48 protein-coding genes and 1 other RNA gene (1 of these 49 running past the window's edge) are annotated in these 57,671 nt (G+C 42.8%); 16 read left to right on the top strand and 33 right to left on the bottom strand.

Features of this window, described 5'->3' with window-relative positions:
• A protein-coding gene (locus tag IEW76_RS07860) for an HD domain-containing protein (protein ID WP_188652714.1) crosses the window boundary here: on the bottom strand, positions 1-806 show its 5' portion. 172 nt of this gene lie to the left of the window's left edge; the window shows 806 of its 978 coding nt (coding positions 1-806); it begins with the start codon at positions 804-806; the stop codon falls past the left edge of the window.
• Between the two features lie 13 nt (positions 807-819).
• Entirely contained in the window at positions 820-1,017 is a 198-nt protein-coding gene (locus IEW76_RS07855) for a hypothetical protein (RefSeq protein WP_188652577.1), read from the bottom strand.
• Positions 1,018-1,549: 532 nt separating this feature from the next.
• Here IEW76_RS07855 and IEW76_RS07850 point away from each other — a divergent pair.
• From IEW76_RS07850 to IEW76_RS07840, 3 genes are all read left to right on the top strand, one after another.
• Positions 1,550-3,460, top strand: a complete 1,911-nt coding sequence (locus IEW76_RS07850) for an LTA synthase family protein (protein ID WP_188652574.1) — start codon at positions 1,550-1,552, stop codon at positions 3,458-3,460.
• A 190-nt stretch (positions 3,461-3,650) separates the two neighbouring features.
• Complete coding sequence (locus IEW76_RS07845) at positions 3,651-4,385, top strand: YqcI/YcgG family protein (protein ID WP_188652573.1); 735 nt, start codon at positions 3,651-3,653, stop codon at positions 4,383-4,385.
• Between the two features lie 24 nt (positions 4,386-4,409).
• Positions 4,410-5,261, top strand: coding sequence for a dimethylarginine dimethylaminohydrolase family protein (locus tag IEW76_RS07840; protein ID WP_188652571.1), 852 nt, complete (start codon positions 4,410-4,412; stop codon positions 5,259-5,261).
• Between the two features lie 41 nt (positions 5,262-5,302).
• Here IEW76_RS07840 and IEW76_RS07835 read toward each other — a convergent pair whose 3' ends face one another.
• The 10 genes from IEW76_RS07835 to IEW76_RS07790 all read right to left on the bottom strand — a co-directional run bounded on the left by IEW76_RS07835 (position 5,303) and on the right by IEW76_RS07790 (position 17,449).
• Positions 5,303-5,488 (bottom strand): antitoxin VbhA family protein, encoded by a 186-nt coding sequence (locus IEW76_RS07835; protein WP_188652569.1) that lies wholly within the window; start codon positions 5,486-5,488, stop codon positions 5,303-5,305.
• 956 nt (positions 5,489-6,444) lie between these two features.
• Positions 6,445-7,269, bottom strand: coding sequence for a hypothetical protein (locus IEW76_RS07830; protein ID WP_188652567.1), 825 nt, complete (start codon positions 7,267-7,269; stop codon positions 6,445-6,447).
• 102 nt (positions 7,270-7,371) lie between these two features.
• Positions 7,372-8,352, bottom strand: coding sequence for a sugar phosphate nucleotidyltransferase (locus tag IEW76_RS07825; RefSeq protein WP_188652565.1), 981 nt, complete (start codon positions 8,350-8,352; stop codon positions 7,372-7,374).
• 128 nt (positions 8,353-8,480) lie between these two features.
• Positions 8,481-8,648: a hypothetical protein gene (locus tag IEW76_RS07820; protein ID WP_188652563.1), complete on the bottom strand. Its 168-nt coding sequence runs from the start codon at positions 8,646-8,648 to the stop codon at positions 8,481-8,483.
• A gap of 20 nt (positions 8,649-8,668) precedes the next feature.
• Complete coding sequence (gene glmS / locus IEW76_RS07815; RefSeq protein WP_188652561.1) at positions 8,669-10,501, bottom strand: glutamine--fructose-6-phosphate transaminase (isomerizing); 1,833 nt, start codon at positions 10,499-10,501, stop codon at positions 8,669-8,671.
• 50 nt (positions 10,502-10,551) lie between these two features.
• A complete protein-coding gene (locus tag IEW76_RS07810) occupies positions 10,552-11,907 on the bottom strand; it encodes a nucleotide sugar dehydrogenase (protein ID WP_188652559.1) in 1,356 nt (451 codons plus the stop codon).
• Positions 11,908-11,928: 21 nt separating this feature from the next.
• Positions 11,929-12,735 (bottom strand): response regulator transcription factor, encoded by an 807-nt coding sequence (locus tag IEW76_RS07805; protein WP_188652557.1) that lies wholly within the window; start codon positions 12,733-12,735, stop codon positions 11,929-11,931.
• Between the two features lie 22 nt (positions 12,736-12,757).
• Positions 12,758-14,176: a glycosyltransferase family 2 protein gene (locus tag IEW76_RS07800; RefSeq protein ID WP_084599517.1), complete on the bottom strand. Its 1,419-nt coding sequence runs from the start codon at positions 14,174-14,176 to the stop codon at positions 12,758-12,760.
• 20 nt (positions 14,177-14,196) lie between these two features.
• Positions 14,197-15,357 (bottom strand): HEAT repeat domain-containing protein, encoded by a 1,161-nt coding sequence (locus IEW76_RS07795; protein WP_188652555.1) that lies wholly within the window; start codon positions 15,355-15,357, stop codon positions 14,197-14,199.
• A 13-nt stretch (positions 15,358-15,370) separates the two neighbouring features.
• Positions 15,371-17,449, bottom strand: coding sequence for a hypothetical protein (locus IEW76_RS07790; protein ID WP_229721159.1), 2,079 nt, complete (start codon positions 17,447-17,449; stop codon positions 15,371-15,373).
• Between the two features lie 426 nt (positions 17,450-17,875).
• Between IEW76_RS07790 and IEW76_RS07785 the strand changes: the two genes are divergently transcribed.
• Positions 17,876-19,582: a hypothetical protein gene (locus IEW76_RS07785; RefSeq protein ID WP_188652553.1), complete on the top strand. Its 1,707-nt coding sequence runs from the start codon at positions 17,876-17,878 to the stop codon at positions 19,580-19,582.
• A gap of 154 nt (positions 19,583-19,736) precedes the next feature.
• Here IEW76_RS07785 and IEW76_RS07780 read toward each other — a convergent pair whose 3' ends face one another.
• The 5 genes from IEW76_RS07780 to IEW76_RS07760 all read right to left on the bottom strand — a co-directional run bounded on the left by IEW76_RS07780 (position 19,737) and on the right by IEW76_RS07760 (position 26,491).
• Positions 19,737-20,423: a response regulator transcription factor gene (locus tag IEW76_RS07780; RefSeq protein ID WP_188652551.1), complete on the bottom strand. Its 687-nt coding sequence runs from the start codon at positions 20,421-20,423 to the stop codon at positions 19,737-19,739.
• 474 nt (positions 20,424-20,897) lie between these two features.
• A complete protein-coding gene (locus IEW76_RS07775) occupies positions 20,898-23,213 on the bottom strand; it encodes a sensor histidine kinase (protein WP_188652549.1) in 2,316 nt (771 codons plus the stop codon).
• A gap of 74 nt (positions 23,214-23,287) precedes the next feature.
• Positions 23,288-23,458, bottom strand: a complete 171-nt coding sequence (comX, locus tag IEW76_RS07770) for a competence pheromone ComX (RefSeq protein ID WP_188652547.1) — start codon at positions 23,456-23,458, stop codon at positions 23,288-23,290.
• 67 nt (positions 23,459-23,525) lie between these two features.
• Positions 23,526-24,443, bottom strand: a complete 918-nt coding sequence (locus tag IEW76_RS07765) for a polyprenyl synthetase family protein (protein ID WP_188652545.1) — start codon at positions 24,441-24,443, stop codon at positions 23,526-23,528.
• A gap of 509 nt (positions 24,444-24,952) precedes the next feature.
• Positions 24,953-26,491, bottom strand: coding sequence for a BCCT family transporter (locus IEW76_RS07760; RefSeq protein ID WP_188652542.1), 1,539 nt, complete (start codon positions 26,489-26,491; stop codon positions 24,953-24,955).
• Positions 26,492-26,800: 309 nt separating this feature from the next.
• Here IEW76_RS07760 and ssrS point away from each other — a divergent pair.
• From ssrS to IEW76_RS07740, 4 genes are all read left to right on the top strand, one after another.
• Positions 26,801-26,978, top strand: a non-coding RNA gene (gene ssrS / locus IEW76_RS07755) — 6S RNA.
• Between the two features lie 180 nt (positions 26,979-27,158).
• Positions 27,159-28,082 (top strand): DUF3794 domain-containing protein, encoded by a 924-nt coding sequence (locus tag IEW76_RS07750; RefSeq protein WP_188652540.1) that lies wholly within the window; start codon positions 27,159-27,161, stop codon positions 28,080-28,082.
• A gap of 24 nt (positions 28,083-28,106) precedes the next feature.
• Positions 28,107-28,640 carry a DUF3794 domain-containing protein gene (locus IEW76_RS07745; protein WP_188652539.1) on the top strand — a complete coding sequence of 178 codons (534 nt, stop codon included), beginning with the start codon at positions 28,107-28,109 and terminating at the stop codon, positions 28,638-28,640.
• Between the two features lie 110 nt (positions 28,641-28,750).
• Positions 28,751-29,266 (top strand): DUF3794 domain-containing protein, encoded by a 516-nt coding sequence (locus IEW76_RS07740; protein WP_188652537.1) that lies wholly within the window; start codon positions 28,751-28,753, stop codon positions 29,264-29,266.
• Positions 29,267-29,742: 476 nt separating this feature from the next.
• On the opposite strand, the gene trhO is transcribed toward IEW76_RS07740, so the two are convergent.
• Entirely contained in the window at positions 29,743-30,714 is a 972-nt protein-coding gene (trhO, locus tag IEW76_RS07735) for an oxygen-dependent tRNA uridine(34) hydroxylase TrhO (RefSeq protein WP_188652535.1), read from the bottom strand.
• Between the two features lie 353 nt (positions 30,715-31,067).
• On the opposite strand from trhO, the gene IEW76_RS07730 reads away from it, so the two are divergent.
• On the top strand, positions 31,068-31,211 hold the full coding sequence (locus IEW76_RS07730; RefSeq protein ID WP_156969144.1) for a hypothetical protein: 144 nt from the start codon (positions 31,068-31,070) through the stop codon (positions 31,209-31,211).
• Positions 31,212-31,275: 64 nt separating this feature from the next.
• Here the strand turns inward: IEW76_RS07730 and IEW76_RS07725 are convergent, their stop codons facing one another.
• Together IEW76_RS07725 and IEW76_RS07720 are read right to left on the bottom strand one after the other, a co-directional pair.
• A complete protein-coding gene (locus IEW76_RS07725) occupies positions 31,276-32,184 on the bottom strand; it encodes an RluA family pseudouridine synthase (protein ID WP_229721158.1) in 909 nt (302 codons plus the stop codon).
• 68 nt (positions 32,185-32,252) lie between these two features.
• Positions 32,253-33,233, bottom strand: a complete 981-nt coding sequence (locus IEW76_RS07720; protein WP_188652533.1) for a 3'-5' exoribonuclease YhaM family protein — start codon at positions 33,231-33,233, stop codon at positions 32,253-32,255.
• Positions 33,234-33,416: 183 nt separating this feature from the next.
• Between IEW76_RS07720 and IEW76_RS07715 the strand changes: the two genes are divergently transcribed.
• From IEW76_RS07715 to IEW76_RS07705, 3 genes are all read left to right on the top strand, one after another.
• Positions 33,417-34,937 (top strand): glycine betaine uptake BCCT transporter, encoded by a 1,521-nt coding sequence (locus tag IEW76_RS07715; protein ID WP_188652531.1) that lies wholly within the window; start codon positions 33,417-33,419, stop codon positions 34,935-34,937.
• Positions 34,938-35,727: 790 nt separating this feature from the next.
• On the top strand, positions 35,728-36,378 hold the full coding sequence (locus IEW76_RS07710) for a 5-bromo-4-chloroindolyl phosphate hydrolysis family protein (RefSeq protein WP_188652529.1): 651 nt from the start codon (positions 35,728-35,730) through the stop codon (positions 36,376-36,378).
• Positions 36,371-37,381 carry a toxic anion resistance protein gene (locus IEW76_RS07705; RefSeq protein WP_188652527.1) on the top strand — a complete coding sequence of 337 codons (1,011 nt, stop codon included), beginning with the start codon at positions 36,371-36,373 and terminating at the stop codon, positions 37,379-37,381. The genes IEW76_RS07710 and IEW76_RS07705 overlap by 8 nt, the downstream gene beginning before the upstream one ends.
• 306 nt (positions 37,382-37,687) lie before the next feature.
• On the opposite strand, the gene IEW76_RS07700 is transcribed toward IEW76_RS07705, so the two are convergent.
• The 3 genes from IEW76_RS07700 to IEW76_RS07690 all read right to left on the bottom strand — a co-directional run bounded on the left by IEW76_RS07700 (position 37,688) and on the right by IEW76_RS07690 (position 42,385).
• Positions 37,688-40,210 (bottom strand): heavy metal translocating P-type ATPase, encoded by a 2,523-nt coding sequence (locus IEW76_RS07700; RefSeq protein ID WP_188652525.1) that lies wholly within the window; start codon positions 40,208-40,210, stop codon positions 37,688-37,690.
• Positions 40,211-40,249: 39 nt separating this feature from the next.
• Positions 40,250-40,618, bottom strand: coding sequence for an ArsR/SmtB family transcription factor (locus tag IEW76_RS07695; RefSeq protein ID WP_308422057.1), 369 nt, complete (start codon positions 40,616-40,618; stop codon positions 40,250-40,252).
• Between the two features lie 234 nt (positions 40,619-40,852).
• The gene (locus tag IEW76_RS07690) at positions 40,853-42,385 is read right to left on the bottom strand and encodes a flotillin family protein (RefSeq protein ID WP_188652521.1); all 1,533 of its coding nucleotides are present in this window, start codon (positions 42,383-42,385) and stop codon (positions 40,853-40,855) included.
• Between the two features lie 599 nt (positions 42,386-42,984).
• Here IEW76_RS07690 and IEW76_RS07685 point away from each other — a divergent pair.
• Entirely contained in the window at positions 42,985-43,185 is a 201-nt protein-coding gene (locus IEW76_RS07685) for a helix-turn-helix transcriptional regulator (RefSeq protein WP_188652519.1), read from the top strand.
• 42 nt (positions 43,186-43,227) lie between these two features.
• On the top strand, positions 43,228-43,653 hold the full coding sequence (locus tag IEW76_RS07680; protein WP_188652517.1) for a hypothetical protein: 426 nt from the start codon (positions 43,228-43,230) through the stop codon (positions 43,651-43,653).
• Positions 43,654-43,725: 72 nt separating this feature from the next.
• Here IEW76_RS07680 and IEW76_RS07675 read toward each other — a convergent pair whose 3' ends face one another.
• Together IEW76_RS07675 and IEW76_RS07670 are read right to left on the bottom strand one after the other, a co-directional pair.
• Positions 43,726-45,411, bottom strand: coding sequence for a glycoside hydrolase family 13 protein (locus IEW76_RS07675; RefSeq protein ID WP_188652515.1), 1,686 nt, complete (start codon positions 45,409-45,411; stop codon positions 43,726-43,728).
• Between the two features lie 50 nt (positions 45,412-45,461).
• Positions 45,462-46,463 carry a LacI family DNA-binding transcriptional regulator gene (locus IEW76_RS07670; RefSeq protein WP_188652513.1) on the bottom strand — a complete coding sequence of 334 codons (1,002 nt, stop codon included), beginning with the start codon at positions 46,461-46,463 and terminating at the stop codon, positions 45,462-45,464.
• 248 nt (positions 46,464-46,711) lie between these two features.
• On the opposite strand from IEW76_RS07670, the gene IEW76_RS20955 reads away from it, so the two are divergent.
• Positions 46,712-46,840, top strand: a complete 129-nt coding sequence (locus IEW76_RS20955; protein ID WP_268235055.1) for a hypothetical protein — start codon at positions 46,712-46,714, stop codon at positions 46,838-46,840.
• 88 nt (positions 46,841-46,928) lie between these two features.
• On the opposite strand, the gene IEW76_RS07665 is transcribed toward IEW76_RS20955, so the two are convergent.
• The 4 genes from IEW76_RS07665 to IEW76_RS07650 all read right to left on the bottom strand — a co-directional run bounded on the left by IEW76_RS07665 (position 46,929) and on the right by IEW76_RS07650 (position 51,662).
• Positions 46,929-48,905, bottom strand: a complete 1,977-nt coding sequence (locus IEW76_RS07665) for an ATP-dependent helicase (RefSeq protein ID WP_188652511.1) — start codon at positions 48,903-48,905, stop codon at positions 46,929-46,931.
• A gap of 181 nt (positions 48,906-49,086) precedes the next feature.
• A complete protein-coding gene (locus IEW76_RS07660) occupies positions 49,087-49,641 on the bottom strand; it encodes an NAD(P)H-dependent oxidoreductase (RefSeq protein ID WP_188652509.1) in 555 nt (184 codons plus the stop codon).
• 20 nt (positions 49,642-49,661) lie between these two features.
• Entirely contained in the window at positions 49,662-50,723 is a 1,062-nt protein-coding gene (locus IEW76_RS07655; protein WP_188652507.1) for a M42 family metallopeptidase, read from the bottom strand.
• Between the two features lie 402 nt (positions 50,724-51,125).
• Positions 51,126-51,662 carry a hypothetical protein gene (locus tag IEW76_RS07650; RefSeq protein ID WP_188652505.1) on the bottom strand — a complete coding sequence of 179 codons (537 nt, stop codon included), beginning with the start codon at positions 51,660-51,662 and terminating at the stop codon, positions 51,126-51,128.
• A gap of 460 nt (positions 51,663-52,122) precedes the next feature.
• Between IEW76_RS07650 and IEW76_RS07645 the strand changes: the two genes are divergently transcribed.
• Positions 52,123-52,362: a hypothetical protein gene (locus IEW76_RS07645; protein ID WP_188652495.1), complete on the top strand. Its 240-nt coding sequence runs from the start codon at positions 52,123-52,125 to the stop codon at positions 52,360-52,362.
• A 108-nt stretch (positions 52,363-52,470) separates the two neighbouring features.
• On the opposite strand, the gene IEW76_RS07640 is transcribed toward IEW76_RS07645, so the two are convergent.
• The 4 genes from IEW76_RS07640 to IEW76_RS07625 all read right to left on the bottom strand — a co-directional run bounded on the left by IEW76_RS07640 (position 52,471) and on the right by IEW76_RS07625 (position 57,124).
• On the bottom strand, positions 52,471-54,270 hold the full coding sequence (locus IEW76_RS07640) for a S9 family peptidase (protein WP_229721157.1): 1,800 nt from the start codon (positions 54,268-54,270) through the stop codon (positions 52,471-52,473).
• A 141-nt stretch (positions 54,271-54,411) separates the two neighbouring features.
• Entirely contained in the window at positions 54,412-54,567 is a 156-nt protein-coding gene (locus tag IEW76_RS07635) for a hypothetical protein (protein WP_188652491.1), read from the bottom strand.
• A gap of 91 nt (positions 54,568-54,658) precedes the next feature.
• A complete protein-coding gene (locus IEW76_RS07630) occupies positions 54,659-55,912 on the bottom strand; it encodes a metal-dependent hydrolase family protein (RefSeq protein ID WP_188652489.1) in 1,254 nt (417 codons plus the stop codon).
• A gap of 15 nt (positions 55,913-55,927) precedes the next feature.
• On the bottom strand, positions 55,928-57,124 hold the full coding sequence (locus IEW76_RS07625) for a hypothetical protein (protein ID WP_188652487.1): 1,197 nt from the start codon (positions 57,122-57,124) through the stop codon (positions 55,928-55,930).
• Positions 57,125-57,671: the final 547 nt, after the last annotated feature.

The following is a 57,671-nucleotide window of genomic DNA, read 5'->3' as shown; positions in this document are numbered from 1 at the left end:
GCATTTTCTATCACAGAAACAGATTGATGTAGCTGCCCCAACCACTTATGGACTTCATCGTTATGACATGATTGAAGCTGACCCAAAACCTCGCGATCTGTCTTTTGAAGATCATTTAATGTAATAACACCTTTGTCTAAAGCAGCCTTTAGTGCACGCGCGAGACGATCATATCCGAATATGTTCAAAGGATGCATAAAGAAATCGATGACTTCCTTATAATACACCTCTACAAACCATTCCGCACTTTCGGCATTTGCTACATACATTTTACCGTTAAAACACTGTAAGTTGGACAAAAACGTATTGATTTCTTCCTTTTCAATATGCCCGTACTGATACATATCTCTTAATGTATAGTCTACACGATCTGCACAAAGATCAGGAGCAGGTTGTTCTAGTAACGGCCACTGATCGACATTCCGAAGAAGATCGGATGCCTTAAAGCCATGCTTCTCTACTATCTCAGGAATCTCTGAATGTTGAATGATGTGTTCATAAATTTCCTCATGATAGTCCTCTTCCTTATTGTCGATAACAAAGTCAATGACGTGTGAAAAAGCGGTATGAGACACATCATGAAGTAGTCCAGCAATCTGTTCCTCAAGGCTCCCACCTAAACGCCTGATCAGAAGCATGACACCAATGGAGTGGTCGTACCTTGTCACGTTCCAAGAATCATTGACGAGGACGCTTGCCCCTCCTTGATAAATTCCTTTTAAACGTTGAACAAGGGAACTATTGATTAACTCTTCAAGTACCCCTTCAACCCTAACTGTTCCATAAATCTGATCTGTTACAAGCATTCTACCCCTCGCTTTATTCACGATTAGACTCTTCTAATAATTGATCCACTTTCTTCTCCAAACGATCTAAGCGCGCCTCAATATCACGATTGTAATCTTGTCTCTTCAAGATCTTCTTCATAAACAATGAAAAAGATACCACAAACATAACGATCAATAACCCCACAACAAACAACATCATAAGCCCAGGCAACCCCACACTAGAAATCACTCTACCCCTCCCCTTTCCTTATTATATACTACCATAACCCCCTTCAACTTTATCACTGTAAATCCCCACCGCGTGCCAGACACCCTTTAGCGCTTCAAAGAACTGACGCGTGTCTGGCACGCTTTAGTCCTGCAGAGAGTCAACGCGTGCCTGGCACGCTTTAGTATGATGAAGTGAATTTGTGGTTTAAATGTGAGGATATTGGTGAATATATATGAGGATACCGTCGGTGCGAAACTTGTTATTTACTAAATATGTAAAAATAACCTTTGATATTACGTAAAAAACATGTTAAATTTTTGTAAGGTCATAGATTTAAAATCGTGACAATTCTATGAATAAAGGGTACATTTCATAGGCTTTTTTGCTAATTTGAGCGCTGTTCCCATTGACCTTTTTCAAAATAAATCTATAATGAAATTCTAAAGAATTTGTAAATGTAGGATCTCAAGCACTTTGAACATACAGATAAAAGCACGATATCCTCAATCACAATCTATCATGGAACTAGGCGATCAAAGGAGGATCACACATGAATAAAAGAGTAGACCGGTTGCTACAAAGTGGACTATTCTTCTTTCTCATAGCTACCGTATTGCTATGGGCCAAATCTTATTTAGCATTTAGATTTTCGTTTTCCTTAGACTTAGAAAATACAATCCAAGAATATATCCTGGCTCTTACACCACTAGGGTCCATTTTGTTCTTCTTATCACTAAGCTTCATCTTTCCAAAGGCGAAGCGCATTAAAGCATTTCTTACCTTATATTTCATTATGTCGTTTGTTTTGTTTGCAAACGTCGTGTATTACCGTTTCTTTAATGACTTTATTACGATTCCGGTATTAATGCAGTATAAGAACTTCGCTCAGCTTGGCGGAAGTGCAAAGTCTCTTATGAGTTTCACAGACCTCTTGTTCTGGATTGATGTTGTTGCTCTATTTGTTTGGGCCCGAATGAAAAAAGGCCAACTTTCACTAAGCGTGAAAAAACGCACAATGGGCGCTATTGTTGCTACATCTCTTTTAGCGATCTCGTTGAACCTGAACTTAGCCAACGAAGAGCGTTCTGAACTATTAACTCGTACATTTGACCGTGCCATGTTCGTTAAACTTATGGGTGTGTACAACTTCCACCTATACGATACGGTTATGACGGCAAATACACAATCACACCGTGTATTCGCAGAAAGCGATGAGCTAACAGAAGTACGAAACTACCTGTCTAGTCAAAAGGATCCTAAAAGCGAGAACTTTGGCGCATTAGAAGGCAAGAACGTCGTGCTTATCTCAATGGAATCCTTACAAAACTTTGCTATTGATTACAAAGTAAATGGTAAGGAAGTTACGCCATTCTTAAACGACTTAATTGACGATAAAAACTCTGTTTACTTCAATAACTTCTACCACAATACTGGTCAAGGGAAGACATCAGACTCTGAGTTCCTACTTGCGAACTCTTTATACCCACTACCACGTGGCGCTGTTTTCACAACCAATGCTGGTAACGAATTTAATGCAACACCTGAAATACTAAAAGAAAAAGGGTATACATCCGCTGTGTTCCACGGTAATAACGATAGCTTCTGGAACCGTGATGTCATGTATCCAGCTCTAGGGTACGATCGCTTCTTCTCTAAGAAAGATTATGAAGTGACTCCTGAAAACTCAGTAAACTATGGATTAAAAGACATTGAGTTCTTTGAACAATCCATGCCAATGATTAAGAGCTTAGAAAAGCCTTATTACACGAAATTCATTACACTAACGCACCACTACCCATTCGTTCTAAACGATGAGGAAGATGTAATGATTGATCAGACACAGACTGGTGACGGCACAGTAGACCGTTATTTCCAAACAGCACGCTATATGGATGAAGCTTTCAAGAAATTCTTTGAAGACATGAAAGCAAATGGTGAGTATGAAGATACGGTATTCATTATGTACGGAGACCACTACGGAATCTCTGAAAACCATAACCGAGCAATGTCCGAAATTATGGGCACTGAAATCCGACCATTTGAACACACTCAGTTGCAGCGTGTTCCTCTAATTATCCACTCCCCTGGTTTAGAGGGTAAAACAGTGGATACAGTCGGAAGCCAAATTGACTTAAAGCCAACTATCCTAAACCTTTTAGGAGTTAAGAACGAAAATGATATCCAATTTGGTACCGATCTACTGGCTAAAGATCGCGAAGACTTAGCTATTTTACGTGACGGTTCTGTTATTACAGACAAATACGTCTACGATGGCGAATCAGAAAAATGCTATGACAAAGCGACAGGCCAAGAAGTAGAAGGTTCAGAATGCGATTCTATTGCCCAAAAAGGACAAACCGAGTTGAATCTATCTGATAAACTTGTATACGGTGACCTTCTTCGTTTCTTAGAAGACGAAGAAGAGGATCCACTCACGAACTCACCAAATAAAGAGAAATAAGTAGTAAGCCGCATAAACAAAAGTTTATGCGGCTTTTTCTATAGACCCCATCCCTTCATCCTCCCTCCTACTACTAAAAAACTATATCACGATAGAATGTTTCACCCCTATCAAATTAGGTTATAGAAAACAGATAGACCACACCCCTAGAATATCGATCATGAATCATTACATATAAAGGAGAATATTCATGTTACAAACGGGTAGCCCATATTTGCTTCATAAAGAGGACTTTGAAACTTCTAATCATCTTCCTAGTTGGCTTAAAGAAGAATACAAGACGTTTAGTGAGATCGTAACGGAACCAACTTTTCCATGCTTTTTTGGAATGAAAGCTCAGAATAAAGGCGAACTTCGTTATTCCTATATAAGTCATGACGACTGGAGTCATTTACCGGAAGCTGTTGAGAGTTTCTTAAGTTTGTTTCAAGAGCCAAATGCACCAAGACATGGATTGTTTATTTTTGTTGAACCAGAGTCCAAGGAGCAATCAGTCGAATATTACAGGGAGTATTTCTGGAATATTTTACAATACCTTCACGATCACGATCGGTTTTCTTGGCCTAAAGGAGCACCGAGAGATCCTGAACATTACTTATGGGACTTTCACTTTGGGGGAGAGCCGATCTTTACGTTTGGCAATGCTCCTGCATATAAGCAACGCAAAACGAGAAATCTAGGGAATAGTCTAATTTTAGGGTTTCAGCCTCGTGTTATTTTTCAAGGTTTAGAGGGAACTGAGAAAGGGGGCATTATGTCTCGCGAGAAAGTTAGAGCGCGTGTAGAAAAGTGGGATCAATTGCCAACTCATCCGGATATTAGTCACTTCGGAGATCCTACACACAACGAATGGAAACAGTCATTTATCGGAGACGACATCAAGCCTATTGAAGGAAAATGTCCTTTTCATCATAAACAACGTTAAATTTACAAGAAAGAGGTTACAAGCATGAGAGGAATAGAAACAGACAACCACATTCATTGTAAGTCAGAATATACATCGCTACACAAAGTCCTTGTCGTGAAGCCTTCTTTTATGGAGATTACTGAAGTGATTAACGAAACACAGGAATATTATAAAGATCACAATATTAACGTACCACTTGCTTTAGAGCAACATGAACACTTTGTTGATGTGTTAAGGGAGCAAAATGTAGAGGTAGAAGAGTTGCCTGCTGATCCTGCCTTACCTGAACAAGTCTTCACAAGAGATATTGCGTTCACATTAGATGAGCGATTGTATATCGCATCGATGAGCGAAGGTGTACGAAACCAAGAAACAGAATCTTTAAAGAAATGGCTCTTAGACCACCACATTCCTTATGAGGATGGACTTCCGTCGTCAATCGAGGGTGGCGATGTCATTGTGAACGGTTCTACAATTTATGTAGGAGAGAGCGGTCGCACCTCACGTGAAGCTATAAACGCATTACAAGAGCACCTCCCGTCCTATACCGTCGTTCCATTATCCCTCCACGAGTCCATTCTTCACCTGGACTGTGTGTTTAATATAGTAGATGAGAATACAGCTATCGTTTACCCTCCCGCCTTTACACCAGAAGGGCTAGGCAGAATCGCATCGACCTTCAATCTCATTAGAGTGACACGTGAAGAACAATTTCAAATGGGGCCGAATGTATTATCGATTGGATACAAAACCATTATCAGCCTTCCACAAAATAAACGAATCAATCAAGAATTAGAAGCTAAAGGATTTAACGTGATCCCTGTAGAATTCTCTGAAATTATTAAATCAGGCGGATCCTTCAGGTGCTGCACACTCCCACTCAGAAGGAAATAAAACAACCTCCCCATCAAAGGGGGAGGTTTCTTATAGTTCGATTATTTACGATCTTTCCGTTGCTGCACAAGTTCCAAAGCCATTTCTACAAATTGTTCGTGCGAGATTTCTCCTAACAAACTCTTTCTAACAAGTTGTTCATGCTCTTCTGTTAGATCGTACCCTTCTAGCTCAATCGACGCCTTGGCATTCTTCATTGCTTTCTCTATGGATGGTTTATCATTCATCTCATCACCTGCTTTTAATATTTAAGTCCCATTCCCTTCTTCCTTTTTGCTGCATAGACTAACGCAAGGTCCCTATATATGTAGGAGGTAATCATCTATGAAACAACCAAATCGCCCCCTCATCCCCCTAAACAAAGAGAAAACATTCGAGGGTGACGCCTTTTGGAACGGCTACCCCTTTCGAGGATTTCCATTCGGCGCAACAGGAGATATCTTTTGGGGTGTATACGACGCTCTATTTTTCTACCCACCCTTCTACTCTACTACATTTCCCTACTCCCCAAAATGCCCAGGCCCATACCCATACGGATATCCACCTAACGAAGGAAAAGGCCCTGCCTTCATCATAGGAGGCCCACCCCTCGGCCAACAAGTCGCCCCAATCCCACCAGTACCGCCCATACAAATTAACGCTGATGTGTAGGGTGATAACGTAGGTAGGAAATGGCCCGTTACAAGGATAGTGCTTTGGCTGGCTGGAGGACCACTCGCTTTCCTGCGGGGAGCTGGGGAGCCTCCTCGTTCGCTATCGCTCTCTGCGGGGTCTCCCCTAGGCTCCTTTTCCCGCGGGAGTCTCGCAGTCCTCCAGCCAGCCCTACCATTATAAGTCGAACGGGCCTCTTCAATTTTTATAAAACTCTTATGCACCCGTAAATGGCATGTTTCCGTTCCTCCCCTCGTGGCAAAGGTGGTCCGGGAAACTGCGAGACTCCTGCGGGAGAAAGAGGTCGACGAGACCCCGCAGGGCAAGGTTTTTGCCCGAGGAGGCTCGACAGCTCGCCCGCGGAAAGCGAGTAGTTTCCCGGACCACCTTAATCTACTCATACGCTAACGGAAACTTTTTCGCACCATAGAGTGTAAAATAAAAAACGCAATCCACACTCATAGTGGATTGCGTTTTTTTGCATCTATAATAAGGGGGAGATGCATTTTTTCCAAAGTCTATCTATTTATAATTAATCCGCATGGTCAATCCAATGCGAATAATCATGTATGGCTGTGCCTCCAAAGCCTTTATTCCCTTTGTAGGCGTCTTCTAAAACTTCTAGTTCTTGGTTCATGGTTCCAGGTTCATCACCGTGGAATGTGGTGTGAGCTCCTTCTGCACTATCTATGACATTGACCCCGACTATAACGGATTTCCCTTCTTTACTAGCTTCATTTACAATCGGCTTTGAAATGGATTGAATACCGTTTGGCCCTTCTGACTTGTTTCGATAGGCCATCAGCGTCATGGAATCGTAGTGCTCGATCATCCACTCGCTTAATGTCTGGTCCTTATAAGGAACTTTTTTCTCATGAATCCAGAAAGGGAAATCCCCACTGACTTGCAGATGATCCTGTTCTTTTGCTTCTCGAATCAAATGAACGGTATTCATCATCCACTGATTGATTACATTATCAGCATCCTCTTTCCATTGCGATAAGAGGTATGGCTCAATATCAACGTGAACGCCAGCGAATTTCTGATCCTCCCCGACCGTATTGTTGTAATCATGAACGATCGACACAAAATGATCGAGACTATCCCGGTTCTTAATAAGCGCCCAGTTTGGGTCTCCACCTAGCGCATAAACATCAATATCCTCTTTACTGGCGTGTTGAATAAAGGAACGATACGGACCTGGCCTAAAGGTTTCAAAGTCAATATGGATGTATACAAGGTTCACCTTTTCTTCTTTTAAAAAGGAAACAGCTTGTTCAGGGTCTTCCTCAATTTTAGAGACGTCCCAAATCCAAGTTGCCTTTTTCGTTTGATTTTGATCTTCACTAAAGACCATGTAACCCACTCCTAAAATAATGAACACACTCAAGATCATAGCGGAGATCTTGTACGTTTTAATGATCCTACCAAGCTTGTTCACAAAAACTCTTCACACCCTTTATGAATGAATAGGGATTTTACAAATATCATTCGTCATGGAGAAGTTCTGAACTCTAGTTTTGTCCCGAACTTCAAGATCTCTCAGGTCAACATCAGGACCGATCACACAGTAGGAGCCAATCACTGACTTCCCTCTTATATGAGCGCGCGGCTCAATCAGCGTATCTTGGCCGATCTTCACATCAGCCTCAACGTAGCTAGAAGAAGAATCTATGAAAGAAACACCATTCTTCATATGACGCTCAATGATTCGCTGCTGCATGATTTTTTCTGCTTTAGCAAGTTGAACCCGATCGTTCACTCCAAGTCCTTCAGCTACATCCTCTGTTGAGGTAGCTGAGATCGTATATCCTTGCTCTTTTAATATTTCAATTACATCAGGCAGGTAGTATTCGCTTTGATTGTTGTTCGTTCCAACTTGATTAAGAGATTGGAATAATAACTTATTATCAAAGCAGAAGATTCCTGTGTTCACTTCCCCGATGGATTGTTCTTCAGGCGTGGCATCTTTTTGCTCTACAATACGCTCAACGTTTCCGTCTCTGTTTCTTACGATTCTCCCGTATCCTGTTGGATCCTCAGGTAGCATCGTTAAGATCGTCGCTGCTGCATTTGTTTCACGATGATGATCGAGCAAGTTCTGAACGGTGTTACTCGTAATAAGAGGGGTGTCTCCTGTGATGATGACAGTCGTCCCTTCTTGATGAGCTAGCTGGTCTGCACTCATTTGAACAGCATGTGCTGTCCCTAATTGCTCAGACTGATGAGCATACGTAACAGACTCTCCCAACTGCTCCTTAACCATTTCACTCTTATGACCCACAACGGTCACAATTTCGTTCATCTGTAAGTCTCTTAGTAAATCTGTAATATGTTCAACCATCGGCTTTCCGCAAACAGGATGAAGCACCTTCGGAAGATCCGATTTCATCCTTGTTCCCTTACCAGCCGCTAACACAACGGCATATGTACGTTCCATATCCTTCACTCCCTCACTTTCATATGTACTTTAGTGAGGTGAAGAGTGTCTGGCACGCTTCACTTCACTAAAGGGTGTCAGACACGCTTTATCTTACTAAACGAGTAAAGCGTGTCTGTTATAGTATGTTATTCGTTGCCTGCTTGTTGGAAATGGGGGCGCAGGTCGTTGATTAGTTTTGTTAAGATTTGGCCATCTTCGGAGATGGTTTGGTCATTAATTTTTTCTTGAATGCCTAGCATAATCGTTTTCAAGTTTGATTCATCGAGCGTTGTTTGGTGACGTTCCTTTTGCAAGAGGGAACCTCCTTTTAGATTTATTCTACCGTTACACTCTTAGCCAGGTTACGTGGTTTGTCCACATCGTTTCCAAGCGCTAGAGATGTGTAATAGGAAATCAGCTGTAGAGGGAGAACGGATAATAATGGCGTAAATAGAGAATATGTTTCTGGTATGAAGCATGTCTCATCGACGTATTGTGTTACTTTCACATTCCCTCTCATCGTTACCCCTAAAACATTTGCTCCTCGTGCACTCACTTCTTTGATGTTTCCAAGCATCTTATCGTACAGCTTCTCTTGAGTAAGTAGAGAGATGATTGGTGTCCCTTCTTCGATCAAGGCAAGCGTACCATGCTTTAATTCACCAGCCGCATAGGCTTCAGAATGGATGTATGAAATTTCTTTTAATTTCAATGACCCTTCAAGGGCAACTGCGGTATCGATTCCACGTCCCAAGAAGAACACACTCTTCGCATCTTTAATGGATTCGCCGTACTCTTTAATCTCATCGTTATGGAACAAGATCTCTTCCATTTGCTCCGGTACTTCCTGAAGAGCTGCCATGTATTGAGCATTTTGTTCTGGTGTGATTTGCTTCTTCTTCTGAGCTAAGTAAATGCCTAGTAGATAGAACGATAATACTTGAGTCGTGTATGCTTTCGTTGAAGCAACGGCAATCTCTGGTCCTGCTAGTGTTAAAATAACGTTGTCGGCTTCACGAGAGATCGAGCTCCCTACAACATTCGTAATGGATAACGTTTTTGCGCCCAGTTCCTTACTTTGACGAAGTGCCGCTAATGTGTCAGCTGTTTCACCCGATTGACTCACCGCGATGACAAGCGTATTTTCGTTTACGATTGGGTTACGGTAACGGAATTCTGACGCCACTTCTACATCAACCGGTGTGCGTGTTAATTCTTCAATTGCTGCTTTACCTAATAGTCCAGCGTGGTAAGCTGTTCCACATGCTACAATGTGAACTTTATCCCACTTCGCTACTTGTTCTTCCGTCCAAGCAAGTTCAGGGAAATCAACTTCGTTTGTTTCTTTATCTACTCGACCAGCCATTGTCTTTTCAAGAGCTTTCGGCTGTTCGAAGATTTCTTTTAACATAAAGTGATCGAAGCCGTTCTTCTCCGCTTGTTCCATATCCCAATCCACCCGGAATAGATCACGAGAGATGGATTTCCCTGTTGTAACATCCATTAAAGAAATGCTTTCTTCCGTTAGTACAGCCATTTCTCCATCTTCTAAGATGTACACATCACGCGTATGCTCCAAGACTGCTGGGATATCTGAACTAATGAAGTTCTCCCCGTTTCCTGAGCCAATAATAAGCGGACTTGCTTGTCGAACTGCGTATAATTTACCTGGAGTATGACGAGATACAACACCTAACGCATAAGCACCGTCTAATTTTTCAACCACTTTCTGAATGGTTGAGACAACATCGCCGTCATATAGCTTCGTAAGTAAATGCGCGATGACTTCTGAGTCAGTTTCAGATGTGAATGTTGCGCCCTCTGCAACAAGTTCATCTTTGAGCTCGATATAGTTCTCGATAATTCCGTTGTGAACGACCGCAAATTCTGTCTCATCATCTGTATGAGGGTGAGAGTTCTCATCAGAAGGACGACCATGTGTCGCCCAACGTGTATGACCTATCCCAATAGAACCTTGAAGTGGTGCGTCTTGTAGACGGGACGCCAGGTTATCTAAGCGCCCTTCTGCTTTCGTTACATGAACCTCTTCTCCGTCGTGGATCGCCACCCCAACAGAGTCATAGCCGCGATACTCAAGCTTCTTAAGTCCATTTGTTAAAATTTCTTGCGTGTGCTGCTGTCCGATATACCCCATGATTCCGCACATGTTTCTCATCTCCCTTGTCTGTGTGTTTGTATAATGGTTACTAAATCTACTTATAATGCTATAGAATGATCTTTTGTGTGAACTTTAGAAGATGTTCCAAGCTTGTGAATGTGATCACGGTCGAACTCTTCAAATGCGTTACGAGTATCAACAATTGGTACACCAAGATCAGCCAATTCTTGATAATCAAAGTCAGAGTGATTCGTTACAAGTACCATGCAATCATATTTCTTCAACTGTTCTTTGTTGTAAGGAACCGATCTTACAATCTCACCGTCATCATCAATGAAGCTATGAGCATGTGGATCGCAATACTCTACGTTAGCCCCACTCTCTTTGTAAAGCTCATAAAGATAAAGACCTGGAGATTCACGAAGGTCACTGATATTTGGCTTGTACGCCATTCCTAGAATCAAGATGTTTGAGCTATTAACAGAACGCCCGTAAACGTTAAGAACTTGTGATGTCTTAGACACAACAACGTCAGGCATGTTGCTATTAATGGATTGTGCAAGGTCGATAAACTTGCTGTAGAAACGGAATCCTTTTGCTTTCCAAGAAAGGTACATTGGATCAAGCGGAATGCAGTGACCGCCAATTCCAGGTCCCGGTTGGAATTTCATGAAGCCGAATGGTTTTGTCGCTGCTGCATCGATTACTTCCCAAACATCGATGTCCATTCGTTCACACATCATCGCAATTTCATTGACGAAAGCAATATTCACACTACGGAACGTGTTTTCAAGAAGCTTAGACATCTCAGCAACTCGTGGAGATGAAACAGGAACAACATTGCCTACGTAGTTTTGATACAAGCTCGCACCAAGCTCGCTACATTTCGGCGTTACTCCGCCAATTACTTTCGGCATGTTCTTCGTGTTAAAGGTGTCGTTACCTGGGTCTACACGTTCAGGCGAGTAGCATAGGAAGAAGTCTTCACCAGCTTGATAGCCTAACTTATTAAATTCGCTAAGAATAAGCTCTTCTGTTGTACCTGGGTACGTCGTACTCTCAAGCGTGATCAATGTCCCTTTCTTCATGCTTGGCTTCACTTTCTCGATTACACTTGTGATATAGGACGTGTCAGGATCTTGGTTCTCACTTAAAGGAGTTGGAACACAGATGCTGATTGCGTCTAATTCGTTCACAAGGTCATAATCTGTTGAAGGACGGAAACGCCCTGATTCAAGTGCTTCTCTAAGATCTTGATCTGTAATGTCCTGAATATAAGAATCTCCTGCTTTTAGTGCGTCGATTTTATTCGGGTCAAGGTCAATTCCTGTTACGTTGAAACCGGATTTCACCATTTCAACCGCTAACGGAAGTCCTACATAACCCATACCGATTACACCAATATTTGCTTTCTTCGCTTCAATTTTTTGAGCTAAATGATTTGCATATTTCATGAATAAGTCCCCCTAAATAAATTATGAATGAACCGCTTGTAACAACTTAACCATTCGTGATTCGAGTTCCATTAAGGAAAATGGCTTCGTGACATAGTCGGATACCCCGTATTCGAATGTTCGCTTAACATCTTCTTCTAATTGCTTATTCGTAAGCACCATAATAGGCGCAGCCTTCACAGCCTCTAAATGTTGAATATGATGAATGAACTGATAACCACCAAGAGCTGATAAATTAATTTCTGTAATAACAAGGCTCGGATGGTGCTTCTCGTATTGAGCTACACCCTCTTTACCATCAGTTGCGGTGTGAACGGTGTACCCTTTATGAGTAAAATACGAGGTAACCAGTTCCAACACTTTTTCATCACTATCCACAATTAAAATTGAATCATTCTTTTTGTTATTTTCTTTTTTAAAGACGCGGATCTCACCTTGAGGCCCGTTTTCTGAAATGATTTCAGAAACCATATCAAAGAGCATCTGCTCTGCATATGGACTGCTTTCAGGAAAGCTCCCAACCAATATGGAACCTGAAAGAAAGCCATTCTCTTCTAAGAAGTCTTTTACATATAAGGAATAAAAGTGGGAATACCCAATGGTGCGGTTGTCTAGTAAAATACCAACCAACCCTTCTGTCTGATCATGACTAAACTGAACACCTACCTCTGGCTCGAGGCGTTCCATATGAGCTTTCAGCTTCTCAAGCTCCTTGGCATTAAGATCTGCGCGAGCAATAATCATTCCACAAGCTAAGTTACTTTCCTGATAATACTCTAGGAAATGATGAAACGTCTGAATAATCCGTGATCCCACTTGCTGTTCCACAGCTCTCTACCCCCTCTTTCCATTAGGCTGATTTCTTATCTTCATTGAAACTTGTTCGGACCATCGTTCCCCAAGATGTCTTCTTACGGAAGAAGTCGATGTGACCTAAGAATCTCCACAGAATCCCAAGTTGTCTATAACCGAAGAACATAAGCACTGTATAGATCAACATCTTAAAGAAATCTCGAATTCTCGGATAACGTTGGAAGGCAATCTCTTCAAGAAGCATGGATCCAATTCCGAGTAATGTTCCGTAAAGAATATTGATTAAGCTGAAGACGAGTAAAATCTTCCAACCTGACATATCCATAAGAGCGTACCCAATTAGAGCAAGTAATCCTGTAATTCTGAAATAAGGACTTAACGTTTCGAAAATGATGTTATAGGGAATTGTTAGCCAACCCATGATCTTATATTTCGGTCGCATAAACATAAAGCGGCCTTCCTCGATCATATTCTTCAAGTTACCGCGACCCCAGCGCTTACGTTGGCTTCCAAGGATTTTGAATGTATCAGGTGCCTGCGTCCAACAAACAGCGTCAGGGCAAAAGGCAACCTTATACGGTAAATTGTTCTCAAGCATGTGACGGTGAAGTTTAATAATAATGTTCATATCTTCACCTGGGTAACCACCTCGGTAGCCCCCTACTTCAACCACATAATCTTTACGGAATACACCGAACGCGCCAGAGACGATAATTAAACCATTTACAGAACTCCAGCCAATACGTCCACCTAAGAAGGCTTTCATATATTCGACTAGCTGCCACATTGGTAGTAGCTTTTTCGGTAGTTTCACATTTTTCACAACGCCATTTTCAATCTTACAGCCGTTTGCAATGCGGACATTCCCGCCAATCGCAACATACTCCTCAGGCTTTTCCATGTACATACGTGCAATTCGAATAAGTGCATCTTCTTCTAATAACGAGTCAGCATCGATAGATGAGATGAGTGGATAACTGGATAAGTTAATCCCTGCATTTAATGAGTCCGCTTTACCGCCATTTTCTTTATCCACGACATAAAGATTTGGATAATCTGGGTTATAGTAAAGCCCTCTCACCTTCGCCGTCTTAATGACATCCTTGATCGATGTTGGCTTGTAATATTGAAGTTCAAATTCCTTAATTAGAACACCAACCGTGTCGTCACTTGATCCGTCATTCACGACGATAACTTCGTGTTTCGGATAGTGTAGAGCGAGAAGTGAACGAACGTTTTCTATAATCGTTAACTCCTCGTTAAACGCTGGTACAAGAATCGATATGGGAGGTACGTTGTTCGATCCCGATAACGATTTGTATTTTGAGAATGTCGTGCTTTTTAGGATTTTAGAGATTTCTTTAAATGAGAATAAGATAATCCCGAAGTAGATCGTGTTGATGGTTAAGACATAATACATTGCGAATATGCCGTAACCGAGTAATATTTCTCTCATGCCTCTCCCCTTTCTACCAATTACATGGCGTCAATAAGCTCTTGGTCTTTGCCGAAGTAGGTTTCATAAATCGATAGTTTACGATGGTAATCCGCTACTTTACGATTCGTAGAATACCCAGCAGCGCTTTCTTTCAAGTATTCATGGATCATTTCAAAAGCGATCGTTCCGTTTCGTAAATTGCTTACTGCAAGCTTACAAAGGGTACGGAAACCAGAATCCCCTAGCTGAGAAAGGCTCTTCGCACTCTTCCTTGCAACCTGTTTATTCTCATCTTGAACACCTAGTTCAAGTACTTCTTGATACTTCTTCACGCCTGTCTGGCCAATCCATTCTGCTGTAAACAAGCGAACTTCTTCATCTTTAAACTTCATGAACTGTTCCATTTCTTGTAACGATGAACCTCCAGAGGCAACCATTAGCTTCGCTGCGTTCATACGAATATCGTAGTCGTTTGAATTGAGGTGAGGCCTAAGGATGGAATGCATTTCAGAATCCGGCTGGTCTCTTAACCCAAACAGTCCCACCTTCGTAAGTTCTGGGTTTGGTTCCTTTAATAAAGAAATGAATGGTGCGTGTAAATCCAAGTCAGACTCTTGAGCAATATCTACAATTAATTGATAGTTATTCTCTTGATCCTTAGCTAGATAGTGAATCATATCATTGACTTGCCCTGTGGATGTTGCAGTTTGAGCAATGGACCTTGCTATGATAAAACGTGTTGAGTCTTTCTTATTTTTATAAAGCATTTTACAAAGGGTCGGAACAGCTTCCGCGCATCGCATAGCCCCTAAGTTATAAGCTGCTTCAAGGCGAACGTAATGGCGCCCACTCTTCAATCGTTTTAAATTGAATTCAATGAGGCCAAGATCTTTACATAATTGGATTAGCTTTTCACGTTGAGCTCCTGATAGACGCTCGATTCGTTCAACTAACTCACGTTGAAAGACCTTCTTCTCAAATGTTGTGAGTTCAGCTTTTGGAACGTGCAACGATTCCTTGGCGTCTAATTGTTGCGTCACGTACTTGAAGTAACTTTCATGTTCTTGCATGACTTTTTCTGTTTTCTTATGTGTTCGTTTCTTCTTAACTTTAATGCCGATAATAATGGATGACATAATGGTCATGAGTCCTGCCAGTACATAAATGACATAAAAAGCCGCTTCTAAATTGAAAAACATACACAGTCCTCCTTTAGTTTGTATAAGCTTCTTTCATGTAATAAAAACTTCTTTTCTTTCGCTCTGAATACTTTACTTTGTTCCATTTATCCCATGTATAAGAGAACGATGTTTCGGCATACCTTCCAATAAGTGGGAGGAAGTTGATCGATTCAACGGATTCGGTCGTAATGCTTGATGACTCCTTTTGATCTGGATAGCTGACAACCTTTCGTTGACTAGGATCAGAAAAGCCGAGTAACGCCCAAGGAATCTTCATCTCGATTACGTTCCCTTTCATGTCCCAAAGGGCTTGCGGATCGTAATCCTTACTCTGGAATGCTCCTGCGTCCCCTCTTTTCAAACCTCCAACGCCTACATCTTCAAACGGATGGGCATGTCTTGTGTTTGGTGGTTCAAATTTAAGACTTACAGGTAATTTCCACGGAACAAACTCTTGATTTAGGGAAGGCTGAGTAGCTTGCTCGTCTTTATACAAACGATGATGTGGGTCATAATCTGATGAGAGCTTAACCTCACCCTCTTTACCACTTAGAGTAATGAGCGCCTCAACTCCCTCTTTTGAAGAAGAGACATCCGAACCACCTGGAAGCGTATCTACACCTAAGCGAAACGGCTCGCTATTTATTTCATAAGCTTCCGACAATTGAGCGTTAACATAGACATACCCTTCATCATGTGTGAAAGAAATTGTTTCTATAGGACCCTTCTTTACGTTATGTGTTTCTACATCTTTAAGGTCATCCCACTCTTCATTGCTACCGTCAATTCGGATGTCATCTTCTAAACCAGGGTACATGCCAACGAGTCCGTATGACGTTTCGCTAGATAGATAGTTAAACCAATAGGCTCGCCGACCCTCTTCAACAAATGGCATGGTGTTCCATGTTTTCTTAAACCATTCATCCTGCCAAGTGAAAAGAGCAGCACCTGCATAGCCTTCTTCAGTGATTAGCTCATACAGTTCAGCGTTCATCTTCCCTTGCTCCTCTTCTGTGTGACCTCCTTGGTCCCGATTGTACTGACCTAAGTGGGCGACACCGAGCGAAGATGGTAAACCAAACTCGGTAATCATGATAGGCATTTCAGCATGATACTCTTTCAATTCTTTGAGGTAGCCTTTGTATGCGTCTGGATTGCCTTCTTCGTTTAACACATCTTCATAAGCTTCACCCAGCCTCAAAAAATCAGGGTAGTAAGGGTAGGCATGGAAGGAAGCAAAGTAGCCTCCGTCCCAGTCCTTCTTCTTAATATGCGTAGCATCAATGCTTACCTTATCTTCCATAATGAGTGGTTCTTCAGGGTGTTTAAGTGGGTCTGTTGTCACCCAATTTGTAAAGGTCATTGGATGCTGCCACCCTTTTTCCTTTTCAAGTTGAGCTGTGTAATTTAAGAGTTCAGAAAGCCAAGATTCAAATGGGTTCGCCTCGTCTGATGCTTTGAAAGACTCCCCCTCAAATACGGCCTCACCTTCGTGAGTGTTGTTTGTGTTTTGAACCATCTTTGGATCCCACTCTGTTCCTAAATGCCAGGCGAGTAAATACGGCGCCGCATTTGTGTCGAATGTTCCGCTTGCTTTCCCCGCTTTTTCTTTAATCGTCGTTTCTCCGTAAACCGCACCAACCGCTCTTTCAATTTCTTTCTTAAAAGCGGATGTTACTTCAGGTGCTAGAGCATCATTTGTTTCATGTAGTTGTTCTACCGGAGACCATACGCCCTGAATGAAATAAAGAGGATCTTCAGGATGGTTACGGTTGAAATCGACTAGCGCTTCGTAAAACACCGGCTCGTGAATCGTATAAATGCGGACCGTATTAACTCCCATATCTTTCATACTTCTAAACCAACGTTTATACGTCTCTTGATCAAGAGGGAGTGATCCGGGATAGTAGCCCGGAAGAGTTGCCCCCAGGTTCACCCCTTTAATAGGAAGAGGCGACCAGGATTCATTTTGATAGATTTCGATTGTTTGTTGTTGGGTACGAAACTTCATCTTTGTGCCGTCTTGCATTGTTTTACTCTCTACGGGCTTACTCGTTGATAACAACGTATAGCTGATCGTTAAAACAACTGCAAGAAGAATAGCACCCACCCCGATCTTCTTGCCTGAGATGACTCTTGCCCCCCTCCTGTTAAGAAGTGTAGTTACATTTTCTTGTTTTTCTTTGTCTGTTGATTTGTTCTTGAAAATTATCTGACAAACATTTAACTTAAAATTGCTACTTGCCTTAGCACAGTTAATAACGTAACACGGTTCGACAGCTGCATCTTCGAAAACCCCACTTCGGAATCACGAATTTCGATTGCGTTGCCCCCCTGTTTCAGCTTTCGGTACTCGAATATGGAGGTACCACGCAAAAGCTTGAACCCTTGTCATAGCTGTTTTTCTCTAATTATGCGGGGGTGTAAAAGGTTCCGAAATGCGGGATTTTGAAAATAGGAGAACGATTCCATTATTGAAGCGCTTTCAACAAAAACAGCTGTTTTACGACATTATTTTCTGGGATGGAGGAACACAATGAGAAAGTCTTTTTATTTGTTTTTGTTAACAGGGGTCGCCTTTATATTACTTGGATTTAAGCATTCCCCAGATACAGATCACGCCATGTATGTTCACAAGGAGCAACTTGCGGGAGAAAGTGACCAAGTTCTTAAGGCAGCGGTGGATCAACAAGTCACCCTTCTTTACGTTGAGCTTGATCAAACCGAGTCCGATTCCTTCTATCAAAGCTTTATAGAACAAGCTAGTGAAAAAGGAATCGATGTATATGCATGGGGCGGAAATCCTTCTTGGGGACTTACGACTCATCAGGACGCCGTCACCGAATTTGCAGATTGGGTCAAGTCCTATAACTCACGATCAGGACAAACCTCTAGTTTCAAAGGCGTCAACATCGATATCAAAGCGTATCACTTACCTGAATGGGACGTGAACCAAGAACGCGTTTTACAGGAGTGGAAGAAAAATATTGAGGCTTTTACTGCTGAGGTAAAAGAATCTGAGTTAGAAGTCACAGCGACGATTCCTTTCTGGCTTGATGTACTTGAAACACCAGGCTCTGATGGGAAGCCTTTTCACGAATGGATGATTCATCAATTTGATCAAACAACGATTTTAGCCTTTAGGGAAACGCTTGAAGGTGATAATGGCATTATGTCGCTCATCGAAACAGAACTAGAAACAGCGGACGAGCTCGGTCGCCCTCTTTTGATTGGGGTCACTATGGAAGACACGGGCCTTGATTACGTTTCGTTTGCAGAAGAAGGAATTGCGGATATGAATATGCATTTAGGGGTCCTTGAAGAGCATGCAGGAGACTATTCGAGTTACAGTGGGACAGCTTTTCAAAGCTATCAGTATGTGAAAGACCAATTGAACCTCAATCCTGAGGAACCAATAGACTCAGGTGAATCAGAGGAAGCACATGAGTCTGTTCGAGGGACTTATATTTGGGAAGCCGAACGTTTGATTCAAGAAGGAGACGACATTTTAGCGTTTGCGAAAGAACAAGATATCAACTTCATTTACGCGCGTCTAGATTTACGCGAACCCTATTCTTCCTATAGTGGATTCGTTCAGAAGGCTCGTGAGGCAGGTATTGAGGTTCACGCAATGGGTGGTCACCCAACTTGGGCCAAGGAGAGCGAACGCTTTCGAATAAAGAAATTAATTGACTACGTGAAAGCCTACAATCAACAGGTATCAGCATCTTCTACATTCCAAGGCATCCATTTAGATATTGAGCCATATGTCTTAGACGAATGGGACCAAGATAAGGAAAACCTCTTATCCCAATGGATTAGCAACTTAGAGTTCTATGTTGAAGAAACGAGACTAAATTCCAACCTTGAAGCAAGCATGGATCTTGCGATGTGGTTTGACGAAGAACCCGCTCCAGGTAAAGGGATGCCATTTAATCGATGGGTCATCGAGACAATGGATCACACGTCTGTCATGGCCTTTCGTGATTTCACCGAAGGCGCTGGGGGAATTATGTACATGGCAGAGGAAGAACTTCAGCACGCAGCTGAATTGAACAAAGAAATCCTACTCTCGGTTGAAATGAAAGAAAATCCGTACGTGAACCATATTTCATTTTACGAAGAAGGCGCAGCCTATATGGAACAAGAAATTGATCAACTAAACACAAACTTAAAAGATCACCCAACCTACAACGGCACACTCGTCCACTCCTACAAATACTGGACCACCGCCAAACCATAAGCTTTACCCAACTAAAGCGTGCCAGACACCCTGCGTTGCTTTAACGCACTGACGGGTGTCTGGCACGCCCTATTGCTTTAACGCAAGAAAGAGGGACAGGCACCTGCACGGTTTTTGCTGTGCGAATGCCTGTCCCTCTTTTTTAAGGCTTTCTTTATTCGTTTATATCTTCATCAGAAATAATGCCAAGTTGTTTAGACTTTAATACGGCTTCAGCTCTTGATTTCACCTGTAATTTCTTAAAGATCTCAGTGAGGTTATATTCAATGGTGCGCTGACTCTTAAAATGATCACTCGCAATTTCTCGGTTACTTTTCCCTTTAGCCACTTCAATCAATATTTTCTGTTCCTTCGAATTGATCGATACATCTTCCTGAATCTCTTCTTGTTCTTCTTCCACTTGCTCTTCCTTAACACCATGGTCCACTTGCACTTCCATACGGCGTAACTGCTTGAACAATTGGATAGGCAATATAACCTTTCCTTTTAGAACCGATCGAATAGAAAGAATGAGCTGATCCCTTGGTTCTGTTTTATTTATGAACCCAGAAGCCCCTGCTTCAATTAGCGTGTTAAAGTATGGGCCAATATCGTACCCCGTATAGATTAAAATGGGCGCCTCTTTCCCAAGAGCGCGAACTTCTTTCACCAGTTCAATCCCATTCATCCCCCGCATACGAAGGTCAAATAGCATCACATCAAAATCTTGCTCCTGTACAAGTGGTAATGCCTTCCCAGCGGCATCCACAATCGTCACTTGCATATCTTCTTCTTTCTCGATCATTACTTTTGTACCTTCCCCAACAGAAGGATGGTCGTCTACTAGTAATATATGAATCATGTACGTCTCTCCCCACAAGTTAAGCTTAAATTGTCTATTTTTTATATGACTCTGTTAATGGAATTGATAGGATGTTTCCGTTAGCTTTTATTGAGAGTAAGGCGGGCCTGGAAACCACTCGCTTTCCTGTGGGGAGCTGGTGAGCCTCCTCAAGCGCTACGCGCTTTCCGGGGTCTCACCTAGGCTCTTCTACCCACGGGAGTCTCGCAGTTTCCAGGCCCACCTTTTCCATATTAGAGGGAACGGAAACATGCGATTTCGGAGAACTGAGCTCCCCACCTACACTACAATTAGAGGGTCCGTTTCTCTCACTATTGCCAGGACTTGCTGGGGGACTGCGAGACTCCCGCGGGGCAAGGAGCCTAGGGGAGACCCCACAGTGAGCGATAGCGAACGAGGAGGCTTCCCAGCCCCCCGCAGGAAAGCGAGTTGTCCCCCAGCAAGTCCAAGCTCTCCACTTGGCAACGGACCTATCTATTCCATAAACAAAGCCATCGATAGTTCTAACCCACCTTCATCGGATGAGAGGAACTCGACGTGTCCTTCTAAACTCCTCACACGTTGGCGAATTCCGGTGAGTCCCATACCTTTCGATAGATCTTGCTTATTTTGGTCAGGTAAACCAACACCATTGTCTTTATAATTCAACACAATCATCCCGTGATCACTCTTCAACTCAAATTCTACAAAACTAGCACCAGAGTGTTTGGATGCGTTATTCAGCAGTTCCTGAACGACGCGGTAGATGGCGAGGGAGTGTTCGTGATCTAGGGATGCTCCAAATCCTTCTGAATGGAAATCAACTTGGTAATCTGACCTCATACGGTAGTAATCCATAAGTTGACTTAATGCCTCTACTATTCCTGTTTCTCGTAAAAATGGAGGTCTTAAAAATGTACACGTTTCCCTGATCTGTTGAACCACTCCAAGCAAGCCTTCTTTCACTTCTGATAATTCTTCCTCAAACTGGTTCGGCATTTCTTTGTCATCCATCATGGCTTCTATTTTTCGGTACCAAACGAGCTGTTCCTGAAGTGCTTCATCGTGCAGGTCAGAGGCAAGGCGAGCCCGCTCTTTCTCAGATAAATTGAATAACAAGCGTGATAGCCAGAGGGGGGCATCGGTATTTTGGTACATAGAACGCTTTAATTCCTCTGTCACCCCTTCAATGAGCTGGAAATTCTCATAAACAATACTTGTATAATGAGCAAGCATTTGAAGCCAGTACCGTTCATCTTCGTTAAAAGGCGTATGGTTTACTTTCTGATCTACCCAAAGTAAGTAAAGGGCATCGTTACTCTCACTTACAAGAAAACACATCCCCTGATGAATCTTCACGTAGTCACCAGGTGCTTTCATACGGATTCGCTTATCCACATTTTCACGTAAAGCAATAACAGAGATCGTCTCATCCCCTTTGATCTCCTTCACATCCCACGTGTCTTTCCCATATTTCACAAGCGACACCCGGTTGACCGGCAAAACAGACTTTACTTCCTCGATCAACCGATCATCAAGCTCATCCCGATTTAACAACTTCGGTAAATCTTTCGAAAATCGATCAAGGCTAACCTGATAATTGAACTTCTCCCCAAACAGCTTAGGGCGTATATGTAATTTATCCTCTAAATAAAATAACAAGCCAAAGGAAACATAGAGCAAGATCGCAATACGAATCCACTGCACGACTGTAAACGAAGTTGCGACAACGAGTATACCAAGAATAAGGACCGTAAAGACAAGAGACAAAAAGGAATAATAACGAATTCTACTATTAATAAAATCAATATCAAATAACCGATTCGATAAAATGAGATATAAGAAAAACAACGGTAAAAATAACAAGAACACGGATGTAATGGAAGCAGGTATAATGTCTATTCCAATAATGGTACTCGGCATGGCTGTTAACAAAATAAAAGGAAGAAAAGAAATCACAATCCCAAAAATCATATTTTGAAAGACAGCTTTATGGGTCGTCTTCCGGTAACTAATGTATCGAGTAATTAAAATATATAAACATAAAAAGATCCCAAAAGAAAAACCAAACAATTGTAACTGTCTGATCAGCGAGTACCGATCCCCAATTGGGATAAAAATAGAGTAGGTATCCATTCCTACGATAAATAAATTAATCGTATAAAGAGATACAAGCATCCTACGACTGACAAGCTTAATCGCATATCGTTTAAAATAATGGCTTAAAAAATGCAAGAATAGAGCTGGCACCAATAATAAGGACAAGCCATTAATAAAGCGAGCCAAATCATCCGTCCTGGCCGAAGCTCCCGCACTAATATACCCATAACCCACAACAAGCAGGAACGCCGAAAACATCAACGCTGCTCGATCATCTCTTTTTTTCATATAAATAAATGCGCTAAACGTAAAGAGAACAATAAACACAAGAGCCGGTATGACCGTATGATACAGAAGTGTACTTGATAATATGGGCTCTTGATCTTCCACATCATACTTTTCCATAACTCCATCTTGAATCACTTTAATTTTTGAGAAGTTATCAATGACTCCAAACTTTCGGATTGAGCGGTGGGCTCCAGGGGGAATTCCATTCAGGTCTACAATTTTATCCCCTTTTTCAATCCCTTCTTCACTTGCCCAACCAATCGGATCCACATTTGTTACAACCCAATCACCCTGTTCGTCTTTCTTTACATTTAAACCAACATAAGGCTCAGTTATCGTTACATAGGAGAGATAAAACGCTATAGCAACGATGGCCATCCCCACTAATAGAATAGTGCGGGTACTTTGACGATGTATTTGCATAGAACCACCTTTTTAACGAGAAAAAATAGCCAGAGCATCTCTGGCTATTTCTTCTACAAAATCGATTGTTTCTTTTACTTCCAGAATGACATTTTCATTATTTCGCCTGTGTTCTCTGAATCAAACACGTCCGCTAATGCAAGCTCTTCTGTCTGAGATAGACCTTCAAAGCGAACCGCTCCATCTTTCCATTGCTTAAGAAGATCCGGATTTCCGACTAATTTCTCCACCACTGTTTGTAACATGACACATTCCTCCTATTAATTCCCCTATATTTTATTAAACTCACGAAGCATTCTTCATGAGGTATTCCTAAATAGATTGCATGACCTTAATCAGTTGGCCTTTGATCTCTTCTTGTCCATCCACGTCCTGTACCTTTTCAATAGCCCTTAACTGGTAAACCCGTTTTTTCACCATTGAATAGGTTATAGCAGACGATCTGGACGCCCACTCAAAGACCTCCTTCTTTCTCTCTAAGAAAGCATCTTCTGTAATGACCCCGCTATAATAGTGCCGAAGCCAGTCTGCTTCCTCTCCCTCATGTTCCATCAACTTAAGGGTCGGAAGCGTTCGCTTCCGGTGCAAGATATCATTCGTTGGATCGAGTCTTAGAGCATCGTCTATATCATTAGCAAGCTGAGCGGCACAACCAAACTCAATCGCGTAGGCTTTCACGAGCTCATCATCTTCCCCTTTTCCCAAAAGCGTTCCAACCATACAGGCTAGGGCCATGAGAGAACCTGACTTGTGCTCAATCATCCGGAAATACGTTTCTTCAGAGTGAATCGATTCTAGTAGGTCATGATGCTGGCCTGTTACCGCTCGCATTCCTGATTGAGATAGACGCGCAACCGCTTGTCCTGACGAATCCACTCTTTGAAGCATAGAAGTAGCGAGCATGATCAGGGCCGTCGAACCGTTCATTGAAAGGGCGATGGGCTCTTTTGTCCAACGCTTCTCTGATCCATCCTGGTCCTCTAGGTCATCCAGTATATCCAGAGCTAATATAAACGCTTCAACCGCAGCAACTGATCGAAGAGCCACTGAACGGTCCTGCCCGCCGAAAAGGGCATAATGAAGATGAACCATGCGACCAAAGGAAAACCCTTCTTCTTGTTTATGACTCACAAATGTTCCGAGTAATTCAACTAAGTCAGCGTCCCTGAACTCTTTATTAATCACGTTCAGAAGATGTTCTCCAATCTCATCATCTGTAAATACGTTCATTCTGTATCTTTTCCTTCCTTATAAAAGGAGCTTGTTCATCCCTGTTTCATATTCTTAAAATTCAAAAATAGACTACCACACTTCTCGAATCATTGAATAGGTATTAAAGTAACAGGGATCAGCATGAGGGAATAAATTCCTAGTTAATTGTAAAGAAACCGTTCACACCGCTATTCCCAGCATCCCAAACTAAACTTCACCCTCAAAAGGTACCGCTTACATTACAATTGTATTTCGAAAATAAGTACTATTTTCCGAGTTCATTCGATTTAGGTTGTCGAATTTTTTTAGTCCATTTTCTCCTTCACATCCACAAAAAAGCAGACCCCTTATTCCTAAAAGGTCTACTTCCTATGTGCAATAAAGGGATCACATTTTTTTATACAAACTTTAACGACATCTTTGACTTCAAAATGATAAGAAAGTAATTGGTTGCCGTTTCGACAAGAACCGAAGTTTTTCTCTTCTTCTGAACTAAAAATCCCAGACCTCTCAGGCCTTTGATTTTCCTATGAAGATCGCACATTATATGAATACGCTTGATCTTCATCAATCATCTTTTTCGCTGCATAAATTAAGACAAACTGTATGATAATGACCGGCAATCCCATTAGACCTGAGACAACTTCAAGGGGCGCCAAACCTCCGATTCTCATTAGAACGAGTGCTAACGTCGTGATAACAGCTGCGATAATAATGCGAAGGTTTTTTGGTGGCTCGTATTTACTCATATCTCTTGTACTTGTGTAGGCTGCCACTGTATATGTCGTTGAATCGAGTGTTGTCGTTAAGAAAACAAGCGCTACAATCATAAAGATCACAATCGCCACTTCCCCAAATGGAAGCGTTGATAGAATCTCTGGAATCGCAGCCATTCGTTCTTCTTCTTTTACAAGATTCAGAACTTCCATGTTCTCTTTCAAGTAGCGATGAATGCCGAGTCCTCCTAATACTCCAGTAGCCAACCAAGATATAAGGGTTGGAGCTAATAAGTAGGTTAAGATCATCTCTTTAATCGTGCGTCCTTTCGAGATCTTGGCTGCAAAAACACTATGAAGCATCGCCCAAGTGGCACTATAAGCAAACCAAAAAACAGTATTACTCTGGATGTGGGAAGCCTCTCCCTGCTGAAAAGAATTCGTGTTCAATGATATATTAAGATAATGGGATAGCAAGAACGAGACGCTATCAAAGAAGTAGTTAAGTATAAAGACACCAGGCCCCGCCACAATAATGAACACAGCAAAAAGGCCTGCTAAATACATATTAAAGGTACTTAAACGCTTGATCCCTTTTTCAATTCCTAAATAAGCACTGAGTGAAAACAGGAACACCCATACGATCGTAACAACAATTGTTAAACCAAACGTAACCTCCATATCGAACAAGGCGGATAAATTATGCGTAATAATGGGTGCGCCAAGCCCTAATGTGACAGAAGCACCGGCTAAAATACTAATGAGGAAAAGGGCATCAAGCATTTTCCCGCCCAAACCGTTCGTAAACCGGTCACCAAATAATACGCGACAAGCCTCTGAAATTCGCATAAGCGGACGCTTTTTCACATGTAAGATGTAGCCCATTGCCGGAGCAATCATAACGAAGATCGCAAAAACCTGAAACCCCCACAAAAACATGCTATACGCGTTCCCCCAAAGGATTGCTTGAGCCGTTCCAGGCTCTACACCCGCTGGTGGATCATTCGCCACAGATGTCCATTGCAGCATTCCAGTACGCATAATAGTTGACCCCACTCCCATGGCGATCAAGATCGATGCATACTCAAACAGTGTGAACCTTGGCTTTTCTTTCGGGTCCCCTAAGACAACTTGACCATACTTTGAAAACGAGAAATACAACCCAGCCCCAACTAAAAGAATGCCATACCAAAGATACCCCCAGCTAAACATATCCACAATAAATGAAAAAATCGAATTCAGCATGCTTAGTGATTCCTTTTCGTAAAGAGCAAATGGAATGCTAATCGCTACAATAATAAGTAATGAAGGAATAAAAATGCTGTAATCAATCAACTTTCTCCGCTTCATATAAACCCTCCTATGTAAACGTGTTCCTAATCCTCTACCCCAAACAAATCCCAATTAAAAGGAAAATTACTATTTTTAAATAATTTATTAAGTAAAAGGTCACTTTTTCATACTAAAGCGTGCCAGACACTCTTTGCTTGAATAAAGCACTAAAGGGTGTCTGGCACCCTTTATCTCTTTTCTACGTTAAAGCATATATACAGAATATGGACAGTCTAGAAAAAATAAATAAAGCATCCCCCTTGAAATCTTCTCTCTTACCTTGTAATATAGAGAATACAAATTGATCCCCTCGCTCAATGAGGGAGCCGAGCCCTGCCATGTACGTCATTTCAGTATGTCTCAAACCGATGCTTGAACACAGGGATCTTTACATTTCATACTTGCCAACAAGCCCATTCTTTTGGGAAGTTGAATGGTATGATGCGAGAACCCACCTGCCTACGCGGGTTTTGAGGCAACAGAAAGACGGCAGAGCGGGACGGCTACATAACTTCGACTTTTACAACCTCTTCACATTGTGGAGAGGTTTTTTTGTGACGAGAATCATTTTCAAAACTCACTCTTGTTGGGTGGGTAAATCAAATCTTTATAAATCAAAATTTTGCCCAAACATTTTTTTTCATGCAACGTACGATATACAGAATCTAATAAAGGAGATGATTATATGGCAAATGGATTTTTAAGAGATTTCGTACAAATTATCGGAATTGCAGATCCTTCTGAATTTCCTGTTATCGGGGAAGATACTCGATACACCCAGTTCTCAGTTTTAGAAAGGTTAGAAATCCCCGAAGTTAAACCAGATGTCGAACAGATCAACACACTTCTTATTGAAGCTGAAATTACGAGCACCCGTAACATATTTACACCTATTGGGGTAAAAGTAGTAGTTGAAGGAATCCTTCGTCAAAAAGTAATCTACACCGCTTTAGTGGAAGACCAATCTGTCCACTCCGCTCATTTTGAACACCCATTCTGTACGTTTATTGATATACCTTTAGATGTTCCAGCAGGTCAAACGGTCCCTGCATACCTTGCCTCTCTAGGTTTATCGATTAACGACATCCTTGCCTCTGAAGTTGATATCCTAATTGAAGATGTTGAGATTAACCTTCTTGATCCTCGTACTATTAGCAAGTGTGTTATTTTATTCACTTACGCAAACTTAAACCCAGCATTATTCCCATTAACATGTGACTGCTCATTTACTGCAACTGGTTTGACTACAACAATTGATATCCTAGGTCTAACAGGAGTAACTGCGACACTTGACACTAGCATCTGTCCGGGCTGCGACCCAGACGGTAGTCTAATAAACCTAAACTTAGCTCTCCTAGGTGTGCTAGATTTAGACATTAACGTTGATTCTAGTTTAATTACAGATATTACTTGCAGCCCTGATAATACTACACTCACAGTATTAGCAGCAGGCGTAAACGGGGGAGCATTAGGTACAAACTTGGATCTATCCCTAGTTATTGATACAACAGCGGACACCGCTACTCTAGTCCTTTCTGCTCTAGGTACGGAAGTATTAAATGTAACCTTCCCAACTCTAGGTGGGGCTACTATCACGGATTGCCCATAATATAATAAAGAAAGGATGAATAAAATGGCTGACGGTATTTTAAGAGATTTCGTACAGATTATTGGTATTGCAGACCCGAGTGAATTCCCAGTAATTGATGCAGATAACCCGAGCACACAAATGGCAATTCAAGAGAGGTTGACGATTCCGGATGTAAAACCAGATGTGGAGCAAATTAATACATTGCTTATTGAAGCAGTGATTACAGGCACAAGAACCATTTTCACTCCGACTGGTGTTAAAGTAGTGATTGATGGCTTCTTGCGCCAAAAGGTAATCTATACTGCACTTGTTGAACAACAATCTGTTCACTCGGCACACTTTGAACATCCGTTCTGCACCTTTATCGATATTCCGCTAAACGTTCCTCAAGGAGAGACAGTGGAAAGCTTTCTTGCTAGTCTAGGACTTTCATTGAATGATGTATTAGCCGGTCCTGTAAATATTTTGATAGAAGATGTTGAAATTAACCTACTAGATCCGCGGACTGTAAGCAAATGTGTCATTGTGTTTGCATACACAACTGTGAACCCAGCTCTAGTACCTTTTCTTGCCTAAACAAATAGTCTTTCTGCTAGCTAGCAGAAAGACTATTTTTTGCTTTAACTCCTCACTCCGCCCTCCAGTTCACATACACTATACTAAGTCTAAAATTAAGGAGTGTTAACATGCCTTCAATACCTTATAACGACATGATTTCATACAACGGCATTGCATCTAATAACGAGTTCCCCGAATGCCCTCTTGCGTATAAACAATTTACTATTATCGAGAATGCCTACGTACCTAAGTCTAAGCCTAACATTGAAGAAGTCAACAGCATTAGTGCTTCGGTCATCATCAAAGAAGTTAAATTAATTAATTCCCCCTATGATACTAAACTTTTGGTAAGTGGGGTTATAAAACAAAAAATTATTTACACCGCTCATAAACCAGACCAGCCTGTGCATAACTTTCATTTTGATATACCCTTTTGTGAATTAATCATATTAGATGGGAAACAACACTGTCACGATTCATTTGAGGTCCAGGCTTTTATAGAAGATATTCATGTCTTTTTCACCGGAAAGCGTAAATTGAAAGTATGTAAAGTTATATGCCTTTGCGTAACACATAAAAAAGGCAATCTCACTAACCCAAAGCAAGGTTGTAATTTCGAGCATAAAGAACATTGGGATTGCTAAGAAGGAGTTTGAGAGTCCATAGAGGCAGTGCTATGCCTACAATTAGGAAGTACCTCTATAGAATAGTTTGAGTAAAACCTAACTAACAAATATTAGAATGACTTTACATTTGGAGGTGTTTTTCTTATGGGTTCGAAAAGAAAGAGAAATTTTTCACTTAAAGCTTAGGAGTGGATGATCTAATAAGGAAAATGATGCAACTTTATTGAACCTTAAATGTCATTTCTACAGGATCATCACCTTTCTCCATAAATTGAAATAAGATCTTATATATTTGGTAATGGTCTGGCTAAATCAACGATACCAACCTCTACTACCTTAGAGGTGCCGATTACTTGGGGGAAAATAATCGCTACAATAAATTTGTTCATAAAACGTTGCATAACTTAATCCTTCCCCCCTATTATATACACTATTTCATTAAAAAAGGGCATAAAAAAGCTACCATACAAAAGGATGGTAGCTTTGAGGATAAATTATGATGCTTGTGTTTTCCCTTCACCTAGAGCTTGAAGACGCTCGTTCCACTGTTCTTCCGTTAAGTCGTGCTCAACGACATAGCGGTTACGGTGGTGAGAGCGGCACTCCGGGCTACAGCCACGAACATATTTGTGCTCATTCTCTTCTGAAGTAATAATTTGTTTATTACATTCAGGGTTTGCACAATTAACATAGCGCTCACAAGGCTCTCCGTCGAAGTAGTCTTTCCCTACAATGTTGTGTTCAACCTGGTTAATCGGTACACTAATACGCTCGTCAAAGACATACATTTGACCGTCCCATAGTTGACCTTGTACTTCAGGGTCTTTCCCGTAAGTGGCAATTCCTCCGTGAAGTTGTCCTACATTGTCAAAGCCTTCACGCTTCAACCAACCAGAGAACTTCTCACAGCGGATACCACCTGTGCAATACGTTAAGATTTGCTTGCCTTCAAGCATTTCTTTGTTCTCGCGTACCCAGTCCGGAAGTTCACGGAACGTTTCAATATCAGGACGAACCGCACCACGGAAGTGTCCTAAGTCATATTCGTAATCGTTACGTGCGTCGATAACAATTGTATTTTCTTCTTGCATACGTTTATAGAATTCTTTCGGGTCTAAATACTCACCGGTTAAGTCATGTGGATTAATATCATCTTCTAAACGAAGCGTTACTAGCTCAGGACGAGCGCGGCAGTGCATCTTCTTGAATGCATGACCCTCACTTGCATCTACTTTGAACGTAGTGCCTTCGAATAGTGGATGATTTTTCATATCTTCCATATATTTTTCTGTTTGTTCGATCGTACCAGAAACCGTACCATTGATTCCTTCACTTGCAATCAGGATACGACCTTTCAAGCCAAGCTCTTTACAATACTCTAAGTGCTCGCTTGCTACTTGTTCCGGATCATCAATCTGAACATATTTGTAATACAATAACACCTGGTAATTTTGTTGTTTTTCCATCTTAATTCCACCTCTATTTATATTTGCAGGATATAAAATTAGGCTACAATGAAACCAATCATATAATCACTACTACAACACTATATTTTATACACCCTCCCCCCTAAAAGTCAATCTCCATTTTCTTGGAAGACCCTTTAGCAAAGTAAAGCTTGCCAGACACCCTTCTCTCCTTTAACGTACTGATGCGTGCCAGGCACGCACCTTTTCTTTAAAGCACTGAAGGGTGTCTGGCACGCGTTGCTCCTTTAAGGCGCTGAAGCGAGCTGAATCTTTATGTTTTATGAGGGCGATACAGGGGGAAGTGTTTAGTAACAAATACATTTAATCTATTTAAAGGAGTTGATGATCGAATGGGACTGTTATCGAAGGCATATAAGGCTACGAGGTTAAAGAACGATGCGAGTGCCGTGAAGCATGGACGTGGCGGTGAACGGATGAAACATCGCGCAGCTGAAAAAGGGATTCGCAAAGTCGTAAAACGCGTCTTTAAATAAACATAAACAAAAAGCAGGAAGCACGTTCAACAATAAACGAGCTTCCTGCTTTTTTAGATTCTTACTATTTCTGCAGCGCCTTCTGAAAAGCCTGAGGGATTTTGGTTTCGAACTTCAATACTTTCCCCGATGTAGGGTGCTCAAAAACAAGCGCTTTGGCATGCAAGCCAAGGCGTCCAATCTGATTAGAAGTTGCTCCGTATTTCTTATCTCCCACGATTGGATGGCCAATGTCTTGCATATGGACACGAATCTGATTTTTACGACCCGTTTCAAGCTCAAGTTCCATTAAAGAAAAGTACTTATTTCCCTTTAACTTCTTATAATGAGTTACCGCATGTTTCCCGTCATTTTTACGCTGACTCGAATACATTAAAAATGTTTTCGTTCCCTTTAACCAGGACTCGATTTTTCCTTCAGGCTTCTTCACATACCCTTCCACTAATGCAACGTACGTACGCTCTTTGACCATGTCTTTCCAGTTATCCTGAAGCTTCAATTTCGCTTCTTCATTCTTCGCATACACCATAATTCCTGAAGTATCACGGTCTAAGCGGTGAACGATAAACACACGGTTCTTCAGCTGCTCGCGTTTCACATGCTCGGTTAATTGTTTATAAGCCGTTTGTTCCTTTTCCTTATCTGAAGCCATCGATAACAAACCAGAATCTTTATCAATGACGATAATATCATCATCTTCATGAAGAATCTTCAATCCACTAAACGTAACCTTCGACGGTGCTGGTGTCTTTAACACCTTAACCGTTTGTCCTTTTTTGATCACGGTACTATGCTTTGTCACGGGTTCATCATTTACGACCACTTGGCCTCGGGTTAGGAACGATTTGATCGAATTTCGACTCTTGCTTTTTATAGAATCCATTAAAAACGGTAGTAATTCAGTTGTCTCATGAACGTCAAATGTAAAGAGAGGTCCCTTTTTCTTTCTTGGTGTTGGTCCTTTTTTAGCCACAGTATTCCTCCTCAATGTATCCTTGTAAGCGTACCACGTCCAAAGAGGAGGTGCTACACCAATCTATATTAATCCTGAGACGTACGGTAGTAGAGCCCCATTGGGAAAATTCGCTTTGCTTCGTTCTCCTGCAAATTCTCATCCTTAAGACCGTACGTAATCATGTTAATGCGGCTGTCCATCATATCAATCTGATGCACAACTTCTGCTTCTAAAATCTTGCTCTCAACAGGACTTCCGTATTCCAGCTTCCCGTGGTGAGCATTAATCACGTGCATAAGTTCGTACACCTCATCCGCTTCCTTACGCGTCCACTGCATCTCATCTTTTAATACCTGCACTTTGCGATCGATGAACATGTTAATAATCGTAATATGTCCCAGGAAATTACCGACCTTAGAATAGTCAGGCGCGAAGTAATTCGTATACTCGACCACTTTCCCCATATCGTGAAGCGCAATCCCAGCCATAACGAGGTCCTTCTTCACTTCCTTATACTGACCGGAAATATGATCGCCCAGGCGTAGCATCGATACTGTATGATACAGCAATCCACCTGTAAAGCAATGGTGATTCGACTTTGCCGCCGGATAGGTAATGAACTTGTCTTTATGCTCATCATACAAACGCTGACAAATCTCCTTCAGAACCGGGCTCTCAATATTTGCAATATAATTTTCATACTCTTCTCTTAAGCTTTCAATTGGCTCCGGAGCTGATTCTAAATAATCTTCAACCTGAACCACACCTTCTTCCGGAAAACCAAACTCGTCAATCGTCAACTGAAGCTGCTCGCGATATTCACTCAATTTCCCTTTAATGTGAAGCACATTTCCATTCTCAAAAACCTTCTTAAGCTGAGCCAGGTCATGGTTGTTAAATTTATTCTCCCAAAGCTTTGTTGAAATACTTTTCTCCTGCTTGCCTAATGTAATATTAAAAAAAGGCACGCCACCTTTTGTTGTTGCTTCTTGCGCTGATTTCACAAGGGCGTAGCCATCAAAATAAAGTCCTGATTCATTTAATTCTTTAAAATCTGTAATCGTCATGTCGTTCTCCTCCTCTAAATCCTATCACGAAGTCATGTGAACCCATTATATCAGGATACACCTCCGACGGATAGAACCGATCTTTCCTCAACCAACTTTTGTTTAGTCTGGAATCTTATGGGTATATGTTTATTAGACAAAGGCCGGCCTTCCTAAATCATTCAAGTACGAAAGGAGAAACACATGAAGAAAGTCACATCTGTTTTTTGGATTACATTAGCCATTACACTCGCCGCATCCCTATGGGGTGTACTAGCACCTAAAAATTTTGAAACAATATCTGGAAATGTCAAAACATATATTTCGATTCACTTCGGTTGGTATTATTTATTACTTGTATCGATTTTCGTCCTCTTTTGCCTTTATATGATTATAAGTCCATTTGGCAAAATAAAGCTTGGAAAACCAGGAGATAAACCTGATTATAGCTATTCCACATGGTTTGCGATGTTATTTAGTGCAGGTATGGGGATTGGACTTGTATTCTACGGGGCTGCTTCTCCCGTTTCCCACTATATCTCAACACCTCCAACTGCTGAGGCAGGAACAACAGAAGCGATTCGCGATTCGATGAGGACAACCTTTTTCCATTACGGCGTACATGCATGGGCGATTTATGCTGTCGTAGCGCTCGTTCTCGCCTATTTTAAATTCAGGCACGATAAGCCAGGTCTTATAAGTGCGACACTTGAGCCTCTCTTTGGAGAAAAAATGAAAGGGCCAATTGGCAAAACAATTGATGTAATCGCTGTTTTCGCTACCATCGTCGGAGTTGCCACAACGCTTGGATTTGGCGCAGCACAAATTAATGGAGGGTTTACATACCTTCTAGGCATTGAAAAACAATATTGGATTCAACTCGTTATTATTGCCGTCGTCACCGTCTTGTTTATGCTGTCGGCCTATACTGGCTTGAGCAAAGGAATTAAATATTTAAGTAATGCCAATATGGGGATCGCTGCCGTATTATTTGTTGCCATGCTCATTATTGGACCTACTATGTATATCTTGAATTCGTTTGTAGATACACTCGGGAACTATGTTCAAAAGCTACCAGATGAAAGCTTACGCATTTCACCAAATAACGATGAAGAACGGCAGTGGATTATGGACTGGACCGTATTCTTCTGGGCATGGTGGATCGCCTGGGCACCATTTGTAGGAATCTTCATCGCTCGCGTATCAAGAGGGCGCACCATTCGCGAATTCCTATCTGGCGTTCTCCTCGTTCCGTCCCTAGTCAGTTTCCTATGGATGACAACGTTTGGGATCTCAGGCATTCAAGCACAAAAAGACGGAGCAGATATCGCAAAGCTACCAGACGAACAAGCGCTTTTCGGTGTGTTTGACCAGTTCCCATTTGCCGTCGTGCTCTCAGTACTCGCTATGATGCTCATTGCCACTTTCTTTATCACATCAGCCGACTCAGCCACATTCGTACTCGGCATGCAAACAACAAACGGGTCCCTAAACCCACCCAAAACCGTAAAATTCGCATGGGGCGTTTCCCAATCCACCATCGCAGCCGTCCTCTTATACACCGGAGGACTAACCGCCTTACAAAACGCCCTCATCACAGCAGCCTTACCCTTCTCCTTCATCATGATCCTAATGGTCTTCTCTCTCTACAAGGCCTTACAACAAGACAAAAAAGAACTCGACCAACAAAAAAACAAATCAACATCAAGCAGTTACTCGGCTTAACAAACTAAGGGCACCTTGTACAAGGTGCCCTTAGTTTTTCCCTGAGAAAGAGGATTGTTTCCTTCTCGATAAGCTAGAGGAAGGTAGTCCGAGAAATCACTCGCTTTCCGCGGCGAGCTGGGAAGCCTCCTCAGTCGCTTCGCTCCCTCCGGGGTCTCCCCTAGTTTAAAAGCGCGGGCGTGGTGCGTAGGACCGTACGGACAAGACACCTTTTTGGAAAAGGCGTTTAGCCTTTGTAAAAAAGATGACTTGTCTCGCTAGGTCCTCCACGCCGGAACTAGACTGGCTCCCACTGCCACAGGAGTCTCGCAATTTCTCGGACCACCTTGACCATATTGAGAGAAGCGGAAACGCGTCATAGTTGAGATAAAAAGCTAAGATAGGATGATTCTAATTAATTGAGAAGGAAAGTTCACCTTTTATTATATTTTTAGAACCCACTCAGGTTTCACACCACTTCATTAAAAAGTGGATGCTCGAAACATTGCCCAAGCGAGGCCGTTAACCAATATAACGCCGGGGGGGTGTCTGGGGAACGGGGAGACTCCTGTGGGAGAAAGAGGTCGACGAGACCCCACAGGGCATGCCTTTTGCCCGAGGAGGCTAGACAGCTCGCCCACGGAAAGCGAGTCGTTCCCCAGACACCCCCTAGCACCTCCCAAGGTAACGGCCTTATTCCACAACCCCAAAATCGATAAATTTCCTCAGTTTTTGAAACCTACCCCTCTGAAAATACGTAAAGATGTCATATAATAGAAGATACAAGGAACTTCTTGAAGGAGTCGATAACATGAAGTCTGTATTAATGAAATTCCTGTATGGCGTTTTAGCATTCCACGTAATGGTCATCTCCTGGTTCATCTTTTTCCTAGGAGACCAAGGATTCATTGCATCAAGCTTTTGGGCTACCCTTGTCGCAGTAGGAACATACTTATCCCTTCAGCATCTGGGCAATCGCAGAAAGTTAGCAACCAACCAATTGACGCGGAAAGATTACCAATACATTATGAAGAATATAAAAGAAGCAACCGAAAAGAAAAAGCGACTAAACAAAGCATTATTTAGCGTACGTTCTGTTCATGCGCTTAAAGAGATCGGACAACTTAACCGTTCTGTCTCACGTGTCCTTAAAGTTGTAAAGAAAGAACCGGCTCGATTTTATGAAGCGGATCACTTCTTCTTCTACCAGCTCGATTCGGTCGTGCAACTAACAGAAAAGTACACCTTTCTTGCCTCACATTCTCTAAAGGATGAAGAATCGAAGAAAGCCTTACATGAAACAGAGGACCTGATTCGAAAGTTAACATTTGCAGTTGAGAAAGAACTTGCCTCTATTCTTTCTAATGACTTCGAAGACTTAAGCGCTGAGCGAGAAATCGCCGAACACTCGATTCATTTGCAGGGATCTGGTACACCAAAGAAGGTTAAGCAACATGACTAACCATTCACTTCAACACGTGAGTGAAACGTTTAAAAGCTTAACAGAACACCAGCAACAGAGAGCGCATGAGCTAGCAGCAGAAATGAAGTTGGACAAGGGAATGGTTGAATTTGGACAAGACGTACAAGAACAAATTCGGACATTTTCCCACACCATCCTGGGGCAAGTAAAAGACAGCAACATGTCTTCAGCTGGAACGATCATGAATGAACTGCTCCATAATCTTGAAAATATTGATCCGGACGAGCTGTCGCATGAGCGGAAAGGCTTTTTCTCCAAATGGTTTCGTAAAAGCGATTCTGTCCATGCCACTCTATCCAAGTATCAAAAGATCGGTGCACAAATGGAGAAAACAACCGTCCGTTTGCGACGCTCCAGGGAAAGTTTACTCCAGGATAATGAGATTCTAGAACAGCTTTACCAACAGAACGAAACGTACTATGAGAATTTATGCACCCTTATTGCTGCAGGCGAAATCAAGAAAGCCGAATGGCTCGAGGAAACACTCCCTCGCCTGAAAGCTGAACTTGAACAGACCGCAAATGACCTGACACCTCAAAAAATTCAAGATCTTGAGGACGTCACAGAACAGCTAGATCAGCGCTTATATGATCTGCAAATAAGTCAGCAAATCGCCATGCAAACAGCACCACAGATTCGAATGATTCAACGAGCGAACCAAACACTAGCTGAGAGCATCGAATTTTCCGTATTAACAACGCTGCCAATCTGGAAACACCAAATTGCCATCGCCCTCTCTCAATATAAACAAAAAGAGGCCGGTCACTCGCAACATAAGTTAAATCGGAGAACAGATGAGTTGTTTAAACGAACCGCTCATTTGTACCAATCCGAAACACGTTCCAATTCTGCATTGAACAAAACCTTACATGAAACACAGCAAGACTTTGTTGACCAAATCCGAAAAACCATCCAGCTCCAACTTACAGAAACTGAACAACGTCACGTTGCAGAACAAACACTATCTTCATTGTCTGAATAGAAAAAGCCTGATTCCTTTAAGGAATCAGGCTTTTTACGTACATTTTATTCAAGAGGACAAGAGCACAAACCGTCTTTAATCTGACACATATGCTATCAAAAGTTTAAAAAAGGATCTGATCCCTAATGAGCCAACAACCGCTCACGGAACTTATGGACCTTCTTGATCATCTTGAAAATATAGCGAAGGAACAGAAGTTGGACCCCATCATAATAGACTATATTATTGCGCTTCGATACCATATCTTAAGGGAGTTTTATAATCACCAATCCTCATAGCTTCCCTTACTAATAGAGCAACCCTTTCTTACTTTTGTCTCATCAACCTCATACTGTTCAAAATAACAATTAGCGCAGCTCCCGTGTCACTAAGGACAGCCATCCATAGCGTCAGGAATCCTGGGAAAATAAGCAGAAGAGCCGCAAACTTCGTAATAAGTGAGAACCATATGTTCTGTTTAATAATCGATAAAGCTTTCCGACTTAGACGAATGGTGTGTGGCAATTTTTCAAGGTTATCTGCCATAAGCACAATGTCAGCTGTTTCCATAGCGGAATCTGTACCGGCACCGCCCATGGCTATTCCAAGGTCAGATGTTGCAAGGGCCGGCGCATCGTTAATTCCATCTCCGATCATCGCTACTTGTTTTCCTTCTGCTTGTAACTTCTGAATCGCTGTTACTTTATCCTCTGGTAATAACTCAGCGAAATAGCGATCAATTCCTGTCTCATCCGCAATTCGCTTTGCTGTCCCTTCATTATCGCCAGTCAGCATAACCACTTCATTGACCCCAACTCGCTTAAGCGATTGGATCGACTGGACGGTAATATCTCGTATCGTGTCGGCCACAGCTATAATTCCTAAAATTTCATGTCGGGTTCCCACTACAACAAGCGTCTTCCCTTCTTGCTGAAGGGCGTCGAGTTCCCCTTCCATGTCACCGAATGGAACGCTCCATTCTTGGAATAACTTCGGTTTACCAGCATAGTATTCAATACCATCAATGGTGGCTTGAGCCCCTTTTCCAGCAATGGATTTAAAGGCTTCCCCTTTTTTCGCAACAATTTGACGTTCTTCTGCATACGACGTGATCGCTTGAGCAATCGGGTGTGTGGAGTATTCTTCAATGGTCGTTGCAATCGCAACAAGCTCTTCTCTACTCCCCTTTGCCACTTTCACTTCGGTCACTTTTGGTTTTCCTTCTGTCAGGGTTCCTGTTTTATCAAAAGCCATCGCCTTCACAGCTCCCGCTTTCTCTAAAAACGTTCCGCCTTTAATCAGGACACCGTTCTTCGCTGCATTCCCAATAGCTGATACGATCGCCACCGGAGTCGAGATCACTAGCGCACATGGGCAAGCTACAACTAATAGGGCCAGGCCTTTATAAAACCACTCGCCCCATGCTCCTAGACCAACAAGTGGAGGCAGAATCATAACAGCAATCGCTAAACCGAAGACAATCGGTGTGTAAATACTCGCAAACTTGTCGAAAAAGGCTTGTGTTGGAGCTCTCTTTTCCTGAGCTTCTTCCACAAGATGAATGATCTTTGCAATCGTTGTATCTTTCACGTACTTCGTTACTCTTACTTCAAGTGATCCGCTCTCATTGACAGTTCCGGCGTAAACCGTATCGCCTGTTGTTTTATCAACCGGGAGTGACTCCCCTGTTATCGGAGCTTGATTGAGGCTAGATTCTCCTGATTCAATTTCACCGTCGAGAGGAACTTTCTCCCCTGGTTTAACGACAATCACATCACCTATTCGCACATGTTCGACAGCCTTTTGAACAAGCTGGTCTCCCTCTTTAACCGTGGCTTCAGATGGGGCCAGGTTCATTAAACTCCGAATCGATTCGCGGGTCCGTTCGATGGATCGATTCTGAAGAGTGTTTCCAAGAGCGAATAACCAAACAACCATGGCTCCTTCAAACCACTCTCCAATAATGGCTGCGCCTATTGCCGCTGAAGCCATTAGTACGTTCATATCAAGGGATCCACTCTTAATCGCATAAAAGGCGCTTCTGGCCGGCTTCCATCCACCAATAAGAATAGCCAAAGCATAAAAAGCCGTTACCCAAAGGGATGGTAGGGCTGTAAAGGATCCGACAAACCCTAAAGCCAATAAAGAACCTGAAACAGCCGTGCTTGAAAAGGCAATCGAACCTTTCTTCTTCGTTTCAGATGACTCTCCCGATTGTAGGGTTGCGTCAAAACCGGCACGCTGAACTTCTTTTACAATCTCTTTTGGTGTAGTGGAATGGGCAATATTCATTTTGCCTGTTGAGAAGTTTACATGTACTTCTGTCACATTCGAATTTTTACCAAGGTGTTTCTCAATCGTTTTGGCACAAGAACTGCAATCCATACCTTCTATCTTATAGGTTTCTAAGTCTGCATCCTGCTTTACAGATTCGGCTTCAAAACCGAGCTTCCGCACGTGCTTTGGAATCTGTCCATATACTTCATCATTCTCAGCTCCAACCGCAAGCTTCCCTGTACTATAGTTAACTTTTACGAAATGGATGCCTTCTGTTTTCTGTAAGCCTTTCTCTATCGTGGCAGCACAAGATGGGCAATCCATCCCTTTGACGGTGTACTCTTCTATATGTTCATTTGTCGTTGAAAAAGAGTCTGTAGCTGTTTCTTCTGCTGTAGCTGCTTGTTCCGTTGAACAACAAGAGGCTACAGGTTCCTCTTGCTTCGCACTAGAACAGCAAGGATCTTTTACAGCTTCTATTACGCTCGTTGAGCAACAAGAAGTCTCTTCGTCCACTTCTGTTTGACTAGAACAGCATGCATTGTCTGTTTGTTGCTTCTTCTTTTCCTCCATTTTTGAAAGTCCTCCTCTCTTCCAAAGCAATTGTTTTTATTATTCGTTCGCGTGAATTAATGCAATCGATACAAGCTGGTGTACGTGATCATCGGCTAAGGAGTAAAAGACGAGTTTTCCTTCTTTTCGTGATTTAGCCAGGTTCATATCACGAAGCAATCGTAAATGATGAGAGGCCGTTGCGGTTGTCGAACCGATAATATTGGCCACATCACACACGCAGAGTTCCTTCTCAAGCGTTAACGCATAGGCTATTTTCATACGTGTTTTGTCAGATAAGGCTTTAAAGAGCTGTTCAACACCTGATGCTTTCTCGATCTGGGGTTGAACACGCTGGACCAGTTCCTCATCGTAACAAAACGTGTCACATGTATCGTTATGCCCTTTTTTTATTACTTTTTCACTCAATGGAAGACACCTCATTCTAATGATCGTTTGAATATGTATTTATAGTCTATGTTCCAATTAAGAAAACGTCAACATTTTTCATTCAAATATGCGTTTGAATGAAAAAACTTGCGGGAGTATCAACAATAAACATGAATTGGATCAACATTCAATACATCAACCGATCTCACAAGCAACTTACATCCACTCCAACAAAAAAATTGCCCTGCACGAATGCAAGGCAATTCAATCTTGTTATTTCGGTTCTTCATCTTCCTCTTCGCTCGTTAAATCTGGTTCTGCTTGCGCGTTTGCGGAAGGTTGGTTTTCTTCAAACTGAGGTGCTTCTTCTGATTCCTTCGTAGCAGATGCTTCCCGCTTGTGCTGATCCGGATTCAGGTCAAAATTGTTCACGTTCCCACGAGATACATAGCTCTCAAGCATCGCTTTTAAATCCATTCCTGTTGTCTCTTTCAAAGATTCCTGGATTCCTAGCATCGTTGACGTTACGCTGTTAGCGACGCGAGAGGAACCGCCTTGGGAATTCGATCCACCCATGTCGATCACTTTCATGTCTTTAATTTGAGATAGAGGGGCTGACACTTTCTCAGCGTATTCAGGCAGTACAGAGATAAGCATTTCCATAATTGCTGCTTCGCCGTAGTATTCCATCGCTTTTGCCATGCGTTCTTTGGACTCAGCTTCTGCAATACCCCGCTGGCGAATCACTTCTGCTTCTGATTCACCTTTAATGCGCTCTTGGTCTGCTTCTGCTTGGGCGCGTTTTGTTAACTCATAGGCTTCTGCATCCGCAATGGAGCGACGACGTTTGTTCTCTTCTTCTTCAAGCTCAACGGCACGTTGCTTCTCAATATACTGAACTTTCAGCTCTTCTTCCTTCACCTGTTGAGCCAGCTTCTGCTTCTCAAGCTCTCCTGCTTGGTCAGCATTAGCACGAGCGCGGTTCGTATCTTTTTGGAACTCAGCCTCGCGAATATCTTTCTCTTTTGTTGACTCCGCAACGGCCGTTAGGCGACGGTTTTCTTCGTCTTGTGCTTCCTGGTCGTTCTTCGCCTGGTAGATGCGCGTTTCCTTACGAGCATCTGATTCTGCCATATCCGCATTCTTCTGAACTTCGGCAATATGTGGACGACCTAGAGCATCGATGTACCCATTCTCTTCATCCACGTCTTCTACATCATTTAATGCAAAAGAAGTGATTTCAAAACCCATGCCCTTAAGGTCGGCTTCTGCTATGTTTTTCACCTGTGTATTAACTTCTTTAAAGTCATTATAGATCTTCTCAATTGGAAGAGAGGCAATGATGGAGCGAAGGTGACCATTTAATACGTCCTTTAACTCTGATTCACGTTCGTTTTGCTTCTTACCAAGGAATTTCTCCGCAAAGTTTGCCATAATCTCAAGCTCACTTCCGATACTGATGACGGCTGTACTTTGCACCCGAACCGGGATACCTTCCTTCGTATACGCCTTATCAGAATTAACCTGTAGCTGGAATGACGTTAAATCAATCGGTGTTGCTGTTTGGAACATACGAAGACGATATCCGCCACCGCGAATGATCTTAACAGAACGACCATTGTCATCCTCAAATACGTTCTTCTCTTGCTCCGGATCTCCAAGCTTTGGTCCGGTAACAATGAGTGCTTCATTGGAACTAGCTGTCTTGTAACGCACACGGAAAATAATAAACGTCACGATTCCGCCGATTAACAACAGCGCTCCTAAAATGCCTAAAATAATAAAAATTACTGCTCCTTGTAACATCAAAGTCCCCCTATTTTTTTACTTTTCCTACATTAGTGTAGCAATCCTTTCCAAGTCAGTCGACCGGTCATTTGGAAAAATTGTATGTTTCTTAGTAGTATTTACCGAAAAAGGGTGGGCTTTGGTTTCAGGTTTTTTCAAAATTATTATTAAATTATGGTTAATATAAACGTCTTGTTTACATGGGATGAGAATAAGGATGGCCGAGGAAAACACTCGCTTTCCTGTGGCCCCACATGATGTGGGGTCGTTCGGCGTTGTCACAGGACGTGACGATCTTAGTCGAACTTCCCTATTTCACCCCGAGCTTCCTCGTTCGCTACCGCTCTCTGCGGGATCTCGGGAGCCCGTTTTTCCACGGGAGTCTCGCATTTTCCTCGGCCATCCTTTGCCTAAATTAGAGTAAACAAAACGTTACCTTATCGAGATATAAAATCATATTAATTAAATCATTAAGATTTTATCCTACTCTTACGAGACCGTGTATAAATTTCAAAATCCAATGTAAGGTACTGGAAATAAAAAGAAAAATAATGTAATATATAAATTGAATAATGTAAGATATACATTACATTATTCGCAAGGGGTGAGATGTTAAGTTGAAAAACAATGTAAAGGTCGCTCGTGTGCAGGTTGATTTAACGCAAGCGCAGTTAGCTGAGCAGGTGGGTGTGACGCGGCAGACGATTAGTTTGATTGAGAAGGGAAAGTACAATCCTTCGTTAAAGTTATGCCTTGAGATTTGCTATGCGGTTCAGAAGACATTGGATGAATTATTTTGGATTGATAGGGAGGAGTGATTGTGATGAATTATTTTGGATTGATAGGGAGGAGTGATTGTGATGAAAAAGATTAAAGATGAACGGTTAGTGTTGAAGAATTTGAAGAATATCCGAACGGCTTACGTGATCCAAACGCTTGGTATTATAGGAATATTGGGGTATGACGTTATTCAGGGTGGCATGGATCGAATGATGGCCAATCCATTATGGAGTGTCTTTATGATCACTGCTATTATCTCAAGCTTATTGTCGATGAACGTAAGCGTGGACGAATACCCAACTCAACAATCGCCTAAAAAAGGGTTTATACTTTCCATTATAGTTGTCACTTTTATAGCAATAGCAGCCGGAGTAGCCATCTCATTAAGTTCAGGGGTAACAACCGGTGTTTTGATAGGTGGGGTCATATTTATATGTGGTGTTCCACCATTCGCTTATCTTTTTTACTTACGGAAACAGCGCCATGATGAAGAACTAGACGGGTAAGATCGCATTCTTATACTCCCACACAAAAAAAGCGTCAGAAGCTCAAACAAGCTTCCGACGCCTTTTACTTGTTTATTTTACTGTAAACACCATCGCTTCATATGGCTCAAGTTCAACCTCCTTAAGATCTTCAGCGTCAACAACTTGCCCTTCACGGTTCGTTAAGAACACAGAACCTTGCTTACCAGAAAAGTCATCAAGCTCTGCTGTTTGCTTCTCACCTGTGAAGTTACACAACACTAGCAGCTGATCAGATTCAAGTGTGCGGGTGAAGGCATAAATCGCTTCATTATCTTCTAGCAGAAGATCGTAACGTCCATACACGACAACGTCGTTCGATTTGCGTAACTCGATAAGTTTTTTATAGAAATGGAAAACAGAGTCCGGATCGTTCACTGCTTCTTCTGCGTTAATCTCCGTATAGTTCGGGTTCACAGTAAGCCATGGGGTTCCGTCTGTAAATCCACCGTTCTTACTAGCATTCCATTGGAACGGGGTACGAGCGTTGTCACGGCCTCTGTGGTGGATGCGCTCAAGGACTGAACCTGGGTCTTCCCCGAAATCATTCACTCGCTCTTCGTACATATTTAAGGACTCTAGATCCTCATAGTCTTCAATCCGATCAAAGGCTACGTTAGTCATGCCGATCTCTTCACCCTGATAAATGTAAGGTGTTCCTTTCATCATATGAAGACACGTTGCAAGCATTTTCGCAGACTTCTTACGGTACTCGCCGTCGTTACCGAAGCGAGAAACGACTCGTGGCTGGTCATGGTTGTTCCAGTACAGACTGTTCCACCCTTCTTCCTCAAGCGCATACTGCCATTTTGAAAGAATAGATTTCAATTCTGTTAGTTTCCAAGGATTAAGGGTCCACTTTCCAAGCTCACCGCCGCCAATATCCATATGCTCAAAATGAAAGACCATATTTAATTCCTCACGGTCATCTGCCGTGTACAATTTCCCCTCATCCGGCGTCGCTCCTGGCATCTCTCCAACCGTCATGACGTCATACTTCGATAGGACTTCCTGGTTCATTTCATGAAGGAATTCATGAATACGCGGACCATTCATAAAGTACTTTCCTCCATCACCGTACTGCTTGCCAGGATGAACTTCACCGTCTGGGAAACGTGGGTCTTTCGAAATAAAGTTAATGACGTCCATCCGGAACCCATCAATACCTTTATCAAGCCACCATTTCATCATGTCATACACGTCTTTACGAACGTCTTGGTTCTCCCAGTTTAAGTCTGGCTGCTTTTTAGAGAAGATGTGCAGGAAGTACTCTCCAGTCGTTTCGTCGTACTTCCAAGCAGAACCGCTAAATGCCGATTCCCAGTTCGTTGGAGGCCCGTCTCCTTTTCCTTCTTTCCATATATAATAATCGCGCTTCGGGTTGTCTTTTGAAGACTTAGATTCGACAAACCAAGCATGTTCATCAGATGTATGATTGACGACAAGGTCCATCACAATTTTGATTCCACGGTTATGTGCTTCATGGAGTAATGTGTCGAAGTCGGCCATTGTCCCGAATTCGTTCATGATCGCCTGATAATCACGAATGTCATAGCCATTGTCATCATTCGGAGAATCATATACAGGGGATAGCCAAATAACATCAATACCTAGTTCTTTTAAGTAATCAAGCTTCTCAATAATACCTGGGATGTCCCCAATTCCATCACCATTACTGTCATTGAAACTTCTCGGATAGATTTGATAGACGACACTTTCTTTCCACCATTGTTTAGCCATACATTTTCCTCCCCTTTAACGTAAACGTTTACGTTGATTAGCAAAATTTTTCACCTGCGTTTTACGGAATCACGAATCACAAGCTCATGAGGCAAAATCGTCGATTCCGCTTCTTCACCATTCATTAAATCGATGATCATCTGAACAGCCCGTTCTCCCATACGCCCGAATGGCTGAGCGATCGTGGTAAGAGGCGGTACGGACATTTCAGCCAGAAGTAAATTATCGTAACCAACGATCGATACATCGTCCGGGATACGAATCGATTCCTTGTAAGCTGCTGATATGGCCCCTATTGCCAGTTCATCACTAGCTGCGAAAATAGCAGTCAGTTCAGGATGACGGTTCATTAAGGATGAGAAGCCGCTTTTTCCATCGTTATACTGAAAACTTGAACATGTCTCAACAAGGCTATCCTCAAGAGATCGCCCTGCTTCACGCATAGCTAACCGGTACCCTTCAATACGCGGCGAACCCGCAATCGGATCATCAGGACTTCCTGCAATCATACCGATCTTTGTGTGACCCTCTTCAATCAGATGTCTCGTAGCCGCATATGCTGCATGACGATCATCCACTTTCACATAGGGAAGCGGATACTGATAAGACTGGGTCGATACAAGCACGACGGGAATATCCATCCCACGGAATAGCTCATAGTACTCTTCCGTCACTTCCTCACTAACAAAGATGAGTCCATCCACTCGCTTTTCACGCAAAACTTGCAAGTACTTGATCGTCTTTTCCCGGTTTTCGGCTGTGTTACACACAATCACACTATTCCCGTGTTGATGCGCTTTTGCTTCAATACCATGCAAAATCTCAGCTGATAATAAGCCGGACACACTAGGAAATAGTACACCGATTGTACTCGTCTTCCGGTTCACAAGACCTCGTGCAATCGCATTCGGCTGATACCCGAGCTCTTCAATGGTCTCAAGCACCTTTTGCTTCGTTTTCTCTGAGTAACCAGGCTGATTATTAAGTACTCTTGAAACCGTCGCAATCGATACATTGGCCAACCTTGCCACATCTTGAATAGTTGGATTCATTCCATCACCCGCTTTTACGTAAGCGTTTTCGTAAATCTATCTCTACTATACCCTTAGCCCCAATTACCGTCAACCACCACATCCTTTCCAGCGCTACAGTACTAAAGGGTGTCTGGCACCCTGCATTCCTCTACTGCACTGAAGCGTGTCTGGCACGCTTTATCGTAATAAAGGATTTCAAATTGCTGTATTCTTCGGGTATAGGTGCTTTAGATCAACTCATACTACTCGTAAAGGAGTTGATCCTAATGGATTTTGATTATGCTGAATTGCCAAAGGAAAAGCTACAGGAACTGAAGAAACTTGAAGATGAACTCGACGTCGTCCTCATCGCTTTTGATTCCAAATACTTAAACCAGCCTGAAACAAACGGGTAACAAACAAAGCGTGCCAGACATCCATATTTGCTTTAACGCAGCAAAGGGTGTCTGGCACGCTTTTGTTCTTTACCGTAATACAGTACTCTTATTCCATCCAGTTAATGAGGCTTGGGTCGAATTCGGATAGGAAACGAGATGGGGTTGTTTCGACTTCCACCTTCTCGCCCTCATCGTTCTTTTCTTGTTTTTTCGCAGGATAACTGAGGTATAAACGGTCTTTCGCACGGGTAAAGGCCACGTAACAGATCCGGCGCTCTTCCTCGATTGCGAATGGACTTGCTGCATACGGAGAAGGAAATCCTTCTTCTTTCATACCTACGACAAAGACAACCGGAAATTCAAGTCCTTTAGACGCGTGCACCGTTAGTAGCTGTACGCGGTCAAAGTCTTCATCTTCCGTTAATGTCGCATCAACATCGGTACGTTTCACCCGTTCAATAAAGTCATCTAACGTAAGCGCCTCTTCGCTCGCTTCAAACTCTCCAGCAAGTTCAACTAACTTATCAAGGTGAATGCGCTTCTCTCTTCGCTGTCCTTCTTCAAGTCCTTCAAGCATCTCATCATAACCACTCAGTTGAAGACAAGCTTTCAGCCACTTCGCAACGCCCACTTTAGAAACCCCGTCCTGGAGTCTCGCAGCAATCTTACCAAAATCACGAGCCCGCTCTAATGATTTTCCTTTCACACCAGGCAATTCACCCTCTACAAGGAGCGAAATAAAATCAACGTCTTCTGTCTTAGCTTCGACGATTCGATCAACAGATGCCTTCCCAATGCCTCGTTTTGGAGTATTGATGATCCTTCTTAACGAATACGTATCGTGAGGGTCGGTTACAAATAAGGCGTAGGCAAGAAGATCTTTCACCTCTTCTCGCTCGAAGAAGCTCCCTTCCTTCACAACGGTAAATGGAATCTCCTCTTCAGGCAGAACCACTTCGAATAGGCTACCATCAGAATGACTACGATAGAAGATCGCAATGTCCTGGTAGCTGTATCCTCCTTCATTTACAAGACGCTTAATCTCACCTGACACCCATTTCGCTTCATCTTGAACGGTTTCACCACGGTACCCCGTGAGCCGCTCCCCTTCTTCCTGACCAGTGAACAGGGTTTTCTCCTTTTGGTCTTGGTTATGAGCAATGAGCTGATTGGCCGCTTCTAAAATGACAGGCGTCGAGCGATAATTCTCTTCAAGCCTTACCGTAAAGGCATCCGGGTAGTGCTTGTCAAAGTCTAAAATGTTCCGCATGTCGCTCCCACGAAACGCATAGATCGACTGAAAATCATCCCCGACAATCGCTAAATTGCGCGTGTGTTCAGAAAGCAATTGAGCCAACACATACTGCGCCCGGTTCGTATCCTGAAACTCATCGATCATAAAGTACTGAAAACGCCCTTGAAGATCACTTAATAAATCTCTACTCTCCGACAGGAACAAGACGCTTTTTAACAAAATATCATCAAGATCCATCTGCCCGTATTCATCTAAAATGTACTGATACGTATGATACACTTTCCGGAACAAGTCAAAGCGTCCCCTTGTCCCAATCTGGTCCCGAATCATACGTTTGACACGACTGCTATCAATATACTCATCAAGCGTTTCCCCATCATATAAATAAGAAGGTAAAACAAGCTCGCTTTTAAACAAAGAAATCAGAGAGAGAAGCTTAGCTGGACGCGCAAAGTCTTCATCCTCTTCATCAACGTGCATCCCTTCGACGATCTTCTTTAAAACTTGTCGTGATCCAGCAGGGTGAAGGGTCACAAGCGTTGGGTCAGCTTCTCCTGTAATATGGAGACCAAGACGGTGGAATGTGGATATCCACGCCTCACCTGCCGCTTCTTCTCCTACACGCTTTGCCACTTGTTGCTGCAGTCCGCGCACAGCTTTATTCGTAAACGTTAACATCATAATCGAACGGGGATCTACTCCTGTGTCAATCAGACGCTTCGTTCGATGAGATAAAACGGTCGTCTTTCCACTACCTGCTCCTGCAATAATGAGCATCGGTCCTTGTAAATGCCCCGCTGCTTCTTCCTGTTTGTCGTTTAATCTCATATCCGTTCTCCTTTTACGTAGGGTATTGCTTCTATTGTAAAGGTAGGAAGAGAAGGTGTCTACTTGCCCGAGGCACGATGGACCTTTTATCTTTTATTTTCTCCAAAATTCTAGGGCAATAGTTGCGTATTCGATCGGTATGGTTCAAAAACTGTTGCTCCTTGTTCGGTTTAGAGAAGACTTAAGACAAAACATGTTTCCTCAGATGGTCTGCCAAATCATTCCGATACCGCTCAATGTCTGGATGCTTTTTCACATCAAAACATGAGAAGGTGTCCACCCTCGTCATCCCCGCATACTTATGACTTAAATGGAGATGAAACAAGATGTCATCCACACCTTTCCCTTCAAAAAATTGATCTTTGTCGTGGAAAGCTCGTTCAGGTGCGTTCCATGTTGTCGAGAACATGTAACGCTTTCCGCCTAATAACCCTCCCCCAATTCCATACTCAGTTGTGCCCCCGCTAAAATACACTCCGTGCTCATGTGTAACATCAATGTATTTCTTAAAGAGCGCAGGTACGCTGTAATTATAAATAGGCGTTTGATAAATGATGAGATCAGCCCAGAATACTTTGTTTTGTTCTTCCTCTTTATCGAAACCGTCTTTAAGGACGCTTGTTTCCACTTCAAAGTCAGACTGGAAAAGGTGGATTAACTCTTCAAACATCGTATCATTCAACCGTCCCTTTGAATGCTCATAGTACTCATGCCCATTAATAATGAGAACGTTCATGTTCTCCCTCCTCTCATGTTTTAAAACGCAAACGTTGACTCTTCATCATTCCCTTTCACAAAAGCCACTAACAACTGCTGTACAGCCCTCAAATCTTCCATATCTATCACTTCTACCGGCGCATGAGAGTAGCGAGAGGGGATAGATAGAACACCAGTCGGTACTCCTTTATTCGCAAGGGCAACTGCCCCTCCATCTGTCCCAATACCTGTGAACAGCTCAGGTTGATAAGGTATGCTCTCTTTCTCAGCAAGCTGTATAAAATGATCTTTTACAGTTGGGTGAGCAATTAAGCTCATGTCGAGAATTTTAATGCCTGCTCCACCTCCAAGTTGAAGTGTGTCGTCGAGCAATGCCTCTAGCGTATCACTTGTTACCGTAGCATCAAGGGCAATCGCTACGTCACAACCAACGGGTGCTAGACCGACTTGAGCTCCCCGAAGTCCAACCTCTTCTTGAACAGTAAAGAGGGCAACAACTTCTCCGGCAAAATCACGATCCTTAAGCTCCTCAACTAGTTTCATTAAGACGGCACAGCCAGCGCGGTCATCAAGCGACTTTCCAACAAACCTACCCGTCTCTTCGTCCCCCAAATACTCAAGCTCAGAAGCCCACGTCACCGTGCTACCCACATCAATTCCAAGCTTTGCGACTTCTTCTTTCGAACGAGCACCAACGTCAATATACAGTTCATGATGTTTACGCACGCGCCCTGCATCATCAAACTTTTGATAATGCGCTGGGATTGTCCCAATAACTCCCCGCTTCAAGCCATAACGACCTTTAACTCGTACCTTCTGCGCCAACAAAATCCGGTCATCATGCCCTCCAAGCTTCTCGAACCTGAGAAGGCCATTGGGCTCAATCTTCTTCACAATAAACCCGACCTCGTCCATATGAGCCGTCACTAAAACGGTAGGTCCTGGCTTACTGCCTTTCATACGAGCCGTCACATTGCCAATGCCGTCCACTGTCACCTCATCAAGCACAGACCTCATCTTCTCCTGTATGTAATACGAAACCTCCTGCTCATAACCACTAGGTCCATGCAGTTCCGTTAACGTCTTCAACAACTTCTCCATACTCTCACCCCTTCACAAATGAATTCGAAAAAAGTATAAACTTTCTGACTACTCCCCGCAACACAAACGCCCCACCTCATCGCTGCACAGTATTAAAGGGTGTCTGGCACCCTGCTTCTCTGCACAGCGCTAAAGCGTGTCTGGCACCCTGCTTCTCTGCACAGCGCTAAAGCGTGTCTGGCACCCTGCTTCTCTGCACAGCACTAAAGCGTGTCTGGCACCCGTCTTCTCTGCACAGCGCTAAAGCGTGTCTGGCACCCTGCTTCTCTGCACAGCGCTAAAGCGTGCCTGGCACCCTGCTTCTCTGCACAGCACTAAAGCGTGCCTGACACCCGTCTTCTCTGCACAGCGCTAAAGCATTAAAAAACCCTCGTTATGACGAGTGTCATAACGAGGGTTTTCCTACATATTAGCACTATTGTTACGATCATCTGTCTTCCCAAACAGGAAGAAGATGAGCACGAGTGCCAAGACGTACATATATACATTCCAGTCGTCATCCGCGAATTCAAATGCATCTACAAACAACTCAAACGCAAACGCTAGAGCTAAGATGATTACACTGTATGCTAATCCAATCCATCTTGCAAAATATAAAACTAACAGTACACCGATGATGAGAGCCGTAAAGGCACTCCAAGGTTCTTCAATCTTTATAAGCGTTCCACCAAGTGCCTGGTCTGTATAATAAGTAACAATAATCAGCACAATCGGTAACAATCTAACCGCATAGTCACTTACAGATTTACCTGCCTCACTTTCCGATCCTTTACGTCCTGCCCACGCAAATAGAATGGCAGCAAGCGGATACCCAATACATTCATAGATAGAAAGTTTAATCGTCCCGTCAAGCGCTGCGGATACAAATAGTATTCCGATCACGCCCATAAATACGTTTACAAATTTGGTGAACCAATTTCCCTCAATTGGTAATGCCATAAGCATGTTCCTCCTCAATATAGAACCAGCCTTCCTTTGAAGTCCATCAGACTCCCATGTATGAGGGTCTCATCCTTTCATTAGAGAGCTAGCCAACCGATACAACCTTATCTTTTATTGTCTGATTAAAGACATGTATAAACATCTCAACAGAACGTTTCTATTAAACAAGGTACATACAAATTATAAAGAGGAAGATCTTGTATGACAAGATCCATTTTCTTTCGCTAAATAGTCAGATAATAGAACCATTATTAAGTATAGTAGGGAAAGCCTTTTCATACTAATAGCCAAGTATGCTGACATAAGAATTTTGTCTTTTAGCAGACAATAAGAACATTGAAATCCATTTCATAATTTGAGAACATCGGGCTTAGGTTGTTACATATTTTAGAAATACTAAAATAATTTTCTATAATCAATGAAACCATGCTTCACTAATACGACCAGGAGTGAGTCCATGTCTCTTATTAAATTACCGATGCTTCGCGCAATCATCTATTGTGTGGTTATCTTGTCTCTTTTAATGACCAATACATTAGATTATCTTAACTTTTTCCTCATCTCTGCAACATACAGCCTCATTCAACACCTGACACAAAAACATAACATGGATCGTCACACCAACAACAAGATGCTTGACTACGGATGGCTGCCTCTACCTATTGTGACTGCTCTATTAGTGCTTATCATCTACTAACGTCATAGCGAAGAAAAACGCTTCAAACCTATTGATAGGTTTGAAGCGTTTTTGTGTGATTCCTAGTTTACAAGTCTAGTGTCAGACCCCAGAGTAACTATTATGCGCCTAACTCTTCACCACACCAACCCCGACATGCTGCTCCAAAAACTCCAGCACTTTTCGGTACACCATCATCTCATTTTCCTTCTTCGAAAATCCATGGCCCTCATCTTCTAACACAATATACTCCACATCGCGCCCTTTCTCTTTCAAGGCAGCAACAAGCTGATCCGATTCTGCCTGTACGACACGAGGGTCCTTAGCCCCTTGAATGACAAGCATCGGCTTGGCCATTGAATCCACATATTGAATAGGAGAATCCTCTGTTAACTTCTCCTTATCCTTAATTGGGTCTCCAACAATTTGAGCCATTGCCGGCTTCCAATGTTCAGGAACAGAATCGATAAAGCTAAATAAATCACTTGGCCCAAAAATATCAACTACAGCTTTAAAATAGTCTCCGTTTCGTCCATGAAGCAATAACGCCATATAACCTCCGTAGCTACCGCCCATTAAAAAGATCTTATCGCGTGAGGCGTAGCCTTGCTCGAGCAGCCACTCCAATCCAGCCACGTTATCAAGACGAGGACCGCCTCCCCAATCTCCTTCAACTTTCTTCACAAACTCAAGCCCATATCCTGTTGATCCTCTGAAATTCGGAGCAAACAACGTGTAGCCAGAATACACAAGAAACGAGAATAAAGAGCGGAACCTGACTTGCTCTGCTGCCTGTGGCCCCCCGTGCGGCCATAGAATCGTATGCCCATTATCTACTTCTTTTTTCGGACGATATAAAAGCGCCTCAATTGGAAGGCCGTCAAAGGACGGATAGGTGACCACTTCAGGGGCAATCAATTCTTCTTCTTTTACTCCCGGAACACCGAAGTTTGTAAGCGTAACCCAGCGCTCCCCTTCCCTCTTATAGATGTTCATCGGAACCGTTGCATCATTCCCGCGCACATAAATACTTCCAGAACGAGCGACGACGATCTCATCTATTATGCTGACAGGTGCTTCAATTCGCTCTACTCGTTGAGCCTTCAAGTCGTAGTTGTATAAATAAGTTCTGACACCTTTTTGACTAACAAGATACAAGGAGTCCGTTGATTCATCAAACTTCACATCCACTAAATCTTCCTTCTCGAGCTTAAGTACTCTTTCGAAAGTCTTCGCATCTATGTTATATCTACTTAAATAAGAGAAGTCACTATTATAATTCGTGATCAGATAAATTTCAGACTCCGACACAAACACACCACCAGAGACCGTATGCTGATCTTCTGTTTCCGGGGTAAGAAGAAGGTCCTCTTCGCCAGACTTTACATAGGCAAGGGTATAGGTGTTAGCGAAAAATTTGAAATAAAGAAATCGCTCCTCTGAAGGACTCTTATCGATAAGAGCGGTCGCCCCCTTATCCCCGTGTAAAATGATTTCTTCCTTATCTGTGTCAAGATGATACACATACGATTTCATAAAGGTAGGATCATCTTTAGTCGATGTGTAGAACAAACGCTTGCCGTCCTCTGAAAGCATCGGGCCGAAGTGTTTAGCTCCTTCCACTTTACGTACCGGCTTAAGCTCTCCACCTTGTGAGGGAATGGCATAGATTTGCCCATCTTCATCCCCATCCTCATCACTAACCGCTAGAACATAATCACCCTTTTCACTATAGACAAGTTCGTCCGTACTTTGATTATGAAACGTTAACGGGTAAGGAAATGTATTCGGTAAATCCATCCCCCACACGTTATACTTACCGTTTAAGTTCGTACTAAAGACAAGCTGCGTTTCATCCGGACTGACAGCAAACGTTTGGATCCCATACGTTTGAAAAAATTGCTCAACATCTGGCTTTTTAAACTGCATCAATTGATTCCTCCTTAAAAATTCCATATCGTTACTTCTACACATTTCAACTTAACGATCCCGAATTCCTCTTTATAACCAGCTCTTCCCTTCGGTTCACAAAAACAGATCACACCCTAAATGGATGTGATCAAGAATGAGTTACCCTGCAAGACCCACTGTAAAAATAACGGATAAACCAACACTAAGGAAAAAGGAAATAACCCAATGCTTCTTTTCCGTTGTCTTTAATAAAATATTAAACGAGGACGTTAGAGCAAATAGAACCAAAAACGTAAACAAGACCATGAACCACATTTCCTCACCCCCCACTTTTCATTTTTTTCCATTATAACATAGTAAAAACCCAGATAAGGCGACCAGCCTCATCTGGGTTCAACGTTCAATCTTACACTCTCACAGGCTTCTTCAACCGATCCTTTTCCACTTTCCCGTCTTTCATCACAAAGGCAATGTTCTCTTGCTTCTCAAGGTTTCGAACATTTTTCAAAGGATTTGTCTTCGTCACGATTATGTCAGCGAGCTTGCCTTCTTCTAACGTACCAAGCTCATCGCCCCAGCCCATGCACTCAGCTGCGACTTTGGTTGTTGCTTTAATCGTGTCTTCTGGGGACATGCCCGCGTCGACCATGAGCCCAAGTTCACGAAGGTTTGTTCCGTGACGCATCACGCCAGCATCCGTTCCCATCGCGATTTTCACTCCGGCCTGATACGCTTTTGCGATACTCTCTTTATGCTGCTCGTACACATCTTTTGCTTTTTGAGCTGCATATTCTGGAATCTTATCAGAGCGCTCGCTCGCTTCGATCACAGATAACGGAGCGAGTAATGTCGGTACAAGGTACGTTCCGTTTTCTAGCATCAGCTTGATCGCCTCATCATCTAAAAAGATCCCGTGCTCAATCGAGTGAATCCCTGCTCGAACAGCGTTCTTAATTCCTTCTGCCCCTTGAGCGTGTGCCATCACTTTTGTACCACGGCGGTATTCCCCTTCTTGTACCATAACGCGAAGCTCTTCTTCCGTGTACTGCGTAAATTCAGGATGGTCTGTCGGACTGAACACGCCACCTGTTGCGTGTACTTTTAGCACATCTGCCCCAGCACGCAAGATCTCACGCGATTTCTTCCGGACTTCTTCAACACCGTCACAGCGACCATCCGGCATACCTGGATAACTGCGCTGTGAATTATCAATTCCTGATAGCATCCATTTGTCTCCGTGCCCGCCTGTAATCGTCATCGGCACAATGCTTAGCTGCATGCGAGGACCTTGTGCGAGCCCTTTTTGCACCGCATCTTTCACCCCAGCATCTGTGAAGCCGCAGTCCCGCACGGTTGTAATACCAGCATCGAGCGTTTTCTTCATATTGTGAACCGTTTTATAAAACTTAAGCGAAAATGGCTCCTCCACCGTGTCGTTGCCGTCCTCTAATTCGAACATCAAATGAACGTGGGTATCGATAAGCCCAGGCAACACATATTTCCCTTCAGCATCCACAACGGTTCCTTCACTTGGTTCTGGAAGTTCACTAGGCTGCCCTAGTGCTTCAATGCGATTGTCGCGGATGAGAATGTCTTTCTTTACAGGTTCTCCGCCCGTTCCATCTATGACTGTTCCATTCTTGATTAGCGTTAATTCCATTTCAAGACACTCCTCTTACAGTAATTTCACTAAGAAACTCGCGATGATGATCGAAGCTGATGATACGGATACGAACCCGCCAATCAACATCGGAGATAAGATATCATCAAAGATTGCATTCTGTTCCTCTTCCGTTTCGCCAACACTACGACTGACCTCTTGAGCTAAAAGATAATCAGCCGGGAATCCGTAAAGCGCCGTTAGCGCAACAGAAATCCCTTTGTACGGATGCCATTTCAGGAATTTTGATGCGATCAAGCCACCAACAACAAGTCCTGCCGTACCGATTGCAATAACAGAGAAGATCACCGGAAGCACGTCCCAGATTTGAGCTGGCGTCACATCTGCCAGTGAACCAAGCACAATTAAAAGTAAGCTCACCATCGCAAGACCAAACGCGTTCGCGCGCTCTAGTGCTTTTGGCGGGAAGATGCCAAAGTAAGAACCAGCAATACCAATGATTAAGCCATAAATACTTTGGTGAATCCCAGTCACTTCTCCAAGTCCATACGCGATCGTACCCGCAATTAAAATCATGAATAACAAGATAAACGGACTATCTAAATAGTGCTGTGGTAACAGATAGCGTTTAGAAGATTCCTGATCGGTCGCTTCTGCTTCCTCATCTTCATAGCTTGCATCCGCTACAACAGAAGCTGCCATGTGACGCTCTGCTGCGCCTGACTCTTTAAAGTAATACGCGTATTTTCTGAGTAGGTAAGACGTCACCGGCATACCCATAATCTTTTGTAAAATATACACACAAATTGCGATCGTTACGAGGTTCTCAAAGCCCATCTCCTTAAGAGCATCTGACGTAACAAGATAAGCAATTAAGCCACCTGTCAGAGGCCCCGCGCCTGCTACGGCTGATTCAAAATCAAAGAAGATCGGGATCACAAACAAGATTAAAAGAACCGAAAATACAAGGCCTGTCAATGAAATAATGACCGCTTTATATTGTTGCTTTAACCCTTCAAGCGGAACGGTTGTGCCAAGGTGCACAAGCAAGATCGGGATCATCACCGTACCGATTGCGGTTAAGGTCGTGGATTCAATAATATTCGATGGAACCACTCCGGATTGAACTAATATATAGAAGAGAACCGATGCCACCAACAAACTCGGAAGCTTCGCTCGGGTCTTAAACGACACCATCTCTCCAACGGCTAAAACGCCAACCATGATTAAACTTGCCACTACTGCGTTCATTCGTTCCACCTACTTTCAAAAATATGTATAAAGACGTATTTGGAATCCCTCACAAGGAAGATTCCGTTAAAAGAATGTGATGATGAGTATACGAGCTTTATAGTTGTGTGGCAATACATAATATTCAGAAAAGAAAGAGAAAAAATAGATTTGTGGAGATCGGTTGGGTTGGGAGGACGGCCTAAATGAGAGCGGGGACAGCCTGATTCCCCCTGGCGCATGGCCTAATTACGCGGGAGCACGGCCTGATTGCGCGGGCGCACGGCTTAATTACGAGCGAGGACGGCCTAATCACGCCGGAGCACGGCTTAATTGCGAGCGAGGACGGCCTAATCACGCCGGAGCACGGCTTAATTGCGAGCGAGGACGGCCTAATTACGCAGGCGAACGGCTTAATTGCGAGCGAGAACGGCCTAATTACGCGGACGAACGGCTTAATTACGAGCGAGCACGGCCTGATTACGCAGGCGAACGGCTTAATTGCGAGCGAGGACGGCCTAATCACGCGGGCGCACGGCTTAATTGCGAGCGAGGACGGCCTAATCAC

The organism is Pontibacillus salipaludis (assembly GCF_014642405.1).
GTDB classification, from domain to species: Bacteria; Bacillota; Bacilli; order Bacillales; family BH030062; genus Pontibacillus; species Pontibacillus salipaludis.
The sequence above is the reverse complement of the archived record's forward strand: the minus strand, read 5'-3'. Positions and strand labels throughout refer to the sequence as shown.

Bases quoted from the DNA above. Each gene is read 5' to 3' on its own strand.
- IEW76_RS07850 (WP_188652574.1), top strand. From the start codon at position 1,550: ATGAATAAAAGAGTAGACCGGTTGCTACAAAGTGGACTATTCTTCTTT.
- IEW76_RS07845 (WP_188652573.1), top strand. From the start codon at position 3,651: ATGTTACAAACGGGTAGCCCATATTTGCTTCATAAAGAGGACTTTGAA.
- IEW76_RS07840 (WP_188652571.1), top strand. From the start codon at position 4,410: ATGAGAGGAATAGAAACAGACAACCACATTCATTGTAAGTCAGAATAT.
- IEW76_RS07835 (WP_188652569.1), bottom strand. From the start codon at position 5,488: ATGAATGATAAACCATCCATAGAGAAAGCAATGAAGAATGCCAAGGCG.
- IEW76_RS07830 (WP_188652567.1), bottom strand. From the start codon at position 7,269: ATGGTCTTTAGTGAAGATCAAAATCAAACGAAAAAGGCAACTTGGATT.
- IEW76_RS07825 (WP_188652565.1), bottom strand. From the start codon at position 8,352: ATGGAACGTACATATGCCGTTGTGTTAGCGGCTGGTAAGGGAACAAGG.
- glmS (WP_188652561.1), bottom strand. From the start codon at position 10,501: ATGTGCGGAATCATGGGGTATATCGGACAGCAGCACACGCAAGAAATT.
- IEW76_RS07810 (WP_188652559.1), bottom strand. From the start codon at position 11,907: ATGAAATATGCAAATCATTTAGCTCAAAAAATTGAAGCGAAGAAAGCA.
- IEW76_RS07800 (WP_084599517.1), bottom strand. From the start codon at position 14,176: ATGAGAGAAATATTACTCGGTTACGGCATATTCGCAATGTATTATGTC.
- IEW76_RS07795 (WP_188652555.1), bottom strand. From the start codon at position 15,357: ATGTTTTTCAATTTAGAAGCGGCTTTTTATGTCATTTATGTACTGGCA.
- IEW76_RS07785 (WP_188652553.1), top strand. From the start codon at position 17,876: ATGAGAAAGTCTTTTTATTTGTTTTTGTTAACAGGGGTCGCCTTTATA.
- IEW76_RS07780 (WP_188652551.1), bottom strand. From the start codon at position 20,423: ATGATTCATATATTACTAGTAGACGACCATCCTTCTGTTGGGGAAGGT.
- IEW76_RS07775 (WP_188652549.1), bottom strand. From the start codon at position 23,213: ATGCAAATACATCGTCAAAGTACCCGCACTATTCTATTAGTGGGGATG.
- comX (WP_188652547.1), bottom strand. From the start codon at position 23,458: ATGTTACAAACAGTGGTGGAGAAATTAGTCGGAAATCCGGATCTTCTT.
- IEW76_RS07765 (WP_188652545.1), bottom strand. From the start codon at position 24,443: ATGAACGTATTTACAGATGATGAGATTGGAGAACATCTTCTGAACGTG.
- IEW76_RS07760 (WP_188652542.1), bottom strand. From the start codon at position 26,491: ATGAAGCGGAGAAAGTTGATTGATTACAGCATTTTTATTCCTTCATTA.
- IEW76_RS07750 (WP_188652540.1), top strand. From the start codon at position 27,159: ATGGCAAATGGATTTTTAAGAGATTTCGTACAAATTATCGGAATTGCA.
- IEW76_RS07745 (WP_188652539.1), top strand. From the start codon at position 28,107: ATGGCTGACGGTATTTTAAGAGATTTCGTACAGATTATTGGTATTGCA.
- IEW76_RS07740 (WP_188652537.1), top strand. From the start codon at position 28,751: ATGCCTTCAATACCTTATAACGACATGATTTCATACAACGGCATTGCA.
- trhO (WP_188652535.1), bottom strand. From the start codon at position 30,714: ATGGAAAAACAACAAAATTACCAGGTGTTATTGTATTACAAATATGTT.
- IEW76_RS07730 (WP_156969144.1), top strand. From the start codon at position 31,068: ATGGGACTGTTATCGAAGGCATATAAGGCTACGAGGTTAAAGAACGAT.
- IEW76_RS07720 (WP_188652533.1), bottom strand. From the start codon at position 33,233: ATGACGATTACAGATTTTAAAGAATTAAATGAATCAGGACTTTATTTT.
- IEW76_RS07715 (WP_188652531.1), top strand. From the start codon at position 33,417: ATGAAGAAAGTCACATCTGTTTTTTGGATTACATTAGCCATTACACTC.
- IEW76_RS07710 (WP_188652529.1), top strand. From the start codon at position 35,728: ATGAAGTCTGTATTAATGAAATTCCTGTATGGCGTTTTAGCATTCCAC.
- IEW76_RS07705 (WP_188652527.1), top strand. From the start codon at position 36,371: ATGACTAACCATTCACTTCAACACGTGAGTGAAACGTTTAAAAGCTTA.
- IEW76_RS07700 (WP_188652525.1), bottom strand. From the start codon at position 40,210: ATGGAGGAAAAGAAGAAGCAACAAACAGACAATGCATGCTGTTCTAGT.
- IEW76_RS07690 (WP_188652521.1), bottom strand. From the start codon at position 42,385: ATGTTACAAGGAGCAGTAATTTTTATTATTTTAGGCATTTTAGGAGCG.
- IEW76_RS07680 (WP_188652517.1), top strand. From the start codon at position 43,228: ATGAAAAAGATTAAAGATGAACGGTTAGTGTTGAAGAATTTGAAGAAT.
- IEW76_RS07675 (WP_188652515.1), bottom strand. From the start codon at position 45,411: ATGGCTAAACAATGGTGGAAAGAAAGTGTCGTCTATCAAATCTATCCG.
- IEW76_RS07670 (WP_188652513.1), bottom strand. From the start codon at position 46,463: ATGAATCCAACTATTCAAGATGTGGCAAGGTTGGCCAATGTATCGATT.
- IEW76_RS20955 (WP_268235055.1), top strand. From the start codon at position 46,712: ATGGATTTTGATTATGCTGAATTGCCAAAGGAAAAGCTACAGGAACTG.
- IEW76_RS07665 (WP_188652511.1), bottom strand. From the start codon at position 48,905: ATGAGATTAAACGACAAACAGGAAGAAGCAGCGGGGCATTTACAAGGA.
- IEW76_RS07660 (WP_188652509.1), bottom strand. From the start codon at position 49,641: ATGAACGTTCTCATTATTAATGGGCATGAGTACTATGAGCATTCAAAG.
- IEW76_RS07655 (WP_188652507.1), bottom strand. From the start codon at position 50,723: ATGGAGAAGTTGTTGAAGACGTTAACGGAACTGCATGGACCTAGTGGT.
- IEW76_RS07650 (WP_188652505.1), bottom strand. From the start codon at position 51,662: ATGGCATTACCAATTGAGGGAAATTGGTTCACCAAATTTGTAAACGTA.
- IEW76_RS07645 (WP_188652495.1), top strand. From the start codon at position 52,123: ATGTCTCTTATTAAATTACCGATGCTTCGCGCAATCATCTATTGTGTG.
- IEW76_RS07640 (WP_229721157.1), bottom strand. From the start codon at position 54,270: ATGCAGTTTAAAAAGCCAGATGTTGAGCAATTTTTTCAAACGTATGGG.
- IEW76_RS07635 (WP_188652491.1), bottom strand. From the start codon at position 54,567: ATGTGGTTCATGGTCTTGTTTACGTTTTTGGTTCTATTTGCTCTAACG.
- IEW76_RS07630 (WP_188652489.1), bottom strand. From the start codon at position 55,912: ATGGAATTAACGCTAATCAAGAATGGAACAGTCATAGATGGAACGGGC.
- IEW76_RS07625 (WP_188652487.1), bottom strand. From the start codon at position 57,124: ATGAACGCAGTAGTGGCAAGTTTAATCATGGTTGGCGTTTTAGCCGTT.